Here is a 56,944-nt window from a genome sequence, read left to right on the forward strand (position 1 = left end):
ATGAGCCCCGAGTGACCGTTGAGCGTTAACCGTTGCCGGGCCGATCCACCTCGGCGGAGCTTCCGTTGCCAGGCGCGCGTACATGAACATATCGCGGCGTCGTTCGCCGACCTTCTGCCACGATCTGAGGAGCCCTTCGCGTACGAAACCGGCTCGCTCCGCAGTGCGGATCGATGCGCGGTTCCAAGGTTCGACATAGAGCTGGAGCCGTGGGATGTGCAGTTCCTCCAGCGCCCAGGTAGCCATTGCCGTCAGCGCATGCGCGGCGACGCCGTGCCCACGGGCAGAGCCCACACCCAGTAGCCGAGCGAGGCACGGCCTTCGTCGATGTCCTTCAACCACAGGCCGATACTTCCCAGTGGTGCGTCGTCTCGCCGCCGCACGATCACCGCTCGACCGGCCGCTCGTCGCCACTGCCCTGGACCGCTACGAGCGCGGCGGCGCGTTCACCCGGAGTCGACCGCCATCCCGACAGCGAATCCCGACTCGCAATGGAAGGCGCCCCGAGACGGTCGGCGAGCATGCACCAAGGGAATGCCCGGCCGGCTCACCGGCGCCGCGGCGAGGACTGCCCCCCGAGTTCGGTCGACTCGGAACGATCAGTAGCCCTTCGCCGCGCGGTTGGTCGCTGCCCGGCGTTCGGCTTCCTTGGCCTGGACCCGTTCCTCCTCGGCACGCACGACGGCATAGCTTTCGCGTTCGCGGATCAGCCACTCCGGCGGATCCGCGAGGAACGCGGCGATCTCGTCGGCGGTGAGCGCGTCGGACACTCCGGCCCGGGTCAGGCCACTGTTGGAGACACCGAGCTTACGGGCCACGATATCGCGCGGGAACGGTCCGGTACGGCGCAGCTCGGCGAGCCACTGCGGCGGGTTCGCCCGGAGCTCGTCCAGCTCATTTCGGGAAATCGGGTGGTTCCGGAACTCTTCGGGAGCCGCCGGCAGATAGATGCCGAGCTTGTTCGCCGCGGTCAGCGGCTTCATCATCTGCGATTTCTGGTCCGGGCTCACCGCAACAGCGTATCGGGCCGCCGAGGCGGTCCGGACTTCGCGGTGCCATACGCTTGCCGGTATGAGCCGGTTCCCCTCGATCGATGTGCAGCAGCTGCGCTGGTTCGCCGCAGTCGCGGAGGAACTGCACTTCGCACGCGCCGCGAAGGCATTGCACATCTCGCGCCAGAAACTCAGCCACACGGTCATCGACCTGGAGACCGAGCTCGGTACGAAGCTGTTCGTGCCCGGCGCCCAGCCGACCCGGCTGACCGACGCGGGACGGGAGTTACTGCGGGAGGCGCGCGACATCATCGCTCGTACCGAGAACGAGACCGGCACCACGGCGGTCGCGGTTCCCGCCACGCTGCGGATCGGGTTCGTGCCCGGTGTCACCGTCACCAAGTGGGAGCGGATATGGGGCCGGCGGTTCCCGGATACCCCGCTCGAGCTGGTCGCCCTCGCCCAGGCCGACCAGGAGTCGGCGCTGCGCGAGGGCCGCGTCGATATGTGCTTCGTCCGCTTGCCGATCGAGCGTGACGGCATGCACGCGATCCCGCTCTACCGTGAGTTGCCCGTCGTCGTGGTATCCAAGGACAACGAGATCTCACTATTCGAGGAGGTCGGCATGGCCGATCTCGCGGGCGAGCGCCTACAGGACGCCGGCGATATCGACGCCGTCAAAGCCACCATCGAACTCGTCGCCGCCGGAGTCGGGGTCGCCATCGTGCCCCATTCGATCGCCCGCCTGCACCACCGGCGCGACATCGTCTACCGCACCGTGACCGATACCGACGACACCGAAATCGCCCTGGTCTGGCCGTCGACCCGGACCACCGGCCTGGTCGAGGAGTTCATCGGCGTGGTGCGCGGCCGTTCCGAACACAGCTCCCGATCCCCCGCCGGGAAAGGCACCGAACCAGAACCGCGCAAGCCGCAATCCGCGGGGAAACGACCGCGTCCCGCGCGGAAACCGATCCCCGCGAGGAAGAAGCCGGCGCGGGGGCGTAAACGCTAGTCACTCGACTCCGCAGACCTGATAACCCCTCGAGCCATCCGGACAACCGGCACCGCGGCGGGGACGGTTGGGCATTGCGCAGGCAGTCCGTCGAATCCCGCGCCTCCGCGAAAGCCCGAGCCGGCCGCCGCTCGCGGCCCGGCGGTATCCACGCCTCCCCTGCGAGGAGCATCCGGGGGCCTGGCACAGCTCGCGTTCGACGGAGGCCGGGTCCTTGGAGGCGTGGCGTGGCGTTCGATCAACGACGCGATGGTGGTCGCGATCAGGTAGTGGCCGGCGGCGCGGCCGTGACATCCGGACCGCGGCCGATATCCGACGCCGGGCTCCCGGTCCTGATCGGCCGCGGGTCGGCCCATACCGATTCGGATGTTCTTCACCCGCATGAACTCGTGGAGGCCGTCGAGACCACCGGTGCGGCCGAAGCCGCTGTGTTTGTAGACTCGGCACCCCACGCCGTAATCGGCTTACATGGCTCTGACCGGCAGGTATACCGCGCCACTAAGGTTAGGTTTACTTGTGCTAGCGTGCATCTGATCCCTCGACACAGGTTGTGCATGTCGGCCCACCGTGATCGCTCGAGGCGACACCTGTACCCGACAGACAGAAAGCTGTGGCGAACGTGAAGATCTCTGGGGGCCGGATCGGCCTCGTGGCCGTCACCGCCGTACTGGCGAGCGCGCTCGTCGCCTGCGGGCAATCCGAGCAGGTCGGCGATGCCGGCGCCGTCACCACCGGAGAGGGCGGTACCACCTACCCCCTGGTTCTCGACAACTGCGGCACAACGGTCACCGTGGACGCGGCGCCGCAGCGGGTCGTCTCGCTGGATCAGGGCTCGACCGAGATCCTGCTGTCGCTCGGTCTCGAAGACCGCGTGGTGGGAGCCGCATCGTGGACCGATCCCGTGCGCGAGAATCTGGCGGCGGCGAACGAAACGGTTCCCCGGCTCGCCGACAACGCCCCGACCTACGAGGTCGTCCTGGGTGCCGATCCCGACTTCGTCACCGCGTCGTTCGGCCGGCACTTCAAACAGGGTGGCGTCGCGGAGCGCGCCCGGTTCGCCGAGACCGGGATCGAGTCGTATCTGTCCCCGACCGATTGCGAGAAAGACGTGAGCATCAACGGTGGCGGGAAACGCACCACACCGCTGACGATGGACGCGCTGTACCAGGAAATCGGTGAGCTCGCCGCCATCTTCGATGTGAACGAGCGGGGCGCGCGACTCATCGACGAACTGCGGGGCCGCGAGACGGCGGCCCTCGCCGGGATCGAGAAGTCGAATGTGTCGATGGCCTTCTGGTTCGCCGATACCAAGAGCCCGTACGTGGCCGGCGGCCTGGGTTCGGCGAACCTGCTCGCCACCACGGTCGGTGCCACCAATGTGTTCACGGACCTGACCGACGACTGGCCCGCCGTGGGCTGGGAGACCATTGTGGAGCGCAATCCGGATGTCCTCGTTCTCGGCGACCTCCTGCGCAACCGGTTCCCCGGCGATCTGCTGGCCGACAAGATCGCCTTCCTCGAATCCGATCCGGTCACGCGGAATCTGGACGCCGTCCGCAACAAGCGGTACATCGCACTGCACGGCGCGGAGATGAACCCGTCCATCCGCGCCGTCGACGGGCTCGAAAAGGTGGCCGCCGGCCTGGACGACCTGCAGGTGCCCCACTGACCGCCACCCGCGACCGCGCCGACGCTGCCGCCCCCGGACCGATCCGGGGGCGGCAGTGGGTCGCCGGGTCGCTGATAGTGGCCGGCGGGCTCGTCGCGCTCGCCCTGTCGGTTCTCGTCGCCGCCACACTGGGTCCGGCGGACATCTCGTCGGTGAACGTCCGTGACATCCTGCTCAATCATTTCGGCCTCGCCGACATTCCGGTACGGCCGGCGAAGAACGCGATCGTATGGGAGGAACGGCTCCCGCGGACGCTGGTGGCGGCCGCGTGCGGTGCCGGGCTGGGAATCTGCGGTGCGATTATGCAGTCGCTGCTGCGCAACCCCCTCGCGGACCCCTTCGTCCTGGGCATTTCGTCGGGCGCGTCGACCGGTGCGGTGATCGTGGGGGTTCTCGGTGTCGGCGGCGCCGCCCTCGGTCTGTCCGGCGGTGCGTTCATCGGAGCACTGGTCGCGTTCGGGCTGGTGCTCCTGCTCGCCCGCCTCGCCGGCGGTAGCAACGACCGCGTCATCCTCGCGGGTGTCGCCAGTACCCAGTTGTTCTCGGCGTTGACCTCGTTCGTCATCTTCGCGTTCGCGGACTCCGACGAGACCCGCGGCGTGATGTTCTGGTTGCTGGGATCGCTCGAGGGCGTCCGCTGGGACGACGTCCGCCTGTGCGCGGTGGTGGTGCTCCTCGGGACGGCGGTGTGCCTGTACTCCACGCATGCCCTGGACGCCTTCGCCTTCGGTGACGATGTCGCGGCCTCGCTCGGTATCTCTGTCGGGAAGATCCGGCTCATGCTCCTGGTGGTCACCGCGATCATCACCGCGACCCTGGTCAGCGTCGCCGGGGCGATCGGGTTCGTCGGGCTCGTACTCCCGCATGCGGCGCGCTTCCTGCTGGGACCGCGGCACAGCCGGTTGATTCCCGCGACGGCCCTGCTGGGTGCGGTGTTCATGGTGTGGGTGGACGCCGTCTCCCGTGTCGCCTTCGCGCCCACTCCGCTGCCGGTGGGCGTCGGGACCGCACTGGTGGGTGTTCCCGCGTTCATCGTCATCCTGTCGCGCCGGAGGAGGAAACAGTGACACTGCACGCGGACGCCGTCACCTGGAACCGTGGTGGTGCGCTCGTCGTCGACGGAGTCACGGTGACGATGACGCCGGGTGCGACCCTGGGTCTGCTCGGTCCGAACGGGTCCGGGAAGTCGTCGCTACTGCACCTGCTCAACGGTGTCGTGCGCCCGACCACGGGTGTCGTGACCCTCGACGGCAACGACCTGTCCACCATGCGACGCAAGGAGGTCGCGCGCGCGGTGGCCGTGGTGAGCCAGCACGCCGATACCGACCTCGACATCACCGTCGGCGACGTCGTGCGCCTGGGGCGCATCCCACACCGCACCACGTTCGGCGGGAACCTGTCCGCCGACGAGGCCGCGGTGGCGGCCGCGCTCGAGCACACCGGCCTCACCACGAAAGCCGACCGGCTCTGGCACCGACTCTCCGGCGGCGAGAAACAACGTGTCCAGATCGCCCGGGCCCTGGCCCAGGAGCCGCGTGAACTGCTGCTGGACGAGCCGACCAATCACCTGGACATCCATCACCAATTGGAGTTGCTGGCACTGGTCACCCGGCTGCCGGTCACCAGTGTGATCGCCCTGCACGACCTCAATCTCGCCGCCATGTTCTGCGACGCGGTGATCGTCTTGAAGGAAGGCCGGGTCGTCGCCGGCGGAAAACCCGCCGAGGTCCTGACCTCCGATCTGATCGCCCAGGTGTACAACGTCCGTGCCGAAGTCCTCGTCGACGAGTCGAAGGGGCGGCTGTCGATCCTGTTCGAACCCGGTCCCGTTGCCGTCCCCGCGCGCTGACGACCGGCAGGCCTCGGCGGTGCCGGATACGACAGCACGTCCCCGGGGGCCGCGCCGGCACCGTTGGTCGCTGCTGACCGGCCTGGCGGACGCGACCCCGACGGTCCGGCTGCTCGTCCTCACTCAGCTCGCGTTCAATATCGGCTTCTTCATGGTGTTGCCGTACCTGTCGGTGCACTTGACGGAGGATCTCGGCCTGCGGGCGGCGTTCGTCGGCGTGGTGCTCGGGCTCCGCACGTTCTCCCAGCAGGGCTTGTTCTTCATCGGCGGCTCGCTCGCGGACCGGTGGGGTGTGAAGCCGGTGGTCCTCGCCGGGTGTGTGTGCCGGATCCTCGGCTTCGCCGGGCTGGCCTTCGCCGCGTCGGTGCCCGCAATCGTAGTGGCGACCATCCTGACCGGGTTCGCCGGCGCGCTGTTCTCGCCGGCGGTCGAGTCCGCCCTCGCCACTGCCTCCGGAAGCGACGAGAACGGCGGCGGGTCCCGCACGGATGCCTTCGCGCTGTTCACCGTATGCGGTCAGATCGGCGCCTTCGCCGGTCCGCTGCTCGGATCGTTGCTGCTGGTGGTCGACTTCTCCGCCGCGTGCCTGGTCGCGGCCGGTCTCTTCGTCGCGATCCTCCTCTTCCATCTCCGCCGGCTCCCGGCCCAACCCGGCGCCCACGCCGCCGACGGGTGGCTCGACGGCTGGCGGGAAGTGGTCGCGAACAAGCGCTTTCTCCTCTTCGCGGTAGCGATGAGCTCCCAGCTGGTGGCATACAACCAGCTGTATCTGCTGCTCCCCCTGGAGATCGATCGCGCATGGGGTTCGCAGGCCCCGCTGGGCTGGTACTTCGCTCTGACGTCGGTATTCGTCGTCCTCGCCCAGCTGCCCATCACGCGACGGCTGCGCACCGCCACGGCCCTGCCGGCGGGCCTGACCGTGATGGCGGGCGCATTCGTCGTGATGGCTCTCCTCGCGCCGGCCCGGCTCCATGGCCTGCCCGCACTGATTCCCGCCGCCGTGTTCACCCTCCTCCTGGCCCTCGGGCAGATGATCGCCATGCCCGTCGCCCGAGATCTGGTGCCGCGACTCGCCGCCGAACGCCGCCTCGGGTCGTACTACGGACTCCTCGCTTCGATCGGCGGACTCGGCGTATTGGTCGGCTCGGTACTCATCGGAGCCCTGATCGACGTGATGCCGGCCGGCACCGGCTGGGGGCTCGCCGCGCCGTGGTGCGCGGTCGCCGTGACCCTCGCCGGCAGTGCTCTCGTCCTGGTGCTGCAACTGCGCTCACGTGGTTCGGCATCGGCAGGTCTGTCCCACGGTGCCGAATAGCATCGCGGTCGAAAAGAGTGGGTCGTGGACCGGAAACCAGACGGCTGGTCCCCTCGGCATCGTGGGAACTCGCCGAGGAGGCGACGAAGAGCAGCGCGGCGCGGTGAAGCCGAGCCACTACTGCCACGGCGGTAGGAACCGGTCGACGACCGCGCACTGCCGCACGGGCTGCGCTTGCCGCGTCCACGCCACCCGGAAAGAACACCGATTGAACCCGTGAACGCCGGGTATGTCGCAGATATCCACCAAAACCGAACAGTCGGAGGTAGATATCGTGGCCGAGAAGCAGACTGGCCCCCGGGAAGGACTGGAAGGCGTCGTCGAAGGCGTGAAGGGCAAGGCCAAGGAAGTAGGCGGTACCCTCCTCGACAACAAGGACCTGCGTGACGAGGGCATCGCCCAGCAGGATAAGGCCGAGGCGCAGCGTGAGGTCGCGGAGAAGGAAGCCGAAGCCGAGAAGGCGCGCTCCGAGGCCGACGTACAGGAAGCACGGCAGCGGTCGCATCAGGGACGATAGCGATTTCGGCGGCGGTGTCCCGAACGCCTTCCGCGGGGCGCGCGGATACCGCTCACTCGACGGCGGCCGCCCGGACAAGTCCGGGTGGCCGCCGTTGTTCTGTCGTCACAGCGATTCCGGACCGCCGACTCGCTTCCGCTCGAGCCAGCGGTCAGGGATGTGGGTGGGCCGAGAACAGCTGCCACATCCGGTTCAGCACCTCGGTGCGTCGCGTACCCGTCGGCCAGGCATGACTGCCGCCGTTGTAGACACGCCACAGGACCTGGGTACCGGACGCGCAGTCCCAGCGCTTCGAATCCTTGACATCGGTTCCGCCGTCGGGTTGCTCGTTCTGGCAGGGGCGGTTTTCCCAGCTCCAGTACACGACATGGCTGTAGGCGATGGGTTCGACCACCGTGGTGTCGTTCGCCGAGGCGAACACTCCCCAGGAGACCGCCCGAGCCGGGTCACAGCCCGTGGGTGGGGGCGCGGGCGCATAGACCGCGCCCGAAGCGAAAAGACCAGGATCAGTACAGGCGACGCGGGAGGCCATCTGTCCACCGTTGGAATGGCCCGACAGATGGATACGTTTCGGGTTCACGCAGTATTTCGCGCGCACATCGGCCACCACCTTCTGGATATGGGTGATGTCGTAGGCGCCCGCACCCGCGTCCCAGCCCCAGCCCGGGCTCTCCGGTTTGCTACCGCGCGGATAGACCACGATGGCCTTCTGCTGGTCGGCGATCGCATTCCAGCCCGATGCGGTGGCGATGTTCTCCGGGGTGCTGTATCCACCGTGGACGACGACCACGAGCGGCGCGCCACCGGCGGAGATGCCGGAGGGCACGTGTACCAGGTAGTACCGGCCGTCGAAGCCGTCGACCTTCAGGTTGCCACCGGTCGGGGTCGTGGAACACGCGACGGCCGTACCGCCCGGGTCTTCGGGAAACTCTTCGGCGGCGGCGGAACCCGTTGCGTATACCACGAGTGACAGGGCCGCGCAGGACGCGGCGAAGAGTGCGCCCAGGCGCTTCGAAAGGGAGGACGCCACGGAAACTCCTTGTGTGCGAACGTACTTCCTGCTCGCAGACTACTCAGGAGGCCATGGATTTGTGCAGGAATCGGCCGGTTCGAGCCCAGCGGCCGCACACCGGGGATCCGGACGGGCAAGGACGCGACGAGCCCGCTCCGGTCACGCGAGCGGCAGCCGGCCCACCGGCCCCAGCGACTCCGTCGAGAAGGTCCGGCCCGGTCGGGGCCGGACCCCCGTAGCCGCTCAGCGGCGGACGCGGCGCCAGCTCCAGGACCTGCCTCCGGCCCCGGCACGCGCACCCGTACCGAATCCCGCGAGGTGTAGGGCGATCAGCAACAGGCCGACGGTGACCAGAGTGCCGCCGGTGATGGAGTCACCGAGGCTGGCATTCGTCAGATCGAAAAGGAGCGCGAGACCGAACGCGACGGCGGCGGCGATGGCGAGCATGAGAACCTCCTGATGTTCTACCGGAACCGGCGACACCCGAACGGGTTGGTCGAGTTCCTATGTCGCACATACCCGCAAAACGTCTCAGCACACGGTGGCCGCCGGAATCGCCGGCGCCTCCTACTACGCGGTGGAATCGTCCACCCCGAAACGGGCGGCCAGGTCGTCCCGCTGCCGCCGGACGAATTCCGCGTCCACCACCGTTCCGTGCCCGGGCACGTACATCGCGTCCGCACCACCCAGCTCGAGCAACCGGTCGAGTGCGTCGGGCCACCGCGACCCCACGGCGTCGGGGCCGGCCTGCGGCTCCCCCGACTCCTCGACGAGATCACCGCAGAACACCACGGTGGGGTCGCCGGGCACCACGATGGCGAGATCGTGCCCGGTATGCCCGGGGCCGATACGGACCAGCAGAATTTCGCGACCGGCACCGCGCCGCAGCGCGGTCACCTCCCGCACGTATTCGCCGGGACGGACGAGTGCGTCGGCGGCCGCCCGGGCGGCTGCCGTGTCGAGCCCGTTGTCCACGGCATCGGCATACAACTCCGCTCGTCCGTCCCGGTACAGCGCCTGCGCACCGTCGGCCGCGAAGATCGGCACGGGCCCGAACGCCGCCGCACCGAAGACATGGTCGAAGTGACAATGGGTGAGCGCGATACCGGTGACCTCCCGCCCGGCCAGCCGCTGTGCCCGGTCCCGCACCCGGGCGCCTTCCTCGGGACTCGACCCGGTATCGATCACGAATGCGACGTCCTCCCCCACGATCAACCCGGCCGTGCAGTCCCATACCGGCAGCCGGCAGCGGCCTACTCCCTCGGCGAGCCGCTCCCACCCCAACTCTTCCCACGTCACCGTCATACCGAAACGCTAGCGGTCGGCCCCGCCGCGGAGATCGCGACGAGAGACACGAGCCGCCCGGGGTCCTGATGCTCAGCAAAAGTCCATTCAGTTTCTATAACAATCCAGATGGACTGTTAAAATAGGAGGAATGAGCGAAGCAGTGGAAATCGGAGCCGGCCGGGCGGGCCGCCGGGAGTGGGCGGCCCTGGCCGCGCTGGTCAGCGTGGTGCTACTGCTCGCCATCGATGGGACCGTGCTCTATCTCGCGGTACCGGCGCTGACAGCCGATATCCGGCCCAGCGCCACACAGCTGCTGTGGATCGGCGATATCTACGGGTTCGTCCTGGCCGGGCTGCTCATCACCATGGGCAATCTCGCCGACCGGATCGGGCGCAAACGTCTTCTGCTGATCGGCGCGGGCGCGTTCGGCGCCGCCTCCGTTCTCGCCGCCCTGGCGCCGAACGCCGAAACCCTCATCGCCGCGCGAGCGCTGCTCGGGGTGGCGGGGGCGACGCTGATGCCGTCGACCCTGTCCATCGTGCGTGCCGTATTCACCGATCCGCGGCAGCGGACGACGGCGATCGCCGTATGGTCGGCCGGCGCCACCGCCGGCGCGGCGGCGGGACCGTTGGTCGGCGGTCTGCTGCTCGAACATTTCTGGTGGGGTTCGGTGTTCCTCATCAATGTGCCGGTCATGGCCGTCGTCCTCGTGGCGGGCGCGCTCCTGTTGCCGGAATCCCGCGGCACCGCGGCACACGCTGTGGACTGGTTGTCCTCGGTGCTGTCGATCGTCACCATCGTGCCGCTGGTCTACGCGGTGAAGCACTGGGCCGGAACCGGGCTCGACGCGACGGTTGCGGTGGCGGCCCTGATCGGCGCGGCCGGCGGCCTGCTCTTCCTGCGCAGACAGTCGCGATTGGCGCTGCCGCTGGTGGATATCTCGCTGTTCCGGATGCCCGCGTTCAGCGGTGCCGTGCTGTCCACCGCGCTGTCGATCTTCGCATTCCTCGGGCTGCTGTTCTTCTTCTCCCAGTACCTGCAACTCGTCCGCGGGTACGGCCCACTGCAGGCCGGGCTGGCCGAACTGCCGACGACACTGGCCTCCCTGGCCGTGATCGCCGTAGTCGGCCTCCTGGTGGCCCGGTTCGGGGCCGGGCGGACGATCGGCGGCGCGCTGCTGGTGGCCGCCGCCGGTCTCGCCGGGGTCGGCTGGGCCGCTACCTCGTCCGGTTTCTGGACTCTCGGGATCGCGCTGGCGGTGTTGGGACTCGGTGTCGGCGTGGCCATGACGCTGTCGACGGACGCGGTGGTCACCGCGGTGCCGAAGGAGCGGGCGGGCGCCGCCTCCTCCATTGCCGAGACCGCTTACGAAATGGGCGGCGCACTGGGTATCGCGGTGCTGGGTTCGATCCAGCTGGCACGGTACCGCGCGAATCTGGAACTCGGGCCCGGCGCCGACCCGGACGTGGCCGCCGCGGCCCGGGATTCGCTCGCGGGCGCGGCGGGGGTCGCGGGCGATTCCGATATCTTCACCCGTGCGGCACACGCCTTCACCACCGCGCTGCAGTCCACGTCGTATCTCGCGGCGGCCCTGCTCGTGGTCGCGGGCATACTGGCCTGGCGCGTCATCCCGTCGCACCGGCCGGCCGCGGACAAGGAGCAGGGGCAGCATGAGCCGGTCTGACCAGGGCCTCACCCGAGACAAGGAACGCACCCGGCTGGCCGTGCTCGAGGCCGCGGAACGGATGTTCGCCGAACGCGGCGGCCGGGTGAGCCTGAGTGATATCGCCGCGGCCGCCGGCGTCACCAAGGGCGGTCTCATGCATCACTTCCCGAACCGGGACGCACTGCTGGCCGGGGTCACCGAACATCTGATCGCGAAAGTGTGGGCCGAGATACACGAGTGCATCGACCTGTCCGAGAACCGGCCCGGGAAGTTCACTCGCGGATACGTCCGCGCCCTGACCAGCGGTAGCGAATCGGTCGCGCGGGCGTTCAGCCCGACCGGCCTGGTCGTGACCCTGGGTACCGTCTCCGGCCTCGAGCAACTCTTCGCCGAGGACGCGCGGCGGCTGGACGAGGCGTTCGACGCCGACGGTCTCGCACCCGGGACGACGTCGGTGATCCGCTTCGCGGCCGAGGGGCTGGCCACCGCGGTCAACAGTCCCTATCTCGCCGCCGACCGGCTCGAATCGGCACGCGCCCAACTGCTCGCCATGACCGAGACCGCGGCGCCGGGCAACGAGTAACTCCAGCAGGAACGCGCGGTTCATAACGTACCCGGGTGCGACTGATATGCGGGCCGTGGAGCGCAGCGGCGGGCCGGCACTGCGCGGACGGACGGTCGGGCAGCCACTCGTCCACTGCTCGTGGTTCCGGTCATCGGCCACTCCTGCGCCGCCGCGTTCACCATCGCGGCGGTGGTCATCGCGATCTCGGCGGTTCCGGCGTGCGCCGCCGCCCGGGCCCGAGCGGGATGTGACATTCCCCGGTAGGGCCGCCGGGCCGGTCGACCAGCATTGCCGGCGTGCGTGTCGTCCCGCGCTCAGACCCCGCGGCCGGTGCGCTGCTGGAGTTCGTCGATCAGCTGTGAGGCCTGGGCCTTGGTCAGCCCCTCCGGCACCTGCTGCCCGGCTTCCTGGGCCAGGGTGTGCAGATAGGACTCCTGCGGGCCGGTCATCGGCTCGTCACCGGTGGTCCACTGGTCCCGGTCCTTCTCCGGCTGCTGCTGCACCATTACCGCTCCTCTCCACGAGTGTTCTGAGGCCGCGTACCCGGATCACACAGCGTCAACCAGTGCCGCCACGGCGGCACGTCCGCGATGCGGCGGCATCCCGCGGGCGACGAGGCCGCGGCGATGCGCACGTCCTATCCGATCCGAACACACCTGCCGGTGGTGGTCCGGCCGTCGCCCGGTGCGGGCCGCCGACCGCCCCGACCCCGTACGTTCACGGTCGGAGCACCGGCACTGGGAACATCACCGGTCGCTGCCGACGGCTGTTGCGGTAGTGTCCGCGTCCTGCCGTCGCCCGAACCACCGAGTATGAGGTTGCTCTTCCAGATGACGAATATCGACGACGACCGGGTACGGCGCGAATTCGCATTGCAGGTGTTCGGGCATATGCGCGCGGCCGGTGTCACCGATGCCACCTACGACGCCGACGAATTCGCCGTCCGGTACGACGGCGGCGCCGCCGTCCTGCATCTCGGGAACCTCTTCACGGAGACGCGTGAACGATCGCCGGAGGAGACGCGGGAATGGCTGGCACGGATCGTGCCCGCGCTGGTGACGCCCGCGGCGCCACCCGAGAGCTGGGAGGAGGTACGCCCGCTGCTGCGGCCGGTGCTGCGGCCGTCGACCTATGCGCTCGCGGACGAGGGTTCGCGGATACGGCGGCCGCTCTTCCCGTTCGTGGACGAGCTGCTGGCCATCGACTATCCGGATGTCATCGGTTTTCCGGACGAGACGAAGCTCGCCGGATGGGGCGTGACGGCGGAAGAAGCGTTGACGGTGGCCCGGGAGAACCTGGCCGCGGTGGTGCCGGTGGCGGAACTACCGAGCGACGGCATCGTAAAGATTACGGTCGACGAGGCCGAATACCTGTCGTCGTGGATTCTGGTGCCGGATTGGCTGCTCGTCTCGACGACGAACTTCGAGCATCCGCCGGTCGCGTTCATTCCGGATCAGCGGAGCCTACTGATCGTTCCCGGCGACCCGGACCTCTTGTCCGAGGCCTTCGAAACGGCAGAACAGGAGTACCGGGAGGCGGCACGGCCGCTGTCGCCCCAGGGTTACACCCTCGACGAATCCGGCCTGGTGATCCCCCTCGACCGGGTGACCACCGCGAACGACGCCGAGGTCGCTCGGGCGCGCGCGGTGCTGGCCGGTACCGAATACAACGCCCAGCAGCAGTGGCTCGAGGAGCACTACCGGGACGACCTGGAGGCGATCTACGTGAGCAGCCTGATGGTGGCCGAACGCGGAGACCGTATCCATACCGTCACGGTCTGGGGCGAGGGTGTCGACGCCGCCCTGCCGGTGGCCGATTTCCTCGCGTTCGCCACCGACGACGAACAGACCCTCATGGTGCCGTTCGATACCGCCGTCGATCTCACCGGCATCACCCCGATGCCTGGCATCCACCCGCCGCGCTACCGTGCCGGCGAATGGCCCGATCCCGCGGTGTTCGAACGTCTCGCCGAGGCCGCGATCGCGTTCTGACGGCGGGGTCCCCGGGCGGCAGCCGCGGGATCGGCCCGCCGACACCGGCTCACTCGACCCGGAGTTCGGAACGGATCACGTTCTTCAGTACCTTGCCGACTTTCGAGCGCGGTAGATCCGGCCAGATCTCCACCTGCTTCGGGGCTTTGACGCTGCCGATGCGCTGCTTGACGAACGAGATCAGTTCGTCGGCGGTCACCGTATGCCCCGGACGCAGGCGCACCACCGCGGTGATCCGTTCACCCCATTTCTCGTCGGGCAGGCCTACCACCGCGCTCTCCGCCACCGCGGCGTGTGCGAGGACGGCCTGCTCGACTTCGGCGGAGTAGACATTGAATCCACCGGTGATGATCATGTCCTTGGCGCGGTCGACGACGTAGAGGAAATTGTCCTCGTCCAGATAACCGATATCACCGGTGTGGTGCCAGCCGTATGCGCTGACTTCCGCTGTCGCGGCGGGGTTCTCGTGGTATCCGTCCATCACCAGCGGGCCTCGCACCACTATCTCGCCACGCGCGCCGGGCGGCAGTATCGTGCCCCGCCCGTCCATGATGGCGACCGTTGTCAGTGGAGTGGGCCGACCGGCCGAGGCGAGACGCTCGATGGCGACCGAGCCGTCGGGCCGGAAATGATCGGCCGGGGCGAGAGTCGCGATCATATTCGGTGCCTCGGTCTGGCCGAACAACTGTCCCAGAACCGGGCCGATCCGCTCCAGTGCCTCCGCGAGCCGGGTCGGCGACATCGGCGCGGCGCCGTACCACAGACAGCGCAGCGACGACAGGTCGGTGCGATCGAGGTCGGGGTGATCGAGCAGACCGTAGATCACGGTCGGCGGCAGAAACGCGTGCGTGATCCGGTGTCGCGCGGCGAGGGCCAGGAATTGCCCGATATCGGGCGCCGGCATGATGACGACCTCACCGCCCAGGCCGAGAATCGGAAAGGTGAGCACGCCCGCCGAATGGGTGAGCGGCGCGAGGGCGAGGTAGCGCGGGCGGTCGCCGAACGGATAGCTCATCAGCGCCAGCGCGGTCGAGGTCATCATATTGAGTTCGGTCAGCCGCACGCCCTTCGGCCGGCCGGTGGTCCCGCCGGTTCCGGCGAGCATGCACAGCCCGTCCCCCGGGCGCCGGCGGGTGTCGGGTTCGGCGCGGTGCGCGGCCAGCCACGTCTCGAACGCGACCGCGCCCTCGGCGTCGCCGTCCAGACAGACCAGCCACTCCAGCCGCGGCAGGTGGTCGCGAATACGGGCCACCAGGCCGGCGAAGCTCTTCTGGAAGAAGAGCAGCCGGCAGCCGAACAGTTCGAAGAGCTGACGGTTCTCCTCGGCCTCGTTGCGCGGGTTGACCGGGCACCACACCGCGCCGGCGCGCGATATACCGAAAACACAGGTCAGAGCGAGCGGATCGTTGGCCGACAGGACCGCGACCCGGTCCCCGGCCGCGATCCCGGTGTGCTGCAGGGCGCCGGCGACGGCGACCGAATCGTCGTACACCTCGCCGTAGGTGCGTGTTGTTGCGCCGGAGGTGAGGCAGGGGGCCTCGCGGCCGAGCGAGACCCCCTTGTCGAGATAGTCCGCGAGTCGCATCGACGGCCTCAGCGGTGCACCGTGACGATGGGATCGAGGACCAGCCCGAACGCGCGGAGCGTGCCGAGCAGTTCCCGATGCCCGAATGCCCGGCAGCTCGAGGCGAATCCGGTCACTCGCGGGGGCTCCTGCAACAGGGCGGCCGCGGCGTGGGCGTTGAGCAGCGCGGTCTGCTTGTAGTTGCAGTTGCCGTGGATCAGGCAGTGCGCCCGGCCCAACGGCCCGGAGGCGTACACCGAGTCGAGTGAGGTGTTGATCCGCGGATTCTCCCGCGGCGGCATCTCGCTGCGGATGGCGGCGGACTGTTCGTCGATGATGCGGTACTTCTCCGCCGCCGACTTACCGTCCATCTGCGCCAGGGCCGCCGCCACCAGCTGCGGCACACCGAGCATCAGCGGACGGTTCATGACGCCGCCGAGCGCACGCACATTCGCGACCCGTGGATCGTTCTTGAACCACACCGGATGCGAGGTACCGCCCCACGGCAGAGCCAGGCCCAGTTCGTGCTGTCCCGGCACCACTACCTGGTAGAGCCCTTCGTCGACCGGCCATTCCACGTACTCGTTCTGTTCGAGGTAGTAGGCCTCGGCGAAAGCGGCATTGGTGAGAATCGTATTGGTGGAGGCGACGGTCGGGTGCCCCTTCCAGAACACCTCGATATCGAGGGTGTCCAGGCCGGGATTCTCCAGGCAGATATTGGCCGCGATCTCACCGATGGTGTACATCTGCGCCAGGCCGGGGGTGAGCAGTAGGCCGCGGGAGGCGAATTCGGCGCTGTAGCGTTCCTGGGCGTCGATCATCCAGTTCTGCTCACCGTTGGTATCGGTGTAGTGCGCGCCGATCTCCAGGCACGCCTCGACCACCGGATGCCCGTACCGGGCGAACGGACCGACCGTATTGAGCACGACCCGCGCGCCCCGGAACGCGTCGGCCAGGGCGGCGCTCGTGTGCTCGACCTCGACGATCTCGTGGTCCACGGTGTCGATACCGGGTACCGCGTCGACCGCGGCCTTCAGCCGCGCGTGGTCACGGCCGGCGGCCAGGAAGGGAATGCCGTACTCGCGTAGGTATTCACAGATCAGCCGGCCGGTGTAGCCGGACGCGCCGTAGACGACGACCTGTTTGTCGGTAGCCATGGTGGGGTTCTCTCCTCGTCTTCGGGTGGGAAGTGGGCGGTAGTTGGGACCGGGCTGTCGCTACATGCCCATTCCCCCGTCGACCGGCAGCCCGGCACCGGTGATGAACTTCGCCGCGTCGGAGGCGAGGAATACGACCGCGTCGGCCATATCGTCGACCTGGCCCAGCCGGCCCAAGGGGGTGAGTTCGGCGACCGCTTGCGCCGCGGCCTCCGGGGAGGGGAACAATCCCAGCTCCGCGCAGTCGACCGCGAGTTTGTTCCCCATCGCGGTGGGGGTCAGGGCGGGATAGATCGAGTTGACGCGCACGCCGTAGCCGAGCTTCCCCGATTCCGCGGCGGCCACCCTGGTCAGCCGGTCGATACCCGATTTGGTGGCCGAGTAGACGCTGATCCCGGGAAACGCGATCGTCGCGGCGACCGACGCGATGTTCACCACGGCCCCGCCACGCCCGGCTGCCCCGCCCGGCCGCATGGCCCGGAAAGCGTGTTTGATACCGAGCGCGGTCCCGAGCAGATTGACATCGAGCATGGTGCGGGCCTGGTCGGGATCGAGATCGGCCAGCAGGCTGGTGACCTCCACGCCCGCGTTGTTGACAACGATGTCCAGCCCGCCCAGCGCGCCGACGGCCGTGGTGACCGCGCGTTCCCACGCGGCGTCGTCGGTGACGTCCAGCGAGACGAATTCGGCCCGGCTCCCCTGCGCCCGCAGTTTCTCGACCATCGTGCGGCCGCCGTCGGCGTCGATATCGGCGATCGCCACCGCCGCGCCGGCCTCGGCCAACGCTTGGGACATCCCCGCACCCAGCCCGCGCGCGCCCCCGGTGACCAGCGCAGCCCGTCCGCCCAGGTCGTAACTCGTCATATCCGTTCCTCTCTCGAAAGCAGCCGAGATTGTGATCCGAACCACAAAAACGACGTGGTGTGCCGGGAGACACAGTAGGGCGAAATCTTGACAGTCGTCAAGAAAAATCTTGACAGTCGTCCAAAGATCGGAAGTCGTCGTACGCTTACACTCAGGAAGCCGGGCAGGCGAGATCCGAACCGAGAAGAATGCAAACGAGTGACACAGGCCGCTGATCCCAGATCCCGTATAGACGAGCGCGCTCGCGACAAGTTCGCGGCGAAGCGCACCGAGCTGGCGCTCGCCACCCTGCACACGCTCGCCGAGCGTGGCTACGCCCATACGAGCCTGCGGGAGATCGCGCAGAACTCCGAATACTCCCACGGTGTCCTGCACTACTACTTCCGCGACAAGATCGATCTGCTCGTCCACGCAGTCCGGCAGTACGAGGCGGTCTGCGTAACCCGCTACGACGATGTCATCGCCTCCGCGCACGACGCCCACGAACTGCGCACCGAGTTCATCGCCACGTTCTCGGCCACACTGGTGGCCGACGCCACCATCCACCGGCTCTGGTACGACCTCCGCAACCAGAGCCTGTTCGACGATTCGTTCCGCGAGGATGTACTCGAGATCGAGGCCCGCCGCGAAGACATGATCTGGCGGGTCGTCTCCCGCTATTGCGAACACCGGGGCAGCGCCCCCACTCTCACGCCCGCCGTCGCGTACACGACCATCGACGGGATCTTCCAGCGCGCGCTGCTGCACCGGCTGGCCGGGCGTACCGGCGGCGCCGAAACCGTACGCGATCAGCTGGATTCGGTATTCGACCTGCTGGGCGCAGCGTAGCAACGAAGCAGTGCGGCGCCGAGCGCGCTGCTACATCAACGTGAGCCACCCCGCCGGCGTGATACACACCGCGCAGGTCCAGCAGTCGTTCCTCGCCCACCCTCCGGGGGTAAGAGCCGCGGGTTCCCCCCGCTCGGGCACTTACACTCCCGATCATGAGTAGCTGGGTACTTCCCGCCTTCCTGGGGTTGGGCCTCGCGGCCGCCTGTGGGTTCCGGACTTTCCTGCCGTTGCTGGTACTCGGCGCCGCCGCGCATTTCGGTGTCCTCGGCCTGGATCTCAACGAGTCCTTCGCCTGGATCGGCTCGACCGGGGCGCTGCTCACGTTGTCGGTGGCGGCCGCTGCCGAGATACTGGGCGATCTCATTCCGTTCATCGACAACATGTTGTCGCTCATCGGCAATGTAAGCGGACCGATCGCGGGAGCGATAGCCGCCGGGTCGGTATTCGAGGCGGCGGATCCGGCCACCGCGGCGATCGCGGGAATCATTGTCGGCGCCCCGACCGCGCTCACCTTCAGCGCGACCCAGACCGGTGTCCGCGCGGCCAGCACTGCCACGACGGGCGGCATAGCGAATCCGGTGGTGTCGGTCGTCGAGGACGTGCTGGCATTCGTTCTGGTCGCCTTGGCGATAGTGCTGCCGTTGCTGGTGCCGATCGTGCTGGGCGCGTTGCTGTTCGTCGCCTGGCGCGCGGTGCGCAGATTCCGCAGCCGGAAATCGGCGTCCGCGCGGCCGGTCGTGGCGCCACCCGCGCGATCGAGGTAGACCCGCGGTCCGCAGCCGGTCGCCGCGGGGCCGGGAACGTTTCACTCCGAAGGCTTTCGAGCCGGAGCCGCGGCAGGCCGATGCCGGCTGCTCCGCGTACCCAGGGAAAAGAAGTTGGTACAGAAACGTCCGGTTGATAGCCTCCCCGGGTCCGTGACATCGCGCGAGGAGGTGAGACCCATCAACGCTGTATCCATTGGGTGCTCCCACTCCTCCTCACGGCCGGGCGATTGACGTAGGTGCCGCCGGGAGCGCCGCCGACCAGGCATCCCGAAAGGCAAAACCTATGCGTTCTGCGCACTTCAGCGCCGAGACCTCGTCGAACGGCATCCGCGAGCGGGACTTCACCGTGGGCGATGTCCCCGGCGTACTCTTCTCGCCGGAGTCCGGCTCCGTTCCCGCGCCACTGATACTGATGGCGCACGGCGGCGGTCGGCACAAGCACGCCCCGGGCATCACTGGACGCGCGCACCGCTTCGTGACAGGGGGCGGTTTCCACGTCGCCGCCCTCGACGCACCCGGCCACGGCGACCGGCCCCGGACCCCGGTTTTCGAGCGGCACATCGCGGCCCTCCGCCGGGCCCAGGCCGATCGTGAGCCCATAGGATCGATCGTTGCCGCGCTACACACCCATCTGGCCGAATACGCCGTACCGGAGTGGCGGGCGACCTTGGACGCCCTGCAGCAGCTACCCGAGGTCGGTGCCGCGGCCGGCTTCTGGGGCATCATGCAGGGCACCGGGATCGGGGTGCCGTTGACGGCGACCGAACCCCGGATCACCGCGGCGGTATTCGGGTGCCTCGGACAGGAATCCCGCACCGCGGCGGCGGCCCGGATCACCGTCCCGGTCGAATTCCTCCTCCAATGGGACGACGAGCTGGTCGAACGCCGAGCCGCTCTCGCATTGTTCGAGGCTTTCGGCTCGAAGGACAAGTCTCTGCACGCCAACGCGGGTGCGCATGCCGCGGTGCCCCGATTCGAGGTCGAGAGCGCGCTCGCGTTCTTCCTCCGCCACCTCGGACGGGCCGGAACACCACGGCCCTGACGCCGCCGGGATCGGCGACCGCCGAGGTCAGGAGTCGGAATCCGGCAGGTCCTCGGTGGGAATGTACCGGTTCAATTGTTCGGGGTCGAGGTCGGGCTCGAGATCGGGCTCGGCCTCGGCCTCGGTGACCACACCGTCGGCGAGCATGTGCAGGACCCACTGCGCCTTGCCGTTGTTCTTGGCGCGGTACAGACCCGTGTCGGCGGCGTCGATCAGGGTTTCGGCCTGGCCGCTCTGCACGGTGGTCAGCACGGCGCCGATACTGGCAGAAACCTGGACCCGGTGACTGTTGGTGGTCACCGGGTCGGTCAGGGCGCCCAGCAGACTGTCCGCCACCCGGCCCATCTTCCAGGCATCCACCGGCGGGGGTACCAATGCGACGAATTCGTCGCCGCCGATCCGGGCCACCAGGCAGTCCATATCCTGCACACTCGTGTGCAGGCGGTCGGCGACAGCGGTGAGTACCCGGTCGCCGGTGCCGTGACCGTATCGGTCGTTGATGTGTTTGAAGCGGTCCAGGTCCACGAAACACAAACCTATCTGTTCGTGACCCCCCGCCTCGTTCATCACGGTGTCGAGCCGCTCCAGCAACTGACGCCGGTTGGGTAGACCGGTGAGCGGATCGTGCCGGGCCTGGCGGTGTAGTTCCTGGCGCATGCGATGCTGTTCGGTGACATCCTCGCCCACCGCCAGCAGGTAGTTCGGGTGGCCCGCCACACCCTCGACGAAGGTGATGGAGAAGGAGGCCCACCCGTAACTACCGTCGACGCGGCCGATCTGCTGTTCCAGTTTCACCGTGCCCCCGCGCTTGGGCACCAGCTTTTCGTAGACGAGTCTACGAATTCGCTCCCGATCCTCGGGATGGGCGAATTCGTAGACCGAGATACCGCGGAGCTCGTCGACCGGGACGCCGATCATATCGGCGAGTTTCTGGTTGGCGTCGAGTAGAACGCCGTTGGTGTCGCCGACGGCGATGGCCACGGCCGCGTTCTCGAACACCACCCGGTAACGCGCGTTGGACTGCCGGGTCGGCTCGGCCTGTTCGGCGTGGTGGGCGGCAAACCGCTGCTGCCGGTGCATTCCGTACCCCTCGCCCAGTTTGGCGAGGAGTACGGACATACGCGTCACGGTCGCCGGGTCGGCGTCCGGTCCGACGAGGCGCCAAAGGATGGGCGCCGAGACGGCCGGCACATCGTCGACGCCCACCTCCACAGTGGCCAGGGCCGCGCCGATCCTGGCGCCCGCGGTGGGGTCGAACTGTGTCGAGACGAGAGCCTTCGCCAGATCGTCGACCAGCCAGTGCAAAAACTGGTCGGCATCCGGGTCGGACGGGGCGGAGTCGCCGGACGCCCGCAGTACCCGAGACCACGAGCGAACCAGTTCAGCGTGCCCCGACTCGTCCATCACACCCCTTCGTCATCCACTGCCCGACATCACCGCAGCCACCACGTCACCCCTGCCGGGCATCACCGCCCCGGCTGAGGCCATCCTTCCCTATCAGGCCGCATCGTTGCCACTCGGCAGGGCGTTGTTCTCGGCAAAGATGCCCACACCCTTGTACCGGGTCGTCATGACCTGCCACACCCAGGTGGCCTGGACACAGCCCTCCAGGTCGGCGAGATGGGTCCGGACCGGCCCCACCAGGCCGCTGTCGGCCATACCGGGTTCGGCGCAGCGCGCCGTGAGCGCGGTGTGCAATCCGCGGAACTCGGTGAGCCGGTCGCGGACCACGCCGGCGGCGGCGTAGACGGCATCGGCCAGTGTTGCCCGCGGATCGTTCAGGAAGCACACCGGTATCAGATTGAAATCGGAGCGGTCGACGATGCACTCCTTCTCGAAGGAGAACATATCGTTCATCAAGGCGCCGATCTCGGCCGTCACCACCCGTAATCGGCGCAGATCATCCGCGAGCCCCGCAGCGGCCAAACGCTCCTGATCGAGGTAGCTGTCGCGCCCGAATTCGCACAGAGCGATGGCCGGGTACATACCCGACACCTGGGCCCGGAGATCGATGTATTCGTCCGTGGTCAGCAGGTCACGGCGGGACCGGGCGTTCTGGTCCCGGATCGCGGTGCGCAGATGCTCGACGGTCGACTCCAGGAACAGCTCGAGCCACTGCTCGTCCGCGTCCTGGGTATGGAGCCGGGAGAGGAACTCGACCGTCGCCGTTTCGATCGGCGAGGCGTCGTCCGGCACGGTCCGCGATTCGAGCAGGCGGCACAGCCGATCGAGTTCGGTTCGCGCTCGGTGCTGTTCGTTTCCGGACAGGTGCCCGAACTTCTCGCGGCCCACAGTGTCGTTGAGCCAGAACAGGATCGCGTTGAACAAGCCGATGGTGGTCAGCCGGTCCGCGCTGATCGGGAACGGATGTAGATACGGCGTCATGCTGTTGTAATGCGCGCCGCCCGGCTCCAGCCAGATACCCTGGGCGCGGCAGTATTTCTCCACGTCCGCGCAGGAACGAGCACCGAATTGACTCGGCCTGAACTCCCTGCTGTATTCTGCGATATCGCAGTCGGGCGTGCTGAACAGTTCCTGTAACGACCAGGGCCTGTCCGCGTGCACCCGAATGTCCCGTTGTGCGCGCATATCCGCGATTCTCCGCTCGAGTGCCGATGTGTATCGAGAAGCCATGACGCTCTCCTCCCGCATGATCCAAACCCTTCCAGCTTGGTACACAGCGGCAGTTCGTGTCACCCCATCGGTGTTCTTGCACACAGGATCTCGCCCCGAGCGGTCTCACTGCGACGCGGGCCCCGGCCCCCGGTCAGCCTCGATAGACCTCGACATAGGCGTTGGTCGCAACCGCGACGACACCGGGACCCGTTCCCGTACAACCCGTGGTGACGCGCTGACCCACCGGCGTGAAGGGGTAGCTGATCGCCGCGTACGGGCCGACGGTGTACAGCGGGAACGGCCCACTGGCGTAGAGGCCGACGCAATCGATATGCAGAACGTAGTTGCTGCCTCCGTCGGGTCCGCAGGTCGCCGACGCGCCGAACAGGTCTCGCTCGACAACGCAGTCCTGCGGCGCGGCCGCGGCGGTGCCGGAACCGACGACCGCCGCGAAGGCCAGACCCGAAACCCCCGCGGCCGCAAGACGCGCGGCAGTGAGAATCTTCTGTTTCATGTGGACTCCTCTCGGAAGAACTTCGGCCGGGAGCGAGTCCACGTTACTGCGCCGGAAATCCGGCCCACTGTGCCGCGAGATCGTGCGGCCTGTCGGGCCGGACGGGCTCAGCTCGGAGCGGCGGGTGTGGCACACCGGTGACCGCTCTGGAAGCCACCTTTCCCGGCGCTGTCACCGAATGCCGCCACCTGTACCGGATGTCCGTCGTCGTCGGTGCGGGACGAGGCCGGTTCCCGTCCTTGTTCGGCGACCGCGACGCATTCGGCCCGGGAGAAGCGGCGCAGCGGCGTGCCGCTCCGGGCGTCGGCACGGTGGGTCCAGGTCGCGACACCCCGGCCGTCGACCAGCACGGCTCGTTCACCGGCGACCGAGAGGCCGCGGTGAGCCCGGCCGATGATCCGGCCGCGGTCGTGGTAGCCGAGGATCGCATTGTCGAACGCGGGCAGGAACCGCACCGGGGCGGGCGTGTCCGGGTCGGGGCGTGGTGCGTCCGGGAGGTCGAGGAGTTCGCGGGCCTGCTCGTCGTTATCCCGGGACCAATCGGTCAGAAGTCGAAGCCACCACCATCGAACCCGCCGCCGTCGGAACCACCCCAGTCGCCTCCGTCGCCGCCCCACTCGTCGTGGCCGCCGTCCGGCCCGCCGTAGTCCTGCCCTCCGGCGGTGAGTCCGTCCGCATAGCCCTCCCCGAAGCCCTGTTCGAAACCTTCGGCGCCGTAACCCACGCCGGACATCCCGGAGAACAGCGACGTGAACAGCAGGGCCGAGCCCACTCCCCAGGCACCGGCCACCATGGCCGGTTTCCACCAGGGCTCGGAATACCAGCCGGCCGGGACGGGCCGGCCCGCGACGCGCCCGCCCGGGTAGTAGTTCGGCGTCCCGGCCGAAGGACGCGGAGACGCGGCGATCCGGCGGTTGTCGAAGTCGATCACCCGGTCTTCGCTGACCTCGCCCGCGGTCGACTGCCCCGCCAACTCGGGTACGGCGGGGCCGGGATCCATCTCCATGGCGGTCCGGGCGGCCCGGATGTAATAGAGCCCTTCCAACGCGGTCTGTTTCGCCAGCCGCGCCTGAACCGGGGTTCTGGCCTGGTCGACCTGCGAGCCCGCCGCGGTGTGACGTTCCGCGGCGTCGGCGAGCGCTTGCCGCGCGGCCGGGTTGCTCCCGGACAAATGGTAGATCTGGCCGCCGAGGCGCTCGTTGACCTGACGGGCCTCGGCGAGCGCATCGGCCAGTTCGGTCGCCGCGCGCATGCTGTTCTGCCGGGATCGCCACACCATGATCGATGCCACCAGCACGACCGCCACCGCGATCAGTAGCCACTCCATGGTCACGCACTCCTCTGGTCGGCGGAGCAGTGTGCCGACCAGCGTACCCGCCGGGCAGCGGCCCACAGCTCCACCCAATGGACCGCACACCGCGACAGTCGATCATCCGGAGCCCCGCGGCCGCGGTGTGGCCGGCAGGCCGACCCCGGGAGCGCGGCGGTGGTGGGGTCGAGCCGTTCCAGGAACGGCTCGACCGACCGGACCGCGGATCCGGGTATCTCGACACGCGACCGGGCGGCGGACCAACGCCTCAGGTCGGCGTCGAGCTCCCGCGCGATGTAGCCGGTCAGGTCTGCACTGGTAACCGGCACCGCCGGATCGTATGCGGCGCGGGTACGGCGGCGCCGCCGTACCCGCGCCGCGATGGCGGGCACCCGCAGGCCCACGGCGACGGACGGGCAGAATATGCCCGGTGAGCGCAACCTTGCAGGCCGGCGGGCTGTCGGCCGGACACGCCGAACGGACCCTGTTCGCCGATCTCGATTTCACTCTCGCACCCTGCGATGTGGTCGGCCTGGTCGGCGTCAACGGTGCCGGCAAATCGACGCTGTTACGTATGCTCGCCGACGGCACGCCGGACGAGGGCACGATCACCCTGAGCCCGCCGGATGCCACCGTCGGCTACCTGGCCCAGGAACCCGAACGGATCGACGGCGAGACCGTGCTCGGATTCCTCGCGCGCCGCACCGGTGTCGCGGGTGCCCAGCGGGTCATGGACGCGGCCGCCGAACACCTCGGCGAAGGTGGCGCCGACGAATACTCCCCCGCCCTCGAACGCTGGCTCGCACTCGGCGGGGCCGACCTCGAGCAGCGCGCCGCGGAGATCGCCGCCGAACTCGGGCTCACCGGCAACCTCGCGGGCGGACTGGAGACGCCGATGACCGGCCTGTCCGGTGGGCAGGCGGCCCGCGTCGGTCTGGCCTCGGTCCTGCTGTCGCGCTTCGATATCCTGCTGCTCGACGAACCCACCAACGACCTCGATCTCGACGGTCTCGAACGTCTCGAACGCTTCGTCACCGGGGTCCGCACCCCACTGATGATCATCAGCCACGACCGGGAGTTCCTGACCCGCACCGTGAACAGTGTGCTCGAACTCGATCTCGCCCAGCAGCAGATCGGCTTCTACGCCGGCGGCTACGATGCCTACCTGGCCGAGCGCGATATCGCGCGCCGGCACGCCCGTGCGGCCTACGACGAATTCGCGGCTACCAGGGCCGGACTGGAAGCCCGGGCGCAGAGGCAACGCAACTGGCTGGAACACGGTGTGCGCAACGCGCGCCGTAAGAGCAAGAACGACTCCGACAAGGCCGGCCGCAAGACACGGGCCGAAGCCACCGAGAAACAAGCCGCCAAAGCGCGCCAGACGCAACGCCGTATCGAACGGCTCGACGTGGTGGAGGAACCCCGCAAGGAGTGGGAGCTGCGGATGACGATCGCGACCGCGCCGCGCAGCGGTACCGTCGTCGCGACCGCCGGTGCTGCCACCGTCACGCGCGGTGCGTTCAGGCTCGGGCCGGTGACCACCCGGATCGATTGGACCGACCGCATCGTCGTGTCCGGTGCGAACGGCTCCGGAAAATCCACTCTGCTCGCCCTGTTACTCGGTAAGCTCGCCCCCGAAACGGGCACGGCGGCATTGGGTTCCGGCGTACGGATCGGCGAGGTCGACCAGGCCCGCGGCCTGTTCCGGGGGGACGCCACGCTCGCGGCCACCTTCGGCGCGGCGATGCCCGATCGGCCGGATGCCGAGGTGCGCACGCTGCTCGCCAAGTTCGGTCTGCGGGGCCCACACGTCAACCGCGCCTGTGACACCCTGTCCCCTGGTGAGCGCACCCGGGCCGCACTCGCACTGCTCCAGGCCCGCGGCGTGAACCTACTCGTCCTGGACGAGCCGACCAACCATCTCGATCTGCCCGCCATCGAACAACTGGAACAGGCCGTCGACTCCTTCACCGGCACACTCCTGCTGGTGACGCACGATCGGCGGATGCTGGACTCGGTGCGCGCGACCCGGCGCTGGCACCTCGCGGGCGGGCGACTCTTCGAAGAGTAGCGGCCGCCCTCAGCGTTACGGGTTCGTCGATCAGTTCGGACGGGGCCTCCCCCGATGTGAACGCGGCCACCGGGGCCGGCTCGTCACCGACCGATTCGTGCGTCTTCCCGCGCCCGCGGGCTCCTTCGGACGACCGCCGGTGAAGAACGGGAAGACCGCACCGACGATCCAAAGATCGTCGGTGCCGAGAACGATTCCCGTTCGGCGAGCGTGGACAGTCGGATCGGGGCTGGTTGATGATCGTCCACAGCGCCGAGGCCACACCCGCGCTGAGATCCCGGCTCTCTGGCCGCGGGTCCGCAGCGTTCGATTGATCCGGGTGAGCAGGTGGTACAGGTCGCGACTTCGACCGGCGTGCCGAGCGCGCCCGGTTGCCGGCACCGCGCGAGTCGCGGACGGTGCCGGCCGGCCGTGGCCGAACATTGCCGGCTCTATCGGCGGCGCTACCGGGAACAGCTGTTTTCGTGCGAATCGGTGGTGGATATCGCGGCTCCGGGCCGATGCCGCAGACTGATCGGTAATGGAACTGCCCGCACTCCCCGACCTACCGATTCGTGACGTTCTCGATCATGTCGTCGAGACGCTCACCGAACGCGGGACCGCCGTGCTGGTCGCGCCGCCCGGCACCGGGAAGACGACCCTGGTCCCCCTGGCGCTGGCGCGGCGTGCCACCGGGCGGGTGGTCGTGGCCGAGCCGCGGCGGCTGGCGGCCCGGGCCGCGGCCGGACGGATGGCCGCGCTGCTGGGCGAGCAGGTGGGGGAAACCGTCGGCTACTCGGTCCGAGGTGATCGGCGAGTGGGGCGGCAGACCCGGATCGAGGTCGTCACCTCCGGGTTGCTGGTCCGCCGGCTACAGGACGATCCCGAGTTGACGGGGGTCGAGGTGGTCGTGCTGGACGAATGCCACGAACGGCACCTCGACGCGGATCTGCTGCTGGCGTTGCTGCTGGACGCCCGGGCCGGATTGCGACCGGAGCTGCGGGTACTCGCGACCTCGGCGACCGTTGCCGCCGAACGTCTTTCGTCACTCCTCGACGGGAACCACACGGCGCCGGTCGTGCGGGTCCGGGGCCGCACCCATCCGGTGGACACGACCTATCTTCCGGCGTCGCCACGGGAGCGGAGCGAAGCACACATCGCGCGGGCCACCCGCGCCGCGCTCGCCGCGACTGCGGGCGATGTCCTGGTCTTCCTGCCCGGCGCGGCCGAAATCCGCAGGGTGACAGCACTTCTGGGTGGCCTGGAAGGTGTCGATATCGTCCCGCTGCACGGCAGACTCCCGGCGGCGGCCCAGGACGCGGCATTACGGCCCGGGGCCCGGCGGCGGGTGGTGCTGGCCACCGCGGTGGCGGAATCGAGCCTGACGGTACCGGGGGTGCGGGCGGTGGTGGATTCGGGGCTCGCCCGCGTCCCGCGCATCGATCGGGCCCGGGGCCTGTCCGGTCTGGCCACCGTACGGGTCTCGGCGGCGGTGGCCGAGCAGCGAGCCGGGCGGGCCGGACGGGAGGGGCCGGGGCACGTATGGCGATGCTGGCCCGAATACGAGCACGGCACGCTGCCCGCCTACCCGGAGCCGGAGATCCGGACGGCGGATCTGACCCGTCTGGCGCTGGAGCTGGCGTGCTGGGGCACGAGCGACGGGCAGGGCCTCACCTGGTGGGATGCGCCGCCGTCCGGTGGGTTGGCGGCCGGCCGGGAGGTATTGCGCGCCTTGGGGGCCGTCGGCACCGAGGGTACGGTGACCGACCGGGGGCGGCGCATGGCCCGGCTCGGACTGCATCCCCGGCTGGCGCGGGCATTGCTCGACGGCGCGGCCGTGGTCGGTCCGCGAGCGGCCGCGGAGGTCGTCGCCGTCCTCGACGACGACACCCACCTGTCCGGTGTCGATCTCGCGGCCGGGCTGCGGGCGCTGCGCCGTGAGCGGCCGGTGCGCTGGCGGCGAGAGGTGGAGCGGCTGTCCCGATCGGTCGAAGGGCCGGAGGGGGACGACGATCCGGCGCTCATCGTCGCGCTGGCCTATCCGGAGCGGCTGGCCCGGCGACGCGGTGCGGGTTCGAGCAGTTATCTCATGGCCGGCGGTACCGCGGTGACGCTGCCGCCCGGCTCCGGAACAGGCGATGCCGAATGGCTGGCGATCGGCGTCGCGACGCGCGATCCCGGGCGTGCCGAGGGGGTCGTACGGCTCGCCGCGGTCGCCGACGAACAGCTCGCCCGCCGAGCCGCCGCGAACCTGCTGACCACCGTCGACGAGATAGATTGGGTCGACGGCGATATCGTCGCGCGGCGTATCGAGCGACTGGGCGCGATCACCCTGTCGGCCACCGCCGTTTCCGACCCTGATCGCCGATTGCTGGGCGCGGCGATACGGCGCGGGCTGAACTCGACCGGTCTCGGCCTCCTGTCCTGGAATCCCGACGCGATCGCCCTACGCCGGCGCCTCGATTTCCTGCACCGCACACTCGGTGCCCCGTGGCCGCCGGTCGACGACGAGTCACTGCTCGCTGCCGCGGATACCTGGCTCGGCCCCGAACTCGCCACCGCCCGCCGCCGCGCCGACCTCGAACGTATCGACACCGGCCAGGCACTGCGTCGCCTGCTGCCCTGGCCGGAAGCCGCCCGTCTGGACGAGCTGGCTCCCGAGCGGGCAGCGGTGCCCTCCGGCAGCCGCCCCCGCCTCGACTACTCGGCCGATCCGCCGGTACTCGCGGTCAAGGTGCAGGAGGTCTTCGGCTGGACGGACACACCGCGCCTGGCCGACGGCCGGGTCCCGATCGTGCTACATCTGCTCTCCCCCGCGCAGCGCCCGATCGCGGTGACCGCGGATCTCACCGCGTTCTGGCAGACCGGCTGGCCCGGGGTCCGCGCCGACCTGCGCGGCCGCTACCCCAAACATGCCTGGCCGGAAGACCCGGCCACCGTACCCGCCCACCGCGGCACCGCCCGCAATGCCGGCCGTGACCGGCCTGCGCCACCGCGCTGATCCACGCTCCGGCTGCCGGCCCCGACCCGCCGGCCGTGCTTTCCGGCCGGGCCGCGACCGGCCGAAGGCAGCGGGGTGATTGCGCTGTGATTGCCGCTACGCGCAGACTTGGGGCGGGCAACGGTCCGGCTCGGCGCGCACCGGGAGGTCAGGGGTGACGATATTCCGCACACTCACGCTCATCGCAGCCGTATTGCTCGCCGCGGCAGGTTGCGGTGACGATACCAGTACCCGGGCCGGCGGCGCGGGTTCTCCGGTGGCGCCCACCCCACCCCCGGAGTTCTGGTCGGGATCCGCCGACACCCCACAACGGCACGCGGCCGTCGCCGAGGCGACCCGGCAGATCGACGTCTGCGCGCTGATTCCCCGCGCCACCCTCGGTGAGCTGGGACTCGGCGATATCCGGAGTGTCACCTTCGGCCTGTACTCGTGCCGGGCCACCCTCGGTCCCGCGGGCGCCGGCGAAGCCACCACACTCACCTGGCAGTCGACCCTGCTGCCCACCCTCACCCCGAACCGCGGCCGCAGCGGACAACTCGGTGATGTGAGCACCTTGGTCGTCCCCGGCCGGGACGACGATCCACGCGCCTGTGGGGCCACCGGCCGTTTCCCGGCCGGCGCCGCGTTCTACCTCAGTGTCTCGACTCCGGACCGTGACTCCTGCGCGGTAGCCGACGGTTTGCTGTCCGGTATGATCGAGCGCTGGCGGCAGGCACCGCCCCAAGGCACTTCACCCGATACCGTCCCCACGGTGCTGCTCGGTGCGGACCCGTGCGCGGTGCGCGCGGAACTGACCGGCACCGCCGATACCGACGAGCGCCGTCTGACCCAATGCCTGTTCCGGTACCGGGACGAAACCGTCACGGTGGTGTACGACTACCGCGTTTCCGACCAGGTGCGTACCCGCAGCACCGAGGAGAAGATCGACGACCGCGCGGTGTTCCGCTCCACCTCGCTGTACGACAGCAGTATCCCGATCTACTCGACCGTCGTCGGTCACGAATTGCCCTCCGGAAGTACTGCTTTCGTCTCACGCCTGCCGGTTGTCGAGGTCACCTCGGCCACCGATGACGTGGCCCGCGAAGTGATGTCGCGGGTTCTGACCCTCTTCCCGCGGTGAGAGTCCCGGCGGCCCACCCCTCGTCCGCGCGGACCGCTCCGGATCTACTGCGCCCGCGGCAGGAACTGATCGTCCAGCAGCCCCGCGTAGTCGGGGAGCCGGGTTCCGGCGGCGATCGACCCTTGTGTTCCGGCCCAGGTACCGAGTTCGGTGAGCTTCCCGGCGAGCTCCGGGGTCAGTTGCAGGGTGAAGTCGAATTGCGATAGGACGTCCCGGAGCAGGGCGGGGTCGAGCTGGGTCGCGGTGGCCACGGCGACGACGGCGGTATCGGAGAGCTGCTCGAGTTCGGCGCCCGCATCGTCGAGCGCGGCGAAGAAGGAGGTGATGGCGGAGCTCTTCGCCGCGATCGCCGCCTGGGTCGCGAGGTAGAGGCTGTGCTGGCTGTAGCTGCCGCCGGTGAGTTCGACGGCGTCGGCGCCCAGGGCTTGGACGACCTGTGCCTGATAGGGCTGGAAGATCGATACGGCGTCGACATTGCGCTGGGTGGCGGCAGTGACCGTCGCCGACGGGGAGACCTGGACCAGATTCGCCGCCACCGAGTGCTGTGCCAGTGCATCGGCCGCTCAGGCCAGAGCAGTAAGCCACTCGGCACCCCTGAGTCCGCAGCCGCGGACCGTTCGGCGGGCCGCGGCGACAACGCCCGAACCCGCGACGGCCGGATCCGGGATCAGCCGGCGGGGGCGCTGTCCGGAACCTCCGGGGCGGCAGCGCGGCGGCCGGCCGAATCCGCCAGCAGGACGGCGAATCCGTCCAGATGCCGCGCGAGTCCGTATTCGAACAGTCCGTCGAGATCCGCGGTTGTCTCGTCCGGAGTCGCCGCGAGCCGGGGGAACCGGCCGGTGCCGAGCAGCTCGTGGGCGCGGGTACGCGCCGCCGCCCGCCAGCCGTCGAGTGTGACACCGGTGTTCTGCTCGGCCTCGGCCTCCTCCGCCATCGACAGCGCCGCGGCGAGGACGAGCGAGTGCAGTGCGAGGGCTTCGCGCATCCGGACCTCGACGGACAAGCCCGACCCGTCGAGGGCCTGGAGGATCCATTCGGTCTGCGCCATCGTGTTGAGTGCGAGCAGCGGGCGGGTGAACGAGACGACCCGGGGCAGCCAGAGATGCCGTCGGCACAACTGCCATTGCAGACGGGCGATCCGCTCGAGGTCGGCGCGCCAGCCGAGCACACCGGGCTCCGGAAGGTCGATCTCCCCGAATACGGCATCGGCCATCTGGGTGAGCAGTTCGTCCTTGTTCGCTACGTGCCGGTACATCGACATGGGGCCGACACCGAGCTCGGCCGCCAGTCGTCGCATCGAAACCGCCTCGAGCCCTTCGGTATCGGCGATCGCGACGGCCGTGCGCAGTAGACGCTCACGATACGGTTCCCCGGCGGCGGACACCGGTCGCCGCGGCGCCCGGGTGATCGCCGGACCCGCCGCGGACGCGCTGACCACGGTGCCCGAGCCGACCCTCGCCTCGACCAGGCCCGCCGCCCGCAGTACCGCCGTCACCTTGGTGGCGGTAGCCACCGCGACCCCCCACCGCTGAGCGATCTGCCGCACGGAGGGCACCCGGTCCCCGGGCCGGAGTTCACCGCTTTCGATCCGGGCACGAAGCTGCGCGGCGATCGCCTGATACGGCGGTTCCGCGGGATGCGCCGGCGCCGACATGATCCACCCTCTTTCGTGAGCACTATCCGACCTCGGGCCAAGTGTACTAGTTCACCCCACGAGCGCACTAGTGCACTTTTTCCAGCGACAACTGGCTTATTGCAATGGCTTACACCTATTCTTTCGAGCGCCGGATACATCGTATTAGTACACCGTTATCGCAATCGTATGCACGGCCGCCGCCTCTCCTCACCTGTTCCGGGCCCGGGGCGGAAACGGCGGCCGCGACAGGAGAACAGGAGAAGTGATGAAGAACCGGAGCATTCTCATATCCGGCGCCGGGATCGCCGGGCCGGCCCTGGCATTCTGGCTACACCGATACGGCTTTCACCCGACCGTGATCGAGCGCGCTCCCGCGCCCCGCACCGGTGGCCACCCGGTGGATATTCGCGGTACCGCCCGGGAGGTGGCCGAGCGGATGGGCATCGTCGATCGGGTCCGGGCGGCGAACACCGGAGCGCGGGGCATGGCCTTCGTCGACGCGACCGGCAAGCGGGTGGCGACGATGGACACCGAGGTTTTCGGCGATTCGGGCGGACCCGTGGCCGAAATGTCGATCCTGCGAACCGATCTCGCCCGGATTCTCCACGACCTCACCGGCGCCGACGTCGAATACGTCTTCGGCGAGACAGTCGGCGCCGTCACCCAGGACCGTACGGGTGTCCACGTCGGCTTCGAAAACGGCGCGTCCCGGCGTTTCGACCTGTTGGTCGGCGCGGACGGGGTGCACTCGAACATCCGGCAGTTGGTGTTCGGTCCGACGGAACGCTACCTGCGTGATCTCGGGTCGTATATATCGCTGTGCAACGCCACCACCGAACGGGACCACGACGGCTGGCGGCTGATGTACACGGTGCCCGCGGGCAACGGCCGACCCGGCCGGACCGCCGCCCTCTACCCGAAGCCCGAGCCCGGCACCGCCCTGGCCGGGTTCTTCCTCCGCTCGGAACCGGTGCCCTACGACCGGAACGATATCGGCGAGCAGAAGAGCATCGTGGCCCGCGCCTTCCAAGGGGACATGTGGGAGGTCCCCCGCATGCTCGCCGCCCTCCGGGATGCCACCGACTTCTACTTCGACCGAGTGGTCCAGATCGAGATGGATACCTGGTCCCGGCAGCGAACGGTGCTGCTCGGCGACGCCGGCTACTGCGCGTCGCCGATGTCCGGCATCGGTACCAGTCTCGCCCTCGTCGGCGCCTACATCCTGGCGGGCGAACTCGCCGCGGCCGACGGCGACCACATGGTCGCCTACCCCGCCTACGAGGCGAAGATGCGCCGGTTCGTGAACCGCGCCCAGGAATTCGCCCGCAACGCCGGCGACGGCGGCCTCATGCCGGAATCGCGACTCCAGCTCTGGCTGCGCAACCAGGCGATCCGCACACTCCGGTATCTGCCGCGACACCTCGTCGGCCGCGGCATGGAGAAGGTCGCCCACACGGTCGAACTCGACGACCCCCGCATCCCCGCCCAGCACTGAGACCCGGTACGAAGGAGAAAGAACATGCAAGCGAGCACATTCCTGTGGTTCGACGGATACGCGGAGGAAGCCGCCGAGCTCTACACCCGCGTGGTCGCGGATTCGGCGATCCTGGACCGGCAACGGGACGCGAACGGCCGCGTCGTCACCGTCACTTTCGAGCTCGGTGGACAGCGCTGTATCGCCCACAACGGCGGACCGCAGTTCACCTTCGGCGGTGGGCTCTCGCTGTACCTCGAATGCGACGGCCAGAAGGAAGTCGATACCGCGTGGACGGCGCTCACCGAAGGCGGGAAGGAGGGTCCGGGTGGTTCGCTGACCGATCGCTTCGGGGTCACCTGGCAGGTCGTTCCGACCGCGCTCGCGGACCTGCTGGCGGCCGCCGACCCGGCCGCGGCCGACCGTATCCTCACCGCACTACACGCCATGACCCGGATCGATATCCAAGGACTGATCGAGGCACGCGACCGATGAGTGCCCGATCCGAGTCCGCGGCAGTGTGGCCGGCACGCTCGTCCCCGCGCTCGGGGCCGACCGCAGGGGGCCGGGCCGGGCCGGCGGCGCGGGGACGATTACGGGCCGCGTGGACACTGGCGCTGCTGACGACCGTGTGCGCGGAGTTGACCTTCACCGCTGTCGCGGTCCCGTTCACCTGGCTGCTCTTACCGCTGCTGATGGTGATGTACGGCGCCGGCGTCCTCCTGGTCCGCGAGGCCGCGGCCCGGGCCGGTGGCGGGTGGCCGAGCCTGGTCGTGCTCGGCCTGGCCTATCAGCTCGCGGAGGACGGGCTCGGGTTACAGGCTCTGACGAGCCCGCATATGTACGGTGCCGCCGACTGGGGATGGCGGGCCCTCGGGGTGAACTGGACCTACTGGGAATCGCAGATCGGGGTACACGTGGTGTTCAGCGTGCTGATCCCGATCATGTTGACCGACCTGCTCTTTCCGACCCATCGCGGGCGCCCGTACCTGCGCACCCCCGGACTCGCGGGCACCGGGCTCCTGGCGGTGGCCGGAGTGGCCGGGCTGCGGTTCGCGATCTCGGCCACCGAGGACCCCGGCTATCGGACACCGTGGGCGTGGACGGCCGGATTCCTCGTCGCCATCGCGGCGCTGGCCTGGACGGCGCTGCGCGGCCTGCCGGGCCGGCGGATACCCGGTCCGGCACCGGCGGCGGCCGCACCGCGGGCCGCGCTCGCCGGTGGTGCGGCCGCGGCGGTGACCGTCGCGTTCCTGGCCCTGCTGCTGCCGCCCGGACTGGGGCCCGATCCGGTTTTCGGTGCGGGATTCCCCCGGTTCCTCCCGCTGCCCCTGGCGGGTGCACTGACACTCGGCTCCGGGTGGGCGATGCTGCGGTGGCACGGCGCGCCCGGTTGGAGCGACCGGCACCGCCTATGGGTGGTCGGGGGCATCCTCACCGGTCACACCGCGTTCATGATGCCCGCGTCACCGGTCGCCGCGGTGACCGGCGCGGTAATCCTGGCGTTGGAGGTGATTCTGCTCGGGATACTGGCACGACGACTGCCGAGCCGCTTCGGGTCGCGGCGCGTGCAGGCGTGACCACGGCCCGCGTGCCATACCGGCCGCGGCGGCCGGACGCGGTTCACTGCTCGGGTTCGCGGGCCCCGGCCGCGGGGGGCCCGGAGCGCAGTGCGGCCAGCGCGAGCCGGGCGTAGCGACGCCAGATATCGGGATCCCGGATATCGAGATCGATCAGGGCGCGCGCCGCACCGGAGACCAGGACCTGGACATCCATTCCGGTGGCGTCCGCGCGCAGGCTGCCCTGCGCGCGCCCCAACGCCAGCATCTCTTCCAGATGTTGTTCCAGCCGTTCGTCGCCGAACCCTTCGACCCCGCTGAGGACCTCGATCATCAGCCGGTCCTCGGCCAGCCGAGTGGTGACCTGTTCCAGCAGCACCTCGAGCGCGCGGTAGGCGTCGGTGCGCGCCGCCTCGCGGGCGTCGGTGGCGAGCTGGTGGAACCAGTCGAGGTGCATCCGTGCCAGGGCACGGACCAGATCGGATTTGGTCGGGTAACTGCGGTAGACGGTCGCCTTGCCCACCCCGGCGCGCGCGGCCACCTGCGGGATGGTGGCCCCGATGCCGTACTCGGTGAACACTTCGATCGCCGCGGTCAGCACACGCTCGTGGTTCTGCCGGGCATCGGCCCGGCGCCCGGACCAACTGGTGGCATCGTCGGTGTTCGTCGCGTCCCGCTCGGAAGTCGGCATGCTGGTCATCGTGCCGCCTGCGCGCCCGTGGGATACGACAGGTCGCACTGAGATCCACGCCTCACCATGGGGGTCGAGGTGAGTTGCTCCACATCCGCCTCCCTGAAGTGGACCCTCGGGTCCGGTTGCTCCTACCCTCGAGCATAACCGGACCACATGGTCCACATAATCACATGGAGGAGCACGCATGGCGTGGCAGTTGTTCCGGCTCGGCCGGTGGTCGTTCGTCCACCGCAGGGTGGTGGCGGCCGTCTGGGTGGCGCTGCTGGCCGCCCTGGCGGTCGGGGCGGCGACATTGTCGGGGAAGACGAGCGAGAAGTTCGAACTGCCCGGTATCGAGTCCACGCAGGCGTTCGAACTGATCGAGGAACGCAGTCCGCAGGCGAAACCCGATGGCGCGACCGCGCGCGTGGTGTTCGAAGCGCCCGCGGGCCGGTCGCTGACCGAACCCGGCTACAGTTCGGCGATCACCGCGGCGTTGCGTGGGCTGACCACCGAGAATGTGCAATCGGTGGTCGATCCGGTCACCGGGGGCACCCTCTCCGAGGACGGCCGGGTCGGCTATGCCGCGGTCGGCTACAGCAAGACGGCCAACGAACTCCTCGATTCCGACCGGACCGCGCTGGAGAATGCCGCGCACGCCGCACGGGACGCGGGGCTGCACGTCGCCGTCGGCGGTGACGCGCTCACCGAATTCGAGATGCCGCTGGCCGAGGTGATCGGCGTCGCGGTCGCGCTGGTGGTACTGGCGATCACCTTCGGATCGCTGGTGGCCGCGGGTATGCCGCTGCTGACCGCGCTGGTCGGGGTCGGGATCGGCATGCTCGCCATCACCACGCTGACCGGATTCGTCGAGCTCAGCTCGGTGACACCGGCATTGGGCACCATGCTCGGACTGGCGGTCGGCATCGACTACGCGCTGTTCATCATGTCCCGATATCAGAGCGAGGTCCGCGCGGGCCGCTCGCTGGAGGAGGCCGCCGGGCGCGCGGTCGGTACCGCGGGCTCCGCGGTGGTCTTCGCCGGACTGACCGTCGTCATCGCCCTGGTCGGTCTGGCCGTGTGCAATATCGGGTTCCTCACCCAGATGGGCCTGGGTGGCGCGTTCACCGTTGCGATCGCCGTACTCATCTCACTCACCCTGCTCCCGGCCATTCTCGGTTTCGCCGGTGACAAGGTCATGCGCGGAGGCCCGCGCTACCTGGCGAAGGAAACCGGCGGCACGGAGTTCCGCACCCACGGCCGCCGTTGGGTGGAGGGGCTCTCCCGGTACAAGTGGCCCGCGCTGGCCGGCGGTATCGTCGTCGCCGCCGTGGCCGCTCTGCCGATGGCGTCCATGCAGTTGGCGCTGCCCGACGACTCCAGCAAACCCGCCGGGAGCGACGCCCGGGTGGCCTACGACCTGATCGCCGATAATTTCGGCGCCGGCGCCAACGGTCCGCTCGTCGTGGTCGTCGATACCGCGAACGCCCCCGACCCGGTCGCGGCGGTCCAGACGGCCACCGATCATCTGCAGGCACTGGCCGCGCGGGCGGGCTCGGATATCGCCACCGTCGTCCCGGCGGTCACCAGCGCCGCCCCGCAGGCCCAGCAGGCCTTTACCCAGCAACTCGCGACGGTCCGGTTCGCCACCCTCACGGTGATCCCGGGCTCCGGGCCCTCGGACCAGGCCACCAAGGATCTCGTCGCCGAGATCCGCGCGGCCGTCGCCGATCTGCCCGCCGAGACCGGCGCCCGCGCGCTGGTCACCGGCCAGACCGCGGTCGGGGTCGATATCGCCAACAAGCTGACCCAGGTGTTCCCGGTCTACCTCGCCGTGGTGGTGGGCCTGGCGATCTTCCTGCTGATCGCGGTGTTCCGCTCGCTCTGGGTGCCGCTCAAGGCGGCGCTGGGCTTCCTGCTCTCGGTCGGCGTGTCGCTCGGCGCCACCGTCGCGGTGTTCCAATGGGGCTGGCTGAACCAGCTCATCGGTCTCGACAGCACCGGCCCGGTGCTGTTCATCCTGCCGATCCTGTTGACCGGCATCCTGTTCGGACTGGCCATGGACTACGAGGTGTTCCTGGTCAGCCGGATGCGTGAGGCCTATGTCCATGGCGCACCGGCCCGCCGCGCCGTGCTCGAGGGGTTCACCCACAGCGCCCGCGTGGTGGTCGCCGCCGCGATCATCATGGTCGGCGTCTTCGCCGGGTTCGCACTCACCGACGATGTCATCCTGAAGACCATCGGTTTCGCGCTCGCGGTCGGCGTGCTCGCGGATGCCTTCCTGGTCCGCATGCTCATCGTGCCCGCGTTCATGCTGATCGTGGGCGAGCGGATCTGGTGGATGCCGAAGTGGCTGGCCCCGCTGGTGCCTACCTTCGATATCGAGGGCGAGAAACTCACCGAGCGTCTCGACGACGCCTCCGGTGATCCCGCCGAGGAACGGGTGCTGGCCGCCCACTGATCCGGCAGCACGCCGATCATCGCCCGGCCGGCCGGATCGGTCTGCTCGCCGCCGTGCCCGGACCGCGGTCGCCTCGACGAAGACGGCCGCGGTCCGGGCACGGCTTGGACCCCCTGGCGCACCCCGAGCTATACGCTCGTCGAGCGCCTCCGCTCGGCCGGCGGGACCGGCACTTCGGAGCCGCGGTAGTACCCTGCACGGATACCGGAGTACGCCGGGCACCGGCGGCAACAGCCGAGCGTGGCGCGCGGGCTACGACTCACCTACCTCGGTGAATGCCTCGATGTGCGTGGCCGACCGGCGGCGCACGCGTCCTGGTCTCGTCCTCGACTCGCCGCGCCGAGCACCGCGATTCCCTTGACCTGGAGTGCACTCCAACTTCTAGCCTGTGCTCATGCGATTCGCGTTCAAGACCTCACCGCAGGACACCACCTGGGCCGATATGCTGGCCGTCTGGCGGGCCGCCGACGATATCGACATCTACGAATCCGGATGGACCTTCGATCACTTCTATCCGATCTTCTCCGATTCCACCGGGCCGTGCCTGGAGGGCTGGACCACGCTGACCGCACTGGCCCAGGCCACCCAACGCCTGCGGCTCGGCACCATGGTGACCGGTGTGCACTACCGGCATCCCGCGGTGCTGGCCAATATGGCCGCCTCGCTCGACATCATCTCCGGTGGTCGTCTCGAACTCGGGATCGGCGCCGGCTGGAACGAGGAGGAGTCCGGCGCCTACGGCATCCCGCTCGGCACCGTCACCGAGCGCATGGACCGGTTCGAGGAGGCCTGCCAGGTACTCATCGGGTTGCTGAGCCGGGAGACCACCGATTTCGACGGCAAGTTCTATCAGCTGACCGGCGCCCGCAACGAACCCAAGGGTCCACAGCGCCCGCATCCGCCGATCTGTATCGGCGGCAACGGTGAGAAGCGCACACTCCGGATCACCGCCCGCTACGCCCAGCACTGGAATTTCGTCAACGGCACCACCGCGGAATTCGCGCGCAAACGCGATGTCCTGGCGGCGCACTGCGCCGATATCGGCCGCGATCCGAAGGAGATCCTGCTCTCGGCGCAGCGACGGCTCGACCCCGAACTCGGTTACGGAGAGTTGATCGACTGGGCGGCCGCGATGGGGGCCGAAGGGCTGGATCTTGCGATCATCTACCTGCCGCCGCCGCACGATCCGGCAGTCCTGGAACCGCTGGCCGAGGCCATCCGGGATTCCGGGCTCACGTCGTGAACCGGCGCCGGACGGCTCGTCCCCGCATCTACTGAACAGCTGTGCGCCGAAGGGGGCGAGTCCGCGGCGGAGCGAAGGCCGCGAGGCCCGTAGGTCCGGTCGAAGAGCGCGCACGGGAGTCCGGCGATGGCCGACGCCGTCGAGCGGTCGAGCACCGAGCGGCCGATCGACGATCCGGAGCCGGCACGGCATCGGATCGTCGCGGCCGGCGTTCGGACCCCCGCACGGCCCGGGGCGGACCCGCTCAAGCCGTACGGGCGATGACGCGCTCGGCGAACCGGGACAGATTCGCGATCTTGGTGTCCAGGCTCTCGGTGTCCTGCTCACGCGTGTAGGGGTTGCGGAAACCGACGATCACATCGGTGACGCCCTTGTCCTCGAGACGCTTTACGCCGTCCACAGTGAAACCGTCCAGCGAGATGACGTGCACCTCGAAATCGTCGCGAGTTCCGTGTTCCATGCGCAGCGCACCGAGTTCGGCGAGCAGCCGGTCCAATTCGGCCGGATCGCCGCCGGCGTGCATCCAGCCGTCACCGAGCCGGGCGGCCCGGCGCAGCGCGGGACGGCTGTGCCCGCCGATGAGCAACGGAATCGGTTCGGTGGGCACCGGCGCGATCTTGATCGGCGGCAGGTCGTAGAACTCGCCGTGGAATTCGAAATATCCACCGGCGGTGAGACCGCGGACGATCTCGAGACATTCGTCCATCCGCTTACCGCGCTTGTCGAACGGCACATCGAAGATCTCGAAATCGTCGGGCCACGGACTGATCCCGACCCCCAGTCCCAGCCGGTTGCCGCTCAGCGCCGCCACCGACGCCGCCTGCTTGGCCACCAGCACCGGTGGCCGGATCGGCAGTTTCAGGACGAACGGGGTGAACCGCAGGGTGGTGGTGGCCGCGGCCAGGGCAGCGGCGAGCACGAAGGTCTCGACGAAGGGCTTGTCCTCCAGGAATTCCCGGCTGCCGTCCGGTGTGTAGGGATAGGTGGCGTCGGAATCGCGCGGATAGGCGATGCTGTCGGCCAGCACCATCGAGGTGTACCCGGCCGCCTCGGCGGCCTGCGCCAAGGGGATGTAGTAGGACGGGTCGGTCATGGTCTCGGCGTAGGTGAACCGCATATTCGGCCTTTCTGCTGATCGGTCGAGTGAAGTAGAACACGTGCTAGTTTTTCGCGATGGCAAAGCTGATCATCGCGTTGCACGGCACCGGCCTCGCTGCCCGGCTCGCCGCGCCGGAACTCCGGAACGTCCTGGCCGCCACGGGGGCGACCGCCGTCGCACTGAACATCGACGACGCCGATGTGGCACCCGCGATGATGCGCTTCGGCCCCGCCGCGCGGATCACCGCGCTGGTGTCGGTGTGGACCGAGGGCGACCCCGCCGCCGCTCTCGACGCGGTGGCCGCGGCGGCAGAGGAACCCGCACCGCACGCCTACCGGGTACGCGAGCACGTCCGCCTGGACCCGCTGCCGGTACCCGACGGCATCCGCAGCGACGCTCTGGCCAATATCGCGCTGCTCCGCCGGCCCGAGTCGATGCCCCGGGCGGAATACCTGCGCTACTGGCTGGTCCACCACACCCCGATCGCGATCCGCACCCAGAACACCGTGGCCTATATCCAGAACGCCGTCGAGGGAGCGCTCACCCCGTCGGCACCGGATATCGCGGCCGTTGTCGAGGAACATTTCCCCATGGCCGCGATGACCGACCCGCATACGTTCTACGGCAGCGGTGGAGACAAAGCCGAACTCGACCGCCGAGTCACCGAACTGATGGCCAGCGTGGCACGCTTCGGCGCGGACACCGGCCTGGACCTGGTGCCCACCAGCCGCTACCACTGGAACCTCTGAGCACACGACTCCGCGGCGGCCGCCGACGCTGTCCGGGTTCGCTCACCGGACCCGCGACCGTGCCCGGTAATCGTCGATACTCGAACCCTCCCGCGCTTCGACGGACCGGCCGGACCAGGATCACCTACGCAGCCCGGAGGGAACCGGTGACCTCGCGCCGCCGGTACGTGTCCGGGCACGGTACCCGGGGCGTCCCGGCGGTTCAGCGGATCGTGCCCGCCCCCGCGATGAGCGGTAGATCGAGGGGCGTGGCCCAGCCGGGCGGCAGTTCGTTGACGGCCGGGACGGCATTGAGGGCTCGCATACCGGTGGCCAGGCAGCCCGCGATCGCCGGGGTGCGGCCCGAACCGTCGGTGAAACGGAACGAGGTCTCCTGCGAAGGTCCGGATGTTCGAGCAGGGCGGTGAATTCCGGTGGTTTGCCGATACCCATCTCGAATTCGTAGTCGCCCTCGTAATCGGTGTAGTCCAGCAACTCCGAGGGCCGCACCGACCGCACCTCACCGCACAGACCCATGAGGGTCATCGGGAAGAGGTCGTTGGCGAACCCCGGATCGATACCTGTGGTGAAACAGGAGGCCCCGCCCGCCAGGCAGGCCTCGGTGATCGGATCCCGCCAGGCGCGCGGGGTCTTGTCCATCGCCGGCCACACCCACGGCGTCATCGCGGTGGAACACACGTCGATACCGGCACGCAGAAAGGCTTCGATCACACGGATGTTCTCGTCGGCGAACTGGGCGGTAGGCCCGTAGTGGACCACCGCGTCGGGTCGCAGCGCGATCAACTCGTCGATCGAATCCGTCGCCACCGTCCCGGTTTCCGGAGCGCCGCACAGGTCGCCGGCGTCGAGGCCGACCTTCGCCGGGTTGCTCACGCCGACCCCGGCCAGTTCGAATCGCGGATGGCGCAGGATCTCGGCCAGCACCATCGATCCGACGGTGCCGGTCCCCCACAGCACGATCCGCTTCTTTTCTTCGGTCACGGTGGCTCCTCACCCGGTCAACGATGGAATTCGCCGCAGTCCACGGTCAGCATCTGCCCGGTGACCGCGCTGGCCAGATCGCTGGCGAGGAAGAGTGTCGCGCGAGCGACCTCTTCCGGCGCGGCGAGACGCAACAGGTCCGTGGGCGCGGCCTTTTCGCGGTAGATGTCGTCATGGGTCACGCCGGCCCGGGTGGCCAGCCAGTCGAAGTACGCCTTGTTGATGTCCTCGTACACATACGACGGTGCGACGCTGTTGACCCTGATGCCGCGCGGGCCCAGTTCCGTCGCGAGCGACGAGGCGAGATGTGCCAGTGCGCCTTTCGAGAGTTTGTACCCGGAGTACTCGGGTTGCGAACTGTAGGACACGCATGAGTTGAGCATGATGATCGAGCCGCGGGTGGCCGCGAGCGCATCCGCGAACAGCGCCGACAGACGCAAAGGCGCGAAGACGTTCGTCTCGTTGGCGGTGCGCAGCGCGTCGAGATCGATCCCGGTGATCGGGTCCATGGGCGGTATGGCGAAGGCATTGTTGATCAGGCAGTCGACCCGCCCGAATTCGGCCTGTACCCGCTCGGCCAGAGCGGCCCGCTGCGTCTCGTCGGTGATATCGGCCGGAACCGGCAGCACCGTCGTTCCGTCGGCCCGGATCTTTCCGGCCAGCCGCTCGAGCTTGCGTTCGGTTCGGCTCACCAGCACGAGGTGGGCACCCATGGCGGCGGCCTCCACGGCGAGCGCGGTGCCCAGACCGGGACCGACGCCGGAGATCACGACGACTCGGCCCTGCAGCAGGGGTACCGGCCGATAGGCCCGATCGGCGATGGCGGGGTCAGCGGACACGCCTGCTCCTCCCAGACACAGTGGTTACACCGTGTAACGACTTTGTTATGACAGACTGTAACGACTCCCGCTCCCGTGAACAAGGATCGATTCTGTGACCGCACGCCATCGTCTGGGCCCGCACCGCGACCCCGCCGTGGACCGGGCGGTACTCGAGGCCGCCCGCGATCTGCTGGTCGAGCGCGGTTACACCGCGACATCCATCGACGCGATCGCCACCCGCGCGGGCGTCAGCCGACCGGCGATCTACCGGCGCTGGCCGTCCAAGGCCCACCTGATCGCCAAGGCGGTGTTCCCGGATGTCGGCACGGCGGAGGTCGCCCCCGACCTGGCGACCGAGGTGCGCAAGATGATCCGCGGGACGATCCGGCTGTTCGGTTCGGCCGAAGCCCGGGCGGCCATGCCCGGCCTCATGTCCGATATGCGCGCGGACCCGAACCTGTACGAGAAACTCTCGGCTCGGCTGGATACGCCCACCAGGCAGGAACTGTCGGAGTATTTGGCGGCGGGCCGCAGCGCCACCGGCCCCGTACCGGATGCGAACACCCTGCTGGACACCATCGCGGGCGCGGCCCTGTTCGCCATGTGTATCCGCGATATCGATGATCTCGACGGTTTCGCGGCGTCGTTGGAAGACCTACTACTACATGGCATCGCCGGACGACGCGACGAAGCCGACCGATCCGGCGAGCACGGTGACACAGCGGGCCGAGGGGGTCCGTGACGGCCGGCCGTCACCCCGCCCGACAGCGCCGCGCAGGCCGACACACCCGCTGCCCCGGGACACCGTCCGGCACGGAACTCGCCGGTGTGACACGGAATTCGCCGGTGTGACAGGATCGTTCGGTTCGTGACGCCGTACCGAGAAGGGCCCTGGAGTGGATCTGCGTTTCGGAGCCGACACAGCGTACCGGGTCCGGCGCGCCGTACTGGCGGTCGCGGTCGGCGCCGGAGTCCTCGGTACGCCGGCACCGGCCGTGGCCGACGATGGTATCGACCCCTATCTCGACCGCCTCGCCGAATCGGCGGACACCCCGTCGCTGCAATGGTCCGACTGCCAGGACGGGTTCCAGTGCGCGACAGCCCGGGTACCGCTGGATTACAACCGGCCGCGGGACGCACCGATCGAGTTGGCGGTCGTCAAACTGCCCGCCACCGACCCGGACCACCGCGTCGGCACCCTGTTCGTGCACTTCGGCGGGCCCGGGGCGTCGGGAGTCGACCGGCTGCGCGAACGAGCCCGGTGGCCCTGGCTGTTCTCCGAGGAACTACGGGCCCGATTCGACGTGGTCTCATGGGACAGCCGCGCGGTGTCGCGAAGCGCCCCGGTGCACTGTTTTCCCACCGAGGACGAGCAAACGGCCTTCCTCGCCGCCATGCCGGCGATGCCGGCCGTCCCGGCCGAGGAGCCGCCGTTCTACGACTGGTCCGCCCGATTCGCCGAGCGCTGCGCGCAGCAGGCGGGCCCGATCCTGAACCACGCGTCGACCGCCGACACCGCACGCGATCTCGACCTGTTGCGTCGCGCGGTCGGCGACCCGCTGCTCACCTATCACGGCATCTCCTACGGCACCCAGGTCGGCGCCGTGTACGCGAATATGTTCCCCGGCCGGGTGCGGGCCATGGTGTTCGACGGCTCGCTCGACTTCGAGGGCAATGTCAACGGTCACGACGGACAGGGCACCAAGGTGCCGCTGGACACTCGGCAGAACGTGGCCGACGCCATCTCCGCCACCTTCGACGCTTTCCTGCGCCAGTGTTCGGAGGCCGGCCCCCGCTGCGCGTTCTCCGCGGGCGACCCGAAACTGAAGTGGATCGCACTCATCGAGCGGGCCCGGCTCGCCCCCATCGAGCTGGACGGCCGCACGTGGACGTATTCGACGATCGTCAACGCGGCCGCCGGCCTGTCGCAGCCGTCCACCTTCCCCGACCTCGCCGCACTGCTCCAGCGGTTGTTCGACGCGGGCACCGCCCTTCCGGGCCTGCTGCCGGCCGGTGGGTCGTCCATGGGCAACCGCACCGAGGCCTACCACGCGATCCAGTGCACCGACAGCACCGTGCCGACCGATACCGCGATCTACAGTCGCGCCGCGATATCGGAGGACCAGCGGGTGCCGTACTTCGGGCGGGTCGCGGTATTCAGCAGTATCACCTGCGCGTTCTGGCAGGGTCACGCCGCCGACCGGTACACCGGACCGTGGAACCGGCACACCGCCGCCCCGATCCTGGTACTCAACAACAGGTTCGACCCGGCCACACCGCTGGCCGGCGCCTACGACGGCGCCGCGCAACTGGCCCGCGCCGGGGTCGTGGTCACCGAGGGGGTGGGCCACAGCAGTATGTACGTGCCCAGCACCTGCACCGAGCAGGTCAAACGGGAGTATCTGTTCACCGGCGACCTCCCACCCGAGGACGCCCGCTGCGCAGCCGACGGGTCGCCGTTCGACTAGGGCTGTCGTGGCACCACCACCGCCGATGCCGCACCCGGCGCCGACGGTCCCGCCGTACTACAGCAGTCCCCGGGCGGCCAGGCTGCGGAACAGGTCGGCGGTGCCGAACTGCCACGGTTCGCAGTCGTCGCTGGTACGGACCCGGTTGATCAGGCTGCCCAGGGCCGGAGTGCTGATGGCGACCAGATCGTCGAGATGATGGGTGAATCCGAGTCCCGGTTCGGCACGGTCCTGGACGGGGGCGAACATGGTGCCGAGGAAGAGGACCACGCCGTCCGGGTACTGGTGGTGGCGGCCCATGAGCTGATGGATGAGGTCCTGCGGGTCGCGGCTGATCTCGGCCATGGACGATTCGGCGCGCAGCGTGAATCCGTCGGTGCCCCGCACTCGCAGCGTCACCGTCAGCTTACGCACCGCGTCGAGATCGAATGTCTCGTCGAACAACCGGACGAACGGCCCGACGGCGGCGGAGGCGTTGTTGTCCTTCGCCGCGGTGAGCAACAGCGCCGACCGGCCCTCGAAATCGCGCAGGTTGACGTCGTTGCCGAGGCAGGCGCCGACGGCCCGGCCGGCGGACGAGATGAGCAGCACCACTTCGGGTTCCGGGTTGTTCCAGGTGGACCGCGGATGGACACCGATATCGGTGGCGGCGCCGACACCGGCCATCGGCGCGGATTTGGTGAAGATCTCGGCGTCGGGGCCCAGTCCGACCTCGAGGTACTGACTCCACCAGCCCTCGGCGACCAGTAGCTCCTTGAGCCGGGCGGTTTCGGCGGAGCCAGGGGTCAGCGCGGACAGGTCGGTACCGACGTGTTCGGTGATCTGCTCGCGCACCCGGTCGGCCAGGGTGGCGTCACCGCGGCAGCGTTCCTCGATGACGCGTTCCATCAGGGAGACCACGAAGGTGACGCCCGCGGCTTTGATCGGTTGCAGGTCGATCGGGCAGAGCAGCCTCGGGGTCTGCGGACGCCGTGATTCCGGCGGAGTGTGGGCGACGATCTCGGCGAGCGATCCCAGGTCCGGGCCGTCACAGTCGCGGACGAACGCGGCGGGGTCGTCGTATTCGGCCAGATCGCGCACGGTGGCGACCCGTGCCGTGATGTCGATCAGACGGCCGTCGCGCACCGTTACCACGCTGGGGCCGTCAGTACCCAGCACCCGGCCGACGAGAACGGCGCGGTCGTGGTCGGCGGGAAGCAGGGTGTCGGCGGCCGGTGGCCAGGCGATGCTCACGATGCGGTCCTCGAGGTTGGGGCCGGCCCGAGGCTGCGCTCGAAACTCTCGTTCACCTCGCGGGTGAGCCGGCCGATGTCGCGGTGGTCGAACAGGCAGGCCCGCACCGCCGCGGCGCCCGCGTCCTGGAAGGCGATGGCGCCCGCGTGCCGGGGCCGCACCCAGGCGTCCTCGATGGTTGCCCGGGTCGCCCGGTAGAAGTCGTGGCTACCGCTATTGACGGCGGTGTCGTCCCAGGCCGCGGCGAGCCCCGGCTGTCCTTCTTGGGCGGGGACGAACCGGCGCTGGGCGTCGGCGGACATGAGCCAGCGCACGTGGTCGAGCAGGGCGTCGTCCGGGGTACAGCGGCTGCTGAACGCGATCCCGGTGCCGCCCAAAACCGATCCGCGCCGCCCGGCCCGGCCGCGCGGGGCGTTCCCGAACAGCAGTGGGCGCGGGCGACGGGTGTAGTTCACGTAGCCGTAGACGTGCGGGCAGAAGTCCGGCCCGTCGCCGGCCGCCATCCGCTCCAGCAGGGCGATGGGGTTGTCGTTGCCCGGGCCGGGCCGGGCCGGGACGAAATGCCGCAGCGTATCGATCGCCTCGCCGAATCGGTTCTCGTCGAGGAAGATGTCGCCGGTTCCGGGAGATGCGCCGTGGGCCACCGCGATGCCGCACAGGGTGAGGAACAGATGCGGCCCGGAAGTGGGGACCGCGACCGCCACCTGCCCGGCCAATTCCACGGCGTCCTGCCAGGTGTCGGGCACCGGAATACCGCCGTCCCGGCGCACGCAGACCTGGGTGGCGGCGTCCAGCGGCACCGCCCACAGCCGGCCCGCCATCTCGTAGGACCGCAGCGACGGCCCGACGCTCGCGACTCGCCAGGCGGCCAGTTCGGCGGGGGTGAAAAGCCCGTCGAGCGGTTGCAGCGCGCCGGTCTCGATCGCCTCGCCGACGTGCGGATGATCCAGGACCACCAAGTCGTAGCATTGCGCGGTCTCCGCGATGGGCGCCGATTCGAACCCCTCGAGCGGCTGGATGTCCCAGCGGATCGCGCACGCCGGAGCGTCCGGGTGCCCGGCGGCGGCCCGCAGCGCGCGATAGCCGCGCGGATGATCCCAGGTGAGGCCCGCCCAGGTCATCGGCGCAAGTCCTCGGGCAGGGTGGCGGCGGGCAGGTTCTGGTAGGCCACCGGCCGGGCGAACCGCAGCGCGGCCGCGGTGCCGACCGAGGTCGAGACGGGCGCGGTGGTGGCGGGCCAGGGGCCGCCGTGCTGCTGGGCGTCGCTCACCGTCACCCCGGTGGGCCACTGGTTCCAGATGATGCGGCCCGCGCGTTCGGCGAGCAGATCGATGGCGTCGGCGGCCTGCTCGTCGGATTCCTCGGCACCCTGGACGGTCGCGGTGAGAGTACCCGCGACGAGTTCCAATACCGCCAAGGCTTGGGCCGCGTCCGCGTATTCGACGAGCACTGCGGCCGGGCCGAAGATCTCGGTGGTGACGAGCGCCGGATCGGCCAGTACGGCGGGTGCGGTGGTGGTGAGGATCTCGGCACTCGGCGCGTCGGGCGTGGCCGGTCCGGTGCGGGCGGTCTCGACCGCCGGATGCCGCGCCACCGCCGCGAGCGCCGCGCCGAATCCGTCGGCGATCCGCGGGTTCAGCATGGGGCCCACGGCGGGCAGGGTCAGCCGTTCGAGGAAACCGTCCAGGTCCGGGACCAGCACGACGCCGGGTTTGGTGCAGAACTGTCCGGAGCCGAGGGTGGCGGACCCGGCGAATCCGGTGACGATCTCGTCGGCGCGGGCGGCCCACCCGGCGCGGGTGACCAGGACCGGGTTGGTACTACCGAGTTCGCCGTAGAACGGGATGGGGTCCGGGCGCGAGACCGCCAGGTCGAACAGGGCACGCCCGCCGGCTTCGGAACCGGTGAATCCCACCGCGCGGATCCGCGGGTCCCGCACGGCCGTCGCGCCCGCCTCTTTGCCTTCGATCAGGCCGAAGAGTCCCTCGGGCGCCCCGGCGTCGCGCAGCCGGTCGGTGACCAGCCGGGCCGTCATCCGGGACAGTTCCGGATGCCCCTCGTGCGCCTTGACCACGACCGGGCAGCCCGCCGCGAGCGCGCTCACGGTATCGCCGCCGGCGACGGAGAAGGCGAACGGGAAGTTGCTGGCCGCGAAGACCAGCACCGGGCCGATCGGCACGTATCCGCGCCGGATATCGGGGCGGGCGCCCATGGGCCAGTCCGGATCGGCCGGATCCACCCGCGTCTCGAACAGCCTGCCCTGTTCGAGACGGTCGGCGAAGAGACGGGCCTGGAACGCGGTGCGTACCAGCTCGTTGCGCAGTCGCGGCAGCGGCAGCGCGGTCTCCCGATGGGCGCGGTCGGCGAGGGTCTCGGCTTCGGCGTCGAGGCCCGCGGCAATCGCGTGCAACCAGGCCGCGCGCTCGGTGACCGAGGCGCGCCGGGCCGGGCGGCGGGCCAGATGCGCGGCGGCGAGGACGTTCTCGAGCTTTACGGTGTCGGTCATGCGGTCGGCTCCTCGGTGTGCGGCATACGGTCGACGGCGAGTACGTGTTTGCAGACGAGCACCGTCTCACCGCGCTGGTTGACACCGGTGTACTGCTTGGTGACCAGGCCGATCCGCGGGTTGCGGTGTTCGGCGAGGTCGACGACCTCGGCGGTCGCCCGCACGGTGTCGCCGGGGAGGACAGGGCGGGGGAAACGGATCCGGTCGTAGCCGTAGGCGACGGCGCGGCCGTTGTATTCGACGGTGAGCCCGACGACCACGCCGAAGGTGAGCACGCCGTGGGCGATCACGCTGCCGAACTTCGGCTCGGCGTAACCGGGATCGGTATGGGCCGGGTGATGGTCACCGGTGAGATCGGCGAACCGGGCGATATCGGCCGTTTCGATGATTCGGGTCCCCCCGATCGCTGTTTCGCCGAGTGTGTACTCCTCGAAGTACCGGTCCCGGAATTCGGGGGCGGTCATACCTTCGCTCCTTCGAACACCGCGTCGCTCGGGCGGTCGGTCACATGGTTGAAGTGGTCATCGCTGCTCTGGTCGGCATCGCTGCGGTAGCGCTTCGACAGGTAGACGGAGATGAACGCGACGGTCGCCATGAACACCATCCACACCGCCACCGGCCACCAGTGCCCGAAACCGGCGAACATGGCGGTGGCGATCAGCGGGGTGGTGCCACCCAGCAGGGCGCCGCTCACCTCACGGGCGAAAGCCACACCCGAATAGCGCATGGCCGGCGGGAACATCTCGGCCAGGAACGCGGCCTGGGCCGCATAGCAGGTGGCCACCGCGCCGACGAAGCACACGACCAGCGCGAGGATGATCAGCGCGGGGGCGCGGGTGTCGATGAGGGCGAACATCGGGAACGCCCAGACAATGCCGAAGGCGGCACCGAACAGGAACAGTCGGCGCCGGCCGAACCGGTCCCCTATCCGGCCGAAGACCGGCATGAACACCGCGCCCGCCACCAGCACCACCGCATTGATACCGAGGCCGGCCATGGCCGCCAGACCGATATCGTTGGTGAGGTAGCTCAGCGCCCAGACCTGCGGGATATAAGAGAACCCGGAGAGCATGAAGTTCGAGCCGAGACTCAGCGCCAGGCGCCCCTTGGCCGTGCGGAACAGTTCCAGCAGCGGGATCTTGGTCTCGTCGGTCTTGGCCTGTTCGAAGCTCTCGGTCTCGGTGACGCGGCGCCGGATGTACAGGCTGATCACCAGCATGACCAGGCTCATCAGGAACGGGATCCGCCAGCCCCACTGATCGAAGCTGTCCCCGGTCAGCCACAGCACGACCTGGAAAGTGCCCAGGCCCAGCGCCGAACCGAGCCAGACGCCCCCGCCCGACCACGAGGCATAGAACCCGCGGTGACCGCGCGGCGCCGCCTCCGACGACAGCACGACCGCGCCGGCGTATTCCGCGCCGGCTCCGAGCCCCTGCACGATTCGCAGCAGGACCAGCAGGATCGGGGCGGCGATGCCGATCGAGTGATAACTCGGCAGCAGGCCGATGAGGGCGGTCGAGACGCCCATGATGCCGAGCGTGACGATCATGACCGGTTTACGGCCGATCTTGTCGCCGAGATGCCCGAACACCACGCCGCCGAACGGACGGGCGAAATAGCCCACCGCGAAGGTGGCGAACGAGGCCAGTAGACCGGTGGTGGGGCTGGCGTCGACGAAGAAATAGGAGTTGAAGACCAGGGCCGCGGCCGCGCCGTAGAGCGCGAAGTCGTACCACTCGACGAGGCTGCCGACCGCGGAGGCCGCGGCCGCGCGGCGCGCCTGCTGAACCGGTGGGGCGGTTGTAGTCATGGAGAGATCTTTCGGGGATGCGGGGTCAGGAGATCCGGGAGACGGCCGGAGACCGGTAGCAATGGACGGTGCCGGCGGATTCGAGCTCGTCGATCCGCTCGGCGCTCACGCCGAGTTCCAGCAGAACTTCCTGGGTGTGCTGGCCGTTGAGCGGCGCCGGCCGGTAGACCTTCTGGGTCTGGTTGCTCAGCCGGAACGCGAAACCGGGGGTCACCACGGTGCCCTCGGTGGGGTGGTCGTATTCGACGAAGGATCGGTTGTGGCGGACCTGCGGGTCCGCCTGTAGCTGGGTGTAGTCGTACACCGGACCCACCCACACGCCGGCGCGGCCGAGCGCGTCCAGCCAGTGCGCGGTGGTGTTCGCCGCGAGGTTCTCGGTGACGAGCGCGGAGATCTCGTCGCGATGGGTGAATCCGTCCCGTTCGGCGTCGTAGCGCCGGAACCGGTCGTCACCGAACACCTCGGCCAGGGCGTCCATCTCCGCGAAGGAGAGCGCGATATGACCGTCCGAGGTGGGGAAGACGCCGTACGGCGCCCGGATGTAGGAATGCGCGTGGATCTGGTCGCTGGGCTCCTGCGCGACCCCACCGACGGTGGCCACGCTGATCTCCTGCATCTGGGCCGCGATGAGCGAATCGAGCATATTGATCTCGACGAGCTGGCCCTCGCCGGTGCGTTCCCGATGGAACAGTGCCGCCAGCGCGCCTTCGAAGGCCGAGTAGGCGGTGATGGCGTCCGCCAGGAAGAACGGTGCCGGGCGCGGTGCCTCGCCGGTGCGCCGTGCACTCGCCAGCCCGCCGCTCATCGCCTGGAGCAGGACATCCTGCCCGGGCCGGTCGGCATAGGGGCCGGTCGCGCCGTAACCCGACATGGAGACATAGACCAGGTCCGGTTTGATCGCCCGCAGGGTCTCGTAGTCCACACCGAGCCGGCCCGCCACGCCCGGGCGGTAGTTCTGCAAGAAGACATCCGCGCCGCGCACCAGCTCGTAGAGCAGTTCGCGTCCTTTCGGGTCCTTCAGGTTCATCGATAGCGAACGCTTATTGCGGTTGAGCGAGAGGAACGAGGCATTGACTTCGTTGCCCCGGGCGCCGCCGGCCGATACGTGCCGCTGCCATTCGCCACCCACCGGCTCGACCTTGATCACATCGGCTCCGAGATCGGCCAGTTTCTGCGCAGCGAACGGTCCGGCCATGGCGATCGACAGATCCAGTACCCGGATACCGTCCAGCACATTCATCCTGCTTCTCCCTGCCTCGGGACCACTGTACGGGTGGTCACATGGTGTTCTGCGCCACGAATGTTAGCGGTAACGTTAGCGGTAACGCAAGGCTTCGAATAGCCGACGAGCCGCACGGCTACGGTTCGGTGAATGCGCTGTACCCGAGCGGACACACCCGGCCGGGTATGCTCCGCACACGGCGAGAGACAGGGTTTCGGGAGGTGGCGTGGCCGGAGTGGAACGGCGCCGGCGCGTACGCGCCAAATCGTCCACCAAATCGGTCACCATGCAGGATGTCGGCCGCGCCGCCGGTGTCTCCGCGCAGACCGTCTCGCGGGCATTGAGTTTCCCGGACCAGGTCTCCGAGGAGACGCGGCACCGGGTCGAGCGCGCCATCGCCGACACCGGCTACCTGCCGAACCTGGCCGCGAGCAGCCTGGCCTCCAACCGCAGCCGCACCATTGCCGCGATCCTGCCGGTCATCTCCACATCGATCTTCTCCGACACCCTGCGCGCCGCCGCCACCCGGCTCACCCCCGCCGGCTACCAGTTGATCGTCGGCTACACCGACTATCACCCCGAACGCGAAGAAGACCTGGTGCGCGGATTCATCCAGCGCCGACCGGACGGTTTCTTCATCGTCGGCACACTGCACACCCCGGAAACGTTGCGACTCCTACGGAGTTACGGCGCACCCGTCGTGGAGACCTGGGACTGGATCGACGATCCCATGGACACCCTCGTCGGCTTCTCCAACGAATCCGCCACCGGCGACCTGGTGCGTCATCTCGTCGCCCGTGGCCACCACAAGCTGGTCTTCGCGGGCACGATCGGCTCCGGTGACGCCCGGGCGCTGCGCCGTCGCGACGGGTTCGCCCACGCCGTCGGCGAACTCCTCCCCGGCGAGCCGGTCCGGATCGTCGAACTCCCCGACCGCGATATCTCCATGGACACCGGCGTCGCCCTGCTCGACACCACACTCGAACGCTTCCCGGAAGCGACCGCCGTCATGTTCGCCACCGACGTCTTCGCCGTCGCCGCCGTACTCGCCGCGCAGCGCCGCGGTATCGCGGTCCCGGATCGACTGGCCATCACCGGATTCGGCGATTTCGAGATGTCCCGCCATCTCAATCCGGCACTCACCACGGTCAGCGTGGATATCGACGCCATAGGCACCCGGGCCGCGGATCTATTGCTGGCCCGGCTCGCCGGCACCACCGTCGAGTCCGCCACGGTGGATGTCGGGTACCGGATCGTCGCCCGCGAGAGCGCCTGAGCGATCGCGCGGTGCCGGGCCCGCGTCGGCCACCACACCACAGCCGGAAACCGAACGCCCGATGGGACTCACCTGCCGGTGCGCTGCGCACCGGCTGCCGGGAGATTGCCGGAATCGGCCCACCTCCCCATGCCGCCTCCCCACCCGTGGAAAGAGACCGATGCGTCGGACGAATAACGCAGGCTATGGTCGTCGGGTACTGTCTCGCTTCGAGGGAATGCTTCATGCTCGCAACGGCCGTCGAGGCTGTCCGATCGGTTGCCGCGACCGAGTGGGACGGTCTGGTGGCGCCGGGTGATCTCTTCTGTGGTCACGCCTGGCTGCGCCATCTGGACGAGGCCGTGGCCCCGCATTCGGCGGTGCTCGTCCGCCGAGCGGGTGTACTCGCCGCGGCGCTGCCGCTGTGGGACGCGAGCCACGAGGAGGGCACCCTGTTCCGGCTGCCGGAGCTCTTCCCGCATGTTCCCGAACTCGGCCGAGCCGACCTGCTGTGGGCGGGCGCACGCCGTGCGGTCCGTAACGGTGTGCTGTCCGAAACCGGTCCGACGCGCAGTGCCACACTGCGATATCTGCTGGCCGCGTCGGTGGACCATGCCCGCGAGTGTCGCCGGGACGGCGTGATAATCCCCTATCTCCCGGTGCGGACAGCGCGGGAACTGGCCGCGGCCCACCCGCACGCCTCGCTACTGCTGCACTCGGCGGAGGCCACCGTCCATATCCCGCAGGATCCGGCCAGCGATCCGCGGCCGCCGACGACCGGCCACAACCGTAAACGGCGGCGCCGGGAACTGCGCGATTTCGCCGCGACCGGGCACACGCTCGAATGGACCGGCCTCACCGCCGAGGTCGCCGACCGGGTGGCGCCGCTGATCGCGAACACCCGGGCCAAACACGGCAGCACCGGCGGAGTCGCCTGGATGCGCCGGATATTCGACGCCCAGCGCCGAGCCGGTCTCGACGCGGCCGCCGCGACACTGCTGTGCCGGCGCGAAGATGCGCTGGTGGCCGCCGCCGTCTGCTATCGCCACGGCAACAGCCTGCACGGCCGCTACTTCGGCGCCGACGAATCGGCGGGCCGCGCGGGGGCGGCCTATTTCGTGACCACCTGCCACGCCCCCGTCGTCTACGCCCGGGCGCACGGCCTGCACCGGGTACACCTGTCGACGTCGGCGCTGGAGGCGAAGGTACGCCGGGGCGCCACTGTCGAACCGCTCGCGGCCGTCGTCCTCCTGGACCGGGACCGCTTGCACCCGCACACCGTCGAGGCGCACAACCGCAAATTCGCGGCCGGCCACCGCGACAGGTTCAGTGACTATGCCGCACTCCTCGACCCCCGATGGCTCGACTTCATCGACTGACCGGACAGGACAACGATGCTGCACCTCGTCTACCGATTCGCCCCCACTCCCAAGGCTCGGGCCGACCTCACCGCCTTCTGGCGCTGGATCGCCGACCGCCAGCTCTGGTTCTACGACGGGCTGGACATGGTCCTGGATACGACCTGGCACACCGTCACCATCGGCGATCACGTGCACTGCCTCGAACACAAGGTCACCTTCGCCGACGAAGCGGCCTGGGGCCGCTACCGCCGGGAAGTGCACCGGCGGGCCACAGATCCGGAGTGGGAGCGGCGCCGGACCGGCCAGGACGAGTGGTACGACATCATCGATTCCAGGATCCTGTCGGATCCGCCGATCCCCGTCCCGCTCCCGGGCCGCGACACAGCCCGATCCACCGCTGCCGATGAAGTTTTCCGCTCCGCGTCCGAGCGCAGCCGGTACCTGCTCGACCGGGCACGGTTCTGCACACTCGCCACCGAGGGGCCGGACGGGCCGTGGGCCGCCACGGTGAATTTCGTGGCGCGGCACCGGCCGCTACAGCTGGTCTGGTATTCGCTGCGTGAGGCCGAGCATTCCGTGAACCTCACCGCGCGGCCGCGGGTTTCGGGAACGATGTTCGTCACCGGACTGTCGGGTGCCGAGGCACCCGCCGGGATCCCGATCGACGGCGCCCAGTTCGTCGGCAGCTGCCGGGAGGTCGGCGCCGCGGAGCTACCGGAGTTCTACGAGTACTACTACGTGACGAACTTTCCCGATGCCGGCGAGCGCGCCCGGTGGGCGCTGCCCATCGATACGTTCCGGGGTGACGGCCCGCGCCGCTTCTACCGGCTCGAGATCGAACGCTGGTGGCTCTACGATGCCCAGCGCTGGACGGTCGACAAACACGACCGGCGTTTCGAAGTCGGTCTGTCCGAGATCACCGCGCCCTAGGCGCAGCACGCGGGGCGCGAATCTCCGCGCTCCGCTCGCTGCCACGGCTACGCGGTCGCCGGTGCCTCCACCTGCGCAGAGAAAGCGCAGCCGGAAAACCGAGGGACGGAATCGTGGGGATTTCTACATTCTTCCGCGGTGTCGGATCGACTGCCGGGGCCGAGCTCACCGATATGGCCGACATATCGACCGTAGCCGGGGTGCCGTACCGAGATCGCGGCCGTTCCGGAGGCGATGACAATGGCGGCCGGTCCGGTGACGCCGAGGGCGCGTATCCGGCCGACCGCACCCGGTAAGCGCTCCTGAACAGATATCGACGGTGCAGGTCACGTATCGGATATATATAACGAATTCGACCGGACTGTCGCCTCGGGCGCGGATCCGTAGCATCGTGACATGAGTACTTATGTGACGACGAACCCGACCACAGGTACTACCGAAAAAGAATTCCCGGGTCTGCCCGACGACCAGATTTCCGTCGTCGCCGAACGAGCGGCCGAGGGATTCGAGGAATGGCGCCGCACCCCGGTGGCCGAACGAGCCCGGGCGCTGGCGCGCACCGCGGATCTCTACGAGGAACGCGCGACCGAGCTGGCCGCGGCCATTACGAAGGAAATGGGTAAACCGGCGCGGGAGGCGGCCGAGGAGGTACAACTCGCCGCCGATATCTACCGCTGGTACGCCGAGCACGGTCCCGACCTGCTGACCACCGAGCAGCTCGACCCCCAGGGCGCCGAGGAATCGGTCATC

Annotated in this window: 51 protein-coding genes and 2 pseudogenes (2 of these 53 cut by a window edge); 27 read left to right on the forward strand and 26 right to left on the reverse strand. The window is 69.1% G+C overall.

Annotation, left to right across the window (positions count from 1 at the left end):
- On the reverse strand, positions 1 to 414 hold the 5' portion of the coding sequence (locus NGR01S_RS33130) for a GNAT family N-acetyltransferase (protein WP_373861389.1). It extends 48 nt beyond the left edge of the window; 414 of the gene's 462 nt are visible here — the first part of the coding sequence; its start codon is at positions 412 to 414; its stop codon lies beyond the left edge, outside the window.
- A 185-nt stretch (positions 415 to 599) separates the two neighbouring features.
- Positions 600 to 1,010 carry a DUF5997 family protein gene (locus NGR01S_RS05520; protein WP_063035091.1) on the reverse strand — a complete coding sequence of 137 codons (411 nt, stop codon included), beginning with the start codon at positions 1,008 to 1,010 and terminating at the stop codon, positions 600 to 602.
- Between the two features lie 61 nt (positions 1,011 to 1,071).
- Here NGR01S_RS05520 and NGR01S_RS05525 point away from each other — a divergent pair, with 61 nt between their 5' ends.
- The 6 genes from NGR01S_RS05525 (at position 1,072) to mbp1 (ending at position 7,357) form a co-directional block, all read left to right on the forward strand.
- On the forward strand, positions 1,072 to 2,007 hold the full coding sequence (locus NGR01S_RS05525; protein ID WP_063035092.1) for a LysR family transcriptional regulator: 936 nt from the start codon (positions 1,072 to 1,074) through the stop codon (positions 2,005 to 2,007).
- A gap of 619 nt (positions 2,008 to 2,626) precedes the next feature.
- Positions 2,627 to 3,676, forward strand: coding sequence for an ABC transporter substrate-binding protein (locus NGR01S_RS05530; RefSeq protein WP_063035180.1), 1,050 nt, complete (start codon positions 2,627 to 2,629; stop codon positions 3,674 to 3,676).
- 77 nt (positions 3,677 to 3,753) lie between these two features.
- Positions 3,754 to 4,743, forward strand: a complete 990-nt coding sequence (locus tag NGR01S_RS05535) for a FecCD family ABC transporter permease (RefSeq protein WP_245664446.1) — start codon at positions 3,754 to 3,756, stop codon at positions 4,741 to 4,743.
- Positions 4,740 to 5,525: an ABC transporter ATP-binding protein gene (locus NGR01S_RS05540; protein ID WP_063035094.1), complete on the forward strand. Its 786-nt coding sequence runs from the start codon at positions 4,740 to 4,742 to the stop codon at positions 5,523 to 5,525. Before NGR01S_RS05535 ends, NGR01S_RS05540 begins: the two co-directional genes overlap by 4 nt.
- A 19-nt stretch (positions 5,526 to 5,544) precedes the next feature.
- Positions 5,545 to 6,840 carry an MDR family MFS transporter gene (locus tag NGR01S_RS05545; protein ID WP_063035181.1) on the forward strand — a complete coding sequence of 432 codons (1,296 nt, stop codon included), beginning with the start codon at positions 5,545 to 5,547 and terminating at the stop codon, positions 6,838 to 6,840.
- A gap of 274 nt (positions 6,841 to 7,114) precedes the next feature.
- Positions 7,115 to 7,357, forward strand: a complete 243-nt coding sequence (mbp1, locus tag NGR01S_RS05550) for a microaggregate-binding protein 1 (RefSeq protein ID WP_063035182.1) — start codon at positions 7,115 to 7,117, stop codon at positions 7,355 to 7,357.
- A 151-nt stretch (positions 7,358 to 7,508) separates the two neighbouring features.
- On the opposite strand, the gene NGR01S_RS05555 is transcribed toward mbp1, so the two are convergent.
- The 3 genes from NGR01S_RS05555 to NGR01S_RS05565 form a co-directional block, all read right to left on the reverse strand.
- The gene (locus NGR01S_RS05555; protein ID WP_063035095.1) at positions 7,509 to 8,387 is read right to left on the reverse strand and encodes a CE1 family esterase; all 879 of its coding nucleotides are present in this window, start codon (positions 8,385 to 8,387) and stop codon (positions 7,509 to 7,511) included.
- Between the two features lie 225 nt (positions 8,388 to 8,612).
- Positions 8,613 to 8,816, reverse strand: coding sequence for a hypothetical protein (locus tag NGR01S_RS05560; RefSeq protein WP_063035183.1), 204 nt, complete (start codon positions 8,814 to 8,816; stop codon positions 8,613 to 8,615).
- Positions 8,817 to 8,939: 123 nt separating this feature from the next.
- A complete protein-coding gene (locus NGR01S_RS05565; RefSeq protein ID WP_063035096.1) occupies positions 8,940 to 9,674 on the reverse strand; it encodes an MBL fold metallo-hydrolase in 735 nt (244 codons plus the stop codon).
- 130 nt (positions 9,675 to 9,804) lie between these two features.
- Between NGR01S_RS05565 and NGR01S_RS05570 the strand changes: the two genes are divergently transcribed.
- Both NGR01S_RS05570 and NGR01S_RS05575 read left to right on the forward strand, forming a co-directional pair.
- The gene (locus NGR01S_RS05570) at positions 9,805 to 11,340 is read left to right on the forward strand and encodes an MFS transporter (protein ID WP_063035097.1); all 1,536 of its coding nucleotides are present in this window, start codon (positions 9,805 to 9,807) and stop codon (positions 11,338 to 11,340) included.
- Positions 11,327 to 11,905 carry a TetR/AcrR family transcriptional regulator gene (locus tag NGR01S_RS05575; protein ID WP_063035098.1) on the forward strand — a complete coding sequence of 193 codons (579 nt, stop codon included), beginning with the start codon at positions 11,327 to 11,329 and terminating at the stop codon, positions 11,903 to 11,905. Before NGR01S_RS05570 ends, NGR01S_RS05575 begins: the two co-directional genes overlap by 14 nt.
- 296 nt (positions 11,906 to 12,201) lie before the next feature.
- Here the strand turns inward: NGR01S_RS05575 and NGR01S_RS05580 are convergent, their stop codons facing one another.
- Positions 12,202 to 12,393 carry a DUF3072 domain-containing protein gene (locus NGR01S_RS05580; RefSeq protein ID WP_039824965.1) on the reverse strand — a complete coding sequence of 64 codons (192 nt, stop codon included), beginning with the start codon at positions 12,391 to 12,393 and terminating at the stop codon, positions 12,202 to 12,204.
- Positions 12,394 to 12,699: 306 nt separating this feature from the next.
- Here NGR01S_RS05580 and NGR01S_RS05585 point away from each other — a divergent pair, with 306 nt between their 5' ends.
- On the forward strand, positions 12,700 to 13,878 hold the full coding sequence (locus NGR01S_RS05585) for a DUF1444 domain-containing protein (RefSeq protein WP_157107137.1): 1,179 nt from the start codon (positions 12,700 to 12,702) through the stop codon (positions 13,876 to 13,878).
- Between the two features lie 49 nt (positions 13,879 to 13,927).
- Here NGR01S_RS05585 and NGR01S_RS05590 read toward each other — a convergent pair whose 3' ends face one another.
- From NGR01S_RS05590 to NGR01S_RS05600, 3 genes are read right to left on the reverse strand one after another with little or no spacing between them, the layout of a single operon-like run.
- The gene (locus tag NGR01S_RS05590; RefSeq protein WP_063035100.1) at positions 13,928 to 15,463 is read right to left on the reverse strand and encodes an acyl-CoA synthetase; all 1,536 of its coding nucleotides are present in this window, start codon (positions 15,461 to 15,463) and stop codon (positions 13,928 to 13,930) included.
- An 8-nt stretch (positions 15,464 to 15,471) separates the two neighbouring features.
- Positions 15,472 to 16,599 (reverse strand): DUF5938 domain-containing protein, encoded by a 1,128-nt coding sequence (locus tag NGR01S_RS05595; RefSeq protein WP_063035101.1) that lies wholly within the window; start codon positions 16,597 to 16,599, stop codon positions 15,472 to 15,474.
- Positions 16,600 to 16,659: 60 nt separating this feature from the next.
- Positions 16,660 to 17,463 carry an SDR family NAD(P)-dependent oxidoreductase gene (locus tag NGR01S_RS05600; protein ID WP_063035102.1) on the reverse strand — a complete coding sequence of 268 codons (804 nt, stop codon included), beginning with the start codon at positions 17,461 to 17,463 and terminating at the stop codon, positions 16,660 to 16,662.
- Positions 17,464 to 17,661: 198 nt separating this feature from the next.
- Here NGR01S_RS05600 and NGR01S_RS05605 point away from each other — a divergent pair, with 198 nt between their 5' ends.
- From NGR01S_RS05605 to NGR01S_RS05615, 3 genes are all read left to right on the forward strand, one after another.
- A complete protein-coding gene (locus NGR01S_RS05605; protein WP_063035103.1) occupies positions 17,662 to 18,291 on the forward strand; it encodes a TetR/AcrR family transcriptional regulator in 630 nt (209 codons plus the stop codon).
- A 155-nt stretch (positions 18,292 to 18,446) separates the two neighbouring features.
- The gene (locus tag NGR01S_RS05610; RefSeq protein WP_063035104.1) at positions 18,447 to 19,058 is read left to right on the forward strand and encodes a DUF4126 domain-containing protein; all 612 of its coding nucleotides are present in this window, start codon (positions 18,447 to 18,449) and stop codon (positions 19,056 to 19,058) included.
- A 286-nt stretch (positions 19,059 to 19,344) separates the two neighbouring features.
- Positions 19,345 to 20,103, forward strand: a complete 759-nt coding sequence (locus NGR01S_RS05615; protein ID WP_063035105.1) for a dienelactone hydrolase family protein — start codon at positions 19,345 to 19,347, stop codon at positions 20,101 to 20,103.
- Positions 20,104 to 20,130: 27 nt separating this feature from the next.
- Here NGR01S_RS05615 and NGR01S_RS05620 read toward each other — a convergent pair whose 3' ends face one another.
- The 5 genes and pseudogenes from NGR01S_RS05620 to NGR01S_RS32305 all read right to left on the reverse strand — a co-directional run bounded on the left by NGR01S_RS05620 (position 20,131) and on the right by NGR01S_RS32305 (position 24,560).
- On the reverse strand, positions 20,131 to 21,507 hold the full coding sequence (locus tag NGR01S_RS05620) for a diguanylate cyclase domain-containing protein (protein WP_084480407.1): 1,377 nt from the start codon (positions 21,505 to 21,507) through the stop codon (positions 20,131 to 20,133).
- Between the two features lie 93 nt (positions 21,508 to 21,600).
- A complete protein-coding gene (locus tag NGR01S_RS05625) occupies positions 21,601 to 22,737 on the reverse strand; it encodes a terpene synthase family protein (RefSeq protein ID WP_084480419.1) in 1,137 nt (378 codons plus the stop codon).
- A gap of 133 nt (positions 22,738 to 22,870) precedes the next feature.
- The gene (locus NGR01S_RS05630; protein WP_063035107.1) at positions 22,871 to 23,233 is read right to left on the reverse strand and encodes a hypothetical protein; all 363 of its coding nucleotides are present in this window, start codon (positions 23,231 to 23,233) and stop codon (positions 22,871 to 22,873) included.
- A gap of 107 nt (positions 23,234 to 23,340) precedes the next feature.
- Positions 23,341 to 23,880 (reverse strand): annotated as a pseudogene (locus NGR01S_RS32300) (DNA glycosylase AlkZ-like family protein); the annotation flags it as partial.
- The gene (locus NGR01S_RS32305) at positions 23,778 to 24,560 is read right to left on the reverse strand and encodes a hypothetical protein (RefSeq protein ID WP_063035109.1); all 783 of its coding nucleotides are present in this window, start codon (positions 24,558 to 24,560) and stop codon (positions 23,778 to 23,780) included. The gene NGR01S_RS32305 and the pseudogene NGR01S_RS32300, both read right to left, overlap by 103 nt.
- A 412-nt stretch (positions 24,561 to 24,972) precedes the next feature.
- Here NGR01S_RS32305 and NGR01S_RS05650 point away from each other — a divergent pair, with 412 nt between their 5' ends.
- From NGR01S_RS05650 to NGR01S_RS05660, 3 genes are all read left to right on the forward strand, one after another.
- Positions 24,973 to 26,613: an ABC-F family ATP-binding cassette domain-containing protein gene (locus NGR01S_RS05650; protein WP_063035111.1), complete on the forward strand. Its 1,641-nt coding sequence runs from the start codon at positions 24,973 to 24,975 to the stop codon at positions 26,611 to 26,613.
- 520 nt (positions 26,614 to 27,133) lie between these two features.
- On the forward strand, positions 27,134 to 29,593 hold the full coding sequence (hrpB, locus tag NGR01S_RS05655; RefSeq protein WP_063035112.1) for an ATP-dependent helicase HrpB: 2,460 nt from the start codon (positions 27,134 to 27,136) through the stop codon (positions 29,591 to 29,593).
- Between the two features lie 154 nt (positions 29,594 to 29,747).
- Positions 29,748 to 30,713, forward strand: coding sequence for a peptidase (locus NGR01S_RS05660; RefSeq protein WP_245664447.1), 966 nt, complete (start codon positions 29,748 to 29,750; stop codon positions 30,711 to 30,713).
- 44 nt (positions 30,714 to 30,757) lie between these two features.
- Here the strand turns inward: NGR01S_RS05660 and NGR01S_RS05665 are convergent, their stop codons facing one another.
- A complete protein-coding gene (locus tag NGR01S_RS05665) occupies positions 30,758 to 31,249 on the reverse strand; it encodes a substrate-binding domain-containing protein (protein ID WP_063035113.1) in 492 nt (163 codons plus the stop codon).
- A gap of 131 nt (positions 31,250 to 31,380) precedes the next feature.
- A complete protein-coding gene (locus tag NGR01S_RS05670) occupies positions 31,381 to 32,367 on the reverse strand; it encodes a GntR family transcriptional regulator (protein ID WP_063035114.1) in 987 nt (328 codons plus the stop codon).
- A gap of 247 nt (positions 32,368 to 32,614) precedes the next feature.
- Between NGR01S_RS05670 and NGR01S_RS05675 the strand changes: the two genes are divergently transcribed.
- Genes NGR01S_RS05675 through NGR01S_RS05685 form a run of 3 tightly spaced genes read left to right on the forward strand, consistent with a single transcriptional unit; the run spans position 32,615 to position 35,403 of the window.
- Complete coding sequence (locus tag NGR01S_RS05675) at positions 32,615 to 33,844, forward strand: FAD-dependent monooxygenase (RefSeq protein ID WP_063035115.1); 1,230 nt, start codon at positions 32,615 to 32,617, stop codon at positions 33,842 to 33,844.
- Positions 33,845 to 33,868: 24 nt separating this feature from the next.
- Complete coding sequence (locus tag NGR01S_RS05680) at positions 33,869 to 34,318, forward strand: VOC family protein (RefSeq protein ID WP_063035116.1); 450 nt, start codon at positions 33,869 to 33,871, stop codon at positions 34,316 to 34,318.
- On the forward strand, positions 34,315 to 35,403 hold the full coding sequence (locus NGR01S_RS05685; protein ID WP_218020736.1) for an AF_0692 family protein: 1,089 nt from the start codon (positions 34,315 to 34,317) through the stop codon (positions 35,401 to 35,403). Before NGR01S_RS05680 ends, NGR01S_RS05685 begins: the two co-directional genes overlap by 4 nt.
- 43 nt (positions 35,404 to 35,446) lie before the next feature.
- On the opposite strand, the gene NGR01S_RS05690 is transcribed toward NGR01S_RS05685, so the two are convergent.
- A complete protein-coding gene (locus NGR01S_RS05690) occupies positions 35,447 to 36,073 on the reverse strand; it encodes a TetR/AcrR family transcriptional regulator (protein ID WP_063035186.1) in 627 nt (208 codons plus the stop codon).
- Between the two features lie 187 nt (positions 36,074 to 36,260).
- Between NGR01S_RS05690 and NGR01S_RS05695 the strand changes: the two genes are divergently transcribed.
- Together NGR01S_RS05695 and NGR01S_RS05700 are read left to right on the forward strand one after the other, a co-directional pair.
- Positions 36,261 to 38,516 carry an MMPL family transporter gene (locus tag NGR01S_RS05695; protein ID WP_063035117.1) on the forward strand — a complete coding sequence of 752 codons (2,256 nt, stop codon included), beginning with the start codon at positions 36,261 to 36,263 and terminating at the stop codon, positions 38,514 to 38,516.
- A 394-nt stretch (positions 38,517 to 38,910) separates the two neighbouring features.
- Positions 38,911 to 39,759: an LLM class F420-dependent oxidoreductase gene (locus NGR01S_RS05700; RefSeq protein WP_063035118.1), complete on the forward strand. Its 849-nt coding sequence runs from the start codon at positions 38,911 to 38,913 to the stop codon at positions 39,757 to 39,759.
- A 244-nt stretch (positions 39,760 to 40,003) separates the two neighbouring features.
- On the opposite strand, the gene NGR01S_RS05705 is transcribed toward NGR01S_RS05700, so the two are convergent.
- Positions 40,004 to 40,876, reverse strand: coding sequence for a TIGR03619 family F420-dependent LLM class oxidoreductase (locus tag NGR01S_RS05705; RefSeq protein WP_063035119.1), 873 nt, complete (start codon positions 40,874 to 40,876; stop codon positions 40,004 to 40,006).
- A gap of 56 nt (positions 40,877 to 40,932) precedes the next feature.
- Between NGR01S_RS05705 and NGR01S_RS05710 the strand changes: the two genes are divergently transcribed.
- A complete protein-coding gene (locus tag NGR01S_RS05710; RefSeq protein ID WP_063035120.1) occupies positions 40,933 to 41,607 on the forward strand; it encodes an EthD domain-containing protein in 675 nt (224 codons plus the stop codon).
- A gap of 202 nt (positions 41,608 to 41,809) precedes the next feature.
- Here NGR01S_RS05710 and NGR01S_RS05715 read toward each other — a convergent pair.
- Positions 41,810 to 42,534 (reverse strand): annotated as a pseudogene (locus tag NGR01S_RS05715) (hypothetical protein).
- Between the two features lie 71 nt (positions 42,535 to 42,605).
- The gene (locus NGR01S_RS05720) at positions 42,606 to 43,427 is read right to left on the reverse strand and encodes an SDR family oxidoreductase (RefSeq protein WP_245664448.1); all 822 of its coding nucleotides are present in this window, start codon (positions 43,425 to 43,427) and stop codon (positions 42,606 to 42,608) included.
- Positions 43,428 to 43,521: 94 nt separating this feature from the next.
- Between NGR01S_RS05720 and NGR01S_RS05725 the strand changes: the two genes are divergently transcribed.
- On the forward strand, positions 43,522 to 44,151 hold the full coding sequence (locus NGR01S_RS05725; RefSeq protein ID WP_245664449.1) for a TetR/AcrR family transcriptional regulator: 630 nt from the start codon (positions 43,522 to 43,524) through the stop codon (positions 44,149 to 44,151).
- Positions 44,152 to 44,305: 154 nt separating this feature from the next.
- The gene (locus NGR01S_RS05730) at positions 44,306 to 45,877 is read left to right on the forward strand and encodes an alpha/beta fold hydrolase (RefSeq protein WP_063035121.1); all 1,572 of its coding nucleotides are present in this window, start codon (positions 44,306 to 44,308) and stop codon (positions 45,875 to 45,877) included.
- Positions 45,878 to 45,934: 57 nt separating this feature from the next.
- Here the strand turns inward: NGR01S_RS05730 and NGR01S_RS05735 are convergent, their stop codons facing one another.
- From NGR01S_RS05735 to NGR01S_RS05760, 6 genes are read right to left on the reverse strand one after another with little or no spacing between them, the layout of a single operon-like run.
- Entirely contained in the window at positions 45,935 to 47,110 is a 1,176-nt protein-coding gene (locus NGR01S_RS05735) for a fumarylacetoacetate hydrolase family protein (RefSeq protein WP_063035122.1), read from the reverse strand.
- Positions 47,107 to 48,231, reverse strand: a complete 1,125-nt coding sequence (locus NGR01S_RS05740; RefSeq protein WP_063035123.1) for a type 2 periplasmic-binding domain-containing protein — start codon at positions 48,229 to 48,231, stop codon at positions 47,107 to 47,109. The genes NGR01S_RS05735 and NGR01S_RS05740 overlap by 4 nt, the downstream gene beginning before the upstream one ends.
- On the reverse strand, positions 48,228 to 49,616 hold the full coding sequence (locus NGR01S_RS05745; RefSeq protein ID WP_063035124.1) for an aldehyde dehydrogenase (NADP(+)): 1,389 nt from the start codon (positions 49,614 to 49,616) through the stop codon (positions 48,228 to 48,230). The genes NGR01S_RS05740 and NGR01S_RS05745 overlap by 4 nt, the downstream gene beginning before the upstream one ends.
- Entirely contained in the window at positions 49,613 to 50,080 is a 468-nt protein-coding gene (locus NGR01S_RS05750; RefSeq protein ID WP_063035125.1) for a MaoC family dehydratase, read from the reverse strand. Before NGR01S_RS05750 ends, NGR01S_RS05745 begins: the two co-directional genes overlap by 4 nt.
- Positions 50,077 to 51,426 (reverse strand): MFS transporter, encoded by a 1,350-nt coding sequence (locus NGR01S_RS05755; protein WP_063035126.1) that lies wholly within the window; start codon positions 51,424 to 51,426, stop codon positions 50,077 to 50,079. Before NGR01S_RS05755 ends, NGR01S_RS05750 begins: the two co-directional genes overlap by 4 nt.
- A 25-nt stretch (positions 51,427 to 51,451) precedes the next feature.
- The gene (locus tag NGR01S_RS05760) at positions 51,452 to 52,666 is read right to left on the reverse strand and encodes a CaiB/BaiF CoA transferase family protein (protein WP_063035127.1); all 1,215 of its coding nucleotides are present in this window, start codon (positions 52,664 to 52,666) and stop codon (positions 51,452 to 51,454) included.
- Positions 52,667 to 52,874: 208 nt separating this feature from the next.
- Between NGR01S_RS05760 and NGR01S_RS05765 the strand changes: the two genes are divergently transcribed.
- The 4 genes from NGR01S_RS05765 to NGR01S_RS05790 all read left to right on the forward strand — a co-directional run.
- Positions 52,875 to 53,924 carry a LacI family DNA-binding transcriptional regulator gene (locus NGR01S_RS05765; RefSeq protein ID WP_218020737.1) on the forward strand — a complete coding sequence of 350 codons (1,050 nt, stop codon included), beginning with the start codon at positions 52,875 to 52,877 and terminating at the stop codon, positions 53,922 to 53,924.
- Between the two features lie 224 nt (positions 53,925 to 54,148).
- Positions 54,149 to 55,282 (forward strand): peptidogalycan biosysnthesis protein, encoded by a 1,134-nt coding sequence (locus NGR01S_RS05770; protein WP_169811871.1) that lies wholly within the window; start codon positions 54,149 to 54,151, stop codon positions 55,280 to 55,282.
- Positions 55,283 to 55,297: 15 nt separating this feature from the next.
- The gene (locus NGR01S_RS31905) at positions 55,298 to 56,194 is read left to right on the forward strand and encodes a pyridoxamine 5'-phosphate oxidase family protein (RefSeq protein WP_218020738.1); all 897 of its coding nucleotides are present in this window, start codon (positions 55,298 to 55,300) and stop codon (positions 56,192 to 56,194) included.
- 396 nt (positions 56,195 to 56,590) lie between these two features.
- Positions 56,591 to 56,944 carry the 5' end (the start) of an NAD-dependent succinate-semialdehyde dehydrogenase gene (locus NGR01S_RS05790; protein ID WP_063035130.1) on the forward strand. Its footprint extends 1,029 nt past the window's final position, so 354 of the gene's 1,383 nt are visible here — the first part of the coding sequence; the start codon lies at positions 56,591 to 56,593; its stop codon lies beyond the right edge, outside the window.

Source organism: Nocardia grenadensis NBRC 108939, from assembly GCF_001613445.1.
Taxonomy (GTDB): Bacteria; Actinomycetota; Actinomycetes; order Mycobacteriales; family Mycobacteriaceae; genus Nocardia; species Nocardia grenadensis.

Excerpts from the sequence above, each read along its gene's own strand:
- NGR01S_RS05525 (WP_063035092.1), top strand. The coding sequence starts at position 1,072 with ATGAGCCGGTTCCCCTCGATCGATGTGCAGCAGCTGCGCTGGTTCGCC.
- NGR01S_RS05560 (WP_063035183.1), bottom strand. The coding sequence starts at position 8,816 with ATGCTCGCCATCGCCGCCGCCGTCGCGTTCGGTCTCGCGCTCCTTTTC.
- NGR01S_RS05565 (WP_063035096.1), bottom strand. The coding sequence starts at position 9,674 with ATGACGGTGACGTGGGAAGAGTTGGGGTGGGAGCGGCTCGCCGAGGGA.
- NGR01S_RS05570 (WP_063035097.1), top strand. The coding sequence starts at position 9,805 with ATGAGCGAAGCAGTGGAAATCGGAGCCGGCCGGGCGGGCCGCCGGGAG.
- NGR01S_RS05575 (WP_063035098.1), top strand. The coding sequence starts at position 11,327 with ATGAGCCGGTCTGACCAGGGCCTCACCCGAGACAAGGAACGCACCCGG.
- NGR01S_RS05580 (WP_039824965.1), bottom strand. The coding sequence starts at position 12,393 with ATGGTGCAGCAGCAGCCGGAGAAGGACCGGGACCAGTGGACCACCGGT.
- NGR01S_RS05585 (WP_157107137.1), top strand. The coding sequence starts at position 12,700 with ATGAGGTTGCTCTTCCAGATGACGAATATCGACGACGACCGGGTACGG.
- NGR01S_RS05590 (WP_063035100.1), bottom strand. The coding sequence starts at position 15,463 with ATGCGACTCGCGGACTATCTCGACAAGGGGGTCTCGCTCGGCCGCGAG.
- NGR01S_RS05595 (WP_063035101.1), bottom strand. The coding sequence starts at position 16,599 with ATGGCTACCGACAAACAGGTCGTCGTCTACGGCGCGTCCGGCTACACC.
- NGR01S_RS05600 (WP_063035102.1), bottom strand. The coding sequence starts at position 17,463 with ATGACGAGTTACGACCTGGGCGGACGGGCTGCGCTGGTCACCGGGGGC.
- NGR01S_RS05610 (WP_063035104.1), top strand. The coding sequence starts at position 18,447 with ATGAGTAGCTGGGTACTTCCCGCCTTCCTGGGGTTGGGCCTCGCGGCC.
- NGR01S_RS05615 (WP_063035105.1), top strand. The coding sequence starts at position 19,345 with ATGCGTTCTGCGCACTTCAGCGCCGAGACCTCGTCGAACGGCATCCGC.
- NGR01S_RS05620 (WP_084480407.1), bottom strand. The coding sequence starts at position 21,507 with ATGGACGAGTCGGGGCACGCTGAACTGGTTCGCTCGTGGTCTCGGGTA.
- NGR01S_RS05625 (WP_084480419.1), bottom strand. The coding sequence starts at position 22,737 with ATGGCTTCTCGATACACATCGGCACTCGAGCGGAGAATCGCGGATATG.
- NGR01S_RS05630 (WP_063035107.1), bottom strand. The coding sequence starts at position 23,233 with ATGAAACAGAAGATTCTCACTGCCGCGCGTCTTGCGGCCGCGGGGGTT.
- NGR01S_RS32305 (WP_063035109.1), bottom strand. The coding sequence starts at position 24,560 with ATGGAGTGGCTACTGATCGCGGTGGCGGTCGTGCTGGTGGCATCGATC.
- hrpB (WP_063035112.1), top strand. The coding sequence starts at position 27,134 with ATGGAACTGCCCGCACTCCCCGACCTACCGATTCGTGACGTTCTCGAT.
- NGR01S_RS05670 (WP_063035114.1), bottom strand. The coding sequence starts at position 32,367 with ATGTCGGCGCCGGCGCATCCCGCGGAACCGCCGTATCAGGCGATCGCC.
- NGR01S_RS05675 (WP_063035115.1), top strand. The coding sequence starts at position 32,615 with ATGAAGAACCGGAGCATTCTCATATCCGGCGCCGGGATCGCCGGGCCG.
- NGR01S_RS05680 (WP_063035116.1), top strand. The coding sequence starts at position 33,869 with ATGCAAGCGAGCACATTCCTGTGGTTCGACGGATACGCGGAGGAAGCC.
- NGR01S_RS05685 (WP_218020736.1), top strand. The coding sequence starts at position 34,315 with ATGAGTGCCCGATCCGAGTCCGCGGCAGTGTGGCCGGCACGCTCGTCC.
- NGR01S_RS05690 (WP_063035186.1), bottom strand. The coding sequence starts at position 36,073 with ATGCCGACTTCCGAGCGGGACGCGACGAACACCGACGATGCCACCAGT.
- NGR01S_RS05695 (WP_063035117.1), top strand. The coding sequence starts at position 36,261 with ATGGCGTGGCAGTTGTTCCGGCTCGGCCGGTGGTCGTTCGTCCACCGC.
- NGR01S_RS05700 (WP_063035118.1), top strand. The coding sequence starts at position 38,911 with ATGCGATTCGCGTTCAAGACCTCACCGCAGGACACCACCTGGGCCGAT.
- NGR01S_RS05705 (WP_063035119.1), bottom strand. The coding sequence starts at position 40,876 with ATGCGGTTCACCTACGCCGAGACCATGACCGACCCGTCCTACTACATC.
- NGR01S_RS05710 (WP_063035120.1), top strand. The coding sequence starts at position 40,933 with ATGGCAAAGCTGATCATCGCGTTGCACGGCACCGGCCTCGCTGCCCGG.
- NGR01S_RS05740 (WP_063035123.1), bottom strand. The coding sequence starts at position 48,231 with ATGACCTGGGCGGGCCTCACCTGGGATCATCCGCGCGGCTATCGCGCG.
- NGR01S_RS05745 (WP_063035124.1), bottom strand. The coding sequence starts at position 49,616 with ATGACCGACACCGTAAAGCTCGAGAACGTCCTCGCCGCCGCGCATCTG.
- NGR01S_RS05750 (WP_063035125.1), bottom strand. The coding sequence starts at position 50,080 with ATGACCGCCCCCGAATTCCGGGACCGGTACTTCGAGGAGTACACACTC.
- NGR01S_RS05755 (WP_063035126.1), bottom strand. The coding sequence starts at position 51,426 with ATGACTACAACCGCCCCACCGGTTCAGCAGGCGCGCCGCGCGGCCGCG.
- NGR01S_RS05760 (WP_063035127.1), bottom strand. The coding sequence starts at position 52,666 with ATGAATGTGCTGGACGGTATCCGGGTACTGGATCTGTCGATCGCCATG.
- NGR01S_RS05770 (WP_169811871.1), top strand. The coding sequence starts at position 54,149 with ATGCTCGCAACGGCCGTCGAGGCTGTCCGATCGGTTGCCGCGACCGAG.
- NGR01S_RS31905 (WP_218020738.1), top strand. The coding sequence starts at position 55,298 with ATGCTGCACCTCGTCTACCGATTCGCCCCCACTCCCAAGGCTCGGGCC.